This is a genomic window from Corynebacterium sp. HMSC14H10, assembly GCF_001807105.1.
GTDB classification, from domain to species: Bacteria; Actinomycetota; Actinomycetes; order Mycobacteriales; family Mycobacteriaceae; genus Corynebacterium; species Corynebacterium jeikeium_D.
This window is the reverse complement of sequence record NZ_KV787409.1, coordinates 1-57,671: the sequence shown is the minus strand read 5'-3', so window position 1 is coordinate 57,671 and position 57,671 is coordinate 1. Positions and strand designations below refer to the sequence as shown.

General features: G+C 60.0%; 50 protein-coding genes and 1 tRNA gene (1 of these 51 running past the window's edge). 14 read left to right on the top strand and 37 right to left on the bottom strand.

The window, feature by feature from the left end; all coding sequences use genetic code 11:
• Nucleotides 1-585, bottom strand: partial view of an FAD-binding dehydrogenase gene (locus HMPREF3135_RS01060; RefSeq protein ID WP_049170503.1) — the 5' portion only. The gene continues 1,125 nt to the left of window position 1, outside the view; the window shows 585 of its 1,710 coding nt (coding positions 1-585); its start codon is at nt 583-585; its stop codon lies beyond the left edge, outside the window.
• A 117-nt stretch (nt 586-702) separates the two neighbouring features.
• Nucleotides 703-2,157 (bottom strand): class I SAM-dependent methyltransferase, encoded by a 1,455-nt coding sequence (locus HMPREF3135_RS01055; RefSeq protein ID WP_070437430.1) that lies wholly within the window; start codon nt 2,155-2,157, stop codon nt 703-705.
• A gap of 188 nt (nt 2,158-2,345) precedes the next feature.
• Between HMPREF3135_RS01055 and HMPREF3135_RS01050 the strand changes: the two genes are divergently transcribed.
• The gene (locus HMPREF3135_RS01050) at nt 2,346-3,767 is read left to right on the top strand and encodes an NAD(P)/FAD-dependent oxidoreductase (protein ID WP_016422826.1); all 1,422 of its coding nucleotides are present in this window, start codon (nt 2,346-2,348) and stop codon (nt 3,765-3,767) included.
• Nucleotides 3,768-3,859: 92 nt separating this feature from the next.
• Here HMPREF3135_RS01050 and HMPREF3135_RS01045 read toward each other — a convergent pair whose 3' ends face one another.
• Entirely contained in the window at nt 3,860-4,423 is a 564-nt protein-coding gene (locus HMPREF3135_RS01045; protein ID WP_231367197.1) for a PaaI family thioesterase, read from the bottom strand.
• A gap of 114 nt (nt 4,424-4,537) precedes the next feature.
• On the opposite strand from HMPREF3135_RS01045, the gene gndA reads away from it, so the two are divergent.
• The 7 genes from gndA to HMPREF3135_RS01010 all read left to right on the top strand — a co-directional run bounded on the left by gndA (nt 4,538) and on the right by HMPREF3135_RS01010 (nt 14,266).
• Nucleotides 4,538-5,980, top strand: a complete 1,443-nt coding sequence (gndA, locus tag HMPREF3135_RS01040) for an NADP-dependent phosphogluconate dehydrogenase (RefSeq protein WP_180950681.1) — start codon at nt 4,538-4,540, stop codon at nt 5,978-5,980.
• A 47-nt stretch (nt 5,981-6,027) separates the two neighbouring features.
• Nucleotides 6,028-7,641, top strand: a complete 1,614-nt coding sequence (locus tag HMPREF3135_RS01035) for a bifunctional hydroxymethylpyrimidine kinase/phosphomethylpyrimidine kinase (protein ID WP_070437427.1) — start codon at nt 6,028-6,030, stop codon at nt 7,639-7,641.
• 185 nt (nt 7,642-7,826) lie between these two features.
• Nucleotides 7,827-9,056, top strand: a complete 1,230-nt coding sequence (locus tag HMPREF3135_RS01030) for a DEAD/DEAH box helicase (RefSeq protein WP_246818289.1) — start codon at nt 7,827-7,829, stop codon at nt 9,054-9,056.
• A 3-nt stretch (nt 9,057-9,059) separates the two neighbouring features.
• The gene (locus tag HMPREF3135_RS01025) at nt 9,060-10,445 is read left to right on the top strand and encodes a hemolysin family protein (RefSeq protein WP_016422831.1); all 1,386 of its coding nucleotides are present in this window, start codon (nt 9,060-9,062) and stop codon (nt 10,443-10,445) included.
• Nucleotides 10,442-11,656: a hemolysin family protein gene (locus HMPREF3135_RS01020; protein ID WP_070437421.1), complete on the top strand. Its 1,215-nt coding sequence runs from the start codon at nt 10,442-10,444 to the stop codon at nt 11,654-11,656. The genes HMPREF3135_RS01025 and HMPREF3135_RS01020 overlap by 4 nt, the downstream gene beginning before the upstream one ends.
• The gene (locus HMPREF3135_RS01015; RefSeq protein ID WP_048734021.1) at nt 11,653-12,570 is read left to right on the top strand and encodes a hypothetical protein; all 918 of its coding nucleotides are present in this window, start codon (nt 11,653-11,655) and stop codon (nt 12,568-12,570) included. The genes HMPREF3135_RS01020 and HMPREF3135_RS01015 overlap by 4 nt, the downstream gene beginning before the upstream one ends.
• 97 nt (nt 12,571-12,667) lie before the next feature.
• Complete coding sequence (locus HMPREF3135_RS01010; protein ID WP_070437418.1) at nt 12,668-14,266, top strand: vWA domain-containing protein; 1,599 nt, start codon at nt 12,668-12,670, stop codon at nt 14,264-14,266.
• 143 nt (nt 14,267-14,409) lie between these two features.
• Here the strand turns inward: HMPREF3135_RS01010 and HMPREF3135_RS01005 are convergent, their stop codons facing one another.
• The 5 genes from HMPREF3135_RS01005 to secA2 form a co-directional block, all read right to left on the bottom strand.
• Complete coding sequence (locus HMPREF3135_RS01005) at nt 14,410-14,913, bottom strand: MerR family transcriptional regulator (RefSeq protein ID WP_172620271.1); 504 nt, start codon at nt 14,911-14,913, stop codon at nt 14,410-14,412.
• A 388-nt stretch (nt 14,914-15,301) separates the two neighbouring features.
• Nucleotides 15,302-15,901: a bifunctional nuclease family protein gene (locus tag HMPREF3135_RS01000; RefSeq protein ID WP_070437415.1), complete on the bottom strand. Its 600-nt coding sequence runs from the start codon at nt 15,899-15,901 to the stop codon at nt 15,302-15,304.
• Nucleotides 15,902-15,946: 45 nt separating this feature from the next.
• Nucleotides 15,947-16,705: a transcriptional regulator FtsR gene (locus tag HMPREF3135_RS00995; RefSeq protein WP_016422836.1), complete on the bottom strand. Its 759-nt coding sequence runs from the start codon at nt 16,703-16,705 to the stop codon at nt 15,947-15,949.
• A 70-nt stretch (nt 16,706-16,775) separates the two neighbouring features.
• Nucleotides 16,776-17,201, bottom strand: coding sequence for an oxoglutarate dehydrogenase inhibitor Odhl (odhI, locus tag HMPREF3135_RS00990; protein ID WP_016422837.1), 426 nt, complete (start codon nt 17,199-17,201; stop codon nt 16,776-16,778).
• A 238-nt stretch (nt 17,202-17,439) separates the two neighbouring features.
• Nucleotides 17,440-19,719, bottom strand: a complete 2,280-nt coding sequence (secA2, locus tag HMPREF3135_RS00985; RefSeq protein ID WP_070437412.1) for an accessory Sec system translocase SecA2 — start codon at nt 19,717-19,719, stop codon at nt 17,440-17,442.
• A 189-nt stretch (nt 19,720-19,908) separates the two neighbouring features.
• Here secA2 and rraA point away from each other — a divergent pair, with 189 nt between their 5' ends.
• Nucleotides 19,909-20,382: a ribonuclease E activity regulator RraA gene (gene rraA / locus HMPREF3135_RS00980; RefSeq protein WP_016422839.1), complete on the top strand. Its 474-nt coding sequence runs from the start codon at nt 19,909-19,911 to the stop codon at nt 20,380-20,382.
• A gap of 97 nt (nt 20,383-20,479) precedes the next feature.
• On the opposite strand, the gene HMPREF3135_RS00975 is transcribed toward rraA, so the two are convergent.
• The 13 genes from HMPREF3135_RS00975 to HMPREF3135_RS00915 all read right to left on the bottom strand — a co-directional run bounded on the left by HMPREF3135_RS00975 (nt 20,480) and on the right by HMPREF3135_RS00915 (nt 34,993).
• Nucleotides 20,480-20,553 (bottom strand) — tRNA-Pro (locus HMPREF3135_RS00975).
• A gap of 86 nt (nt 20,554-20,639) precedes the next feature.
• On the bottom strand, nt 20,640-21,623 hold the full coding sequence (locus HMPREF3135_RS00970) for a PASTA domain-containing protein (protein ID WP_070437405.1): 984 nt from the start codon (nt 21,621-21,623) through the stop codon (nt 20,640-20,642).
• Nucleotides 21,624-21,779: 156 nt separating this feature from the next.
• Nucleotides 21,780-24,080, bottom strand: coding sequence for a bifunctional cytidylate kinase/GTPase Der (gene der, locus HMPREF3135_RS00965; protein WP_049193559.1), 2,301 nt, complete (start codon nt 24,078-24,080; stop codon nt 21,780-21,782).
• Between the two features lie 51 nt (nt 24,081-24,131).
• Entirely contained in the window at nt 24,132-24,983 is an 852-nt protein-coding gene (locus HMPREF3135_RS00960; RefSeq protein WP_049193586.1) for a pseudouridine synthase, read from the bottom strand.
• 342 nt (nt 24,984-25,325) lie between these two features.
• On the bottom strand, nt 25,326-26,015 hold the full coding sequence (bioD, locus tag HMPREF3135_RS00955) for a dethiobiotin synthase (RefSeq protein WP_070437399.1): 690 nt from the start codon (nt 26,013-26,015) through the stop codon (nt 25,326-25,328).
• 26 nt (nt 26,016-26,041) lie between these two features.
• Complete coding sequence (locus tag HMPREF3135_RS00950; RefSeq protein ID WP_246818288.1) at nt 26,042-27,400, bottom strand: adenosylmethionine--8-amino-7-oxononanoate transaminase; 1,359 nt, start codon at nt 27,398-27,400, stop codon at nt 26,042-26,044.
• A gap of 194 nt (nt 27,401-27,594) precedes the next feature.
• On the bottom strand, nt 27,595-28,755 hold the full coding sequence (locus HMPREF3135_RS00945; RefSeq protein ID WP_141750512.1) for a PDDEXK family nuclease: 1,161 nt from the start codon (nt 28,753-28,755) through the stop codon (nt 27,595-27,597).
• Nucleotides 28,756-29,171: 416 nt separating this feature from the next.
• Nucleotides 29,172-29,786, bottom strand: coding sequence for an SMC-Scp complex subunit ScpB (scpB, locus tag HMPREF3135_RS00940; protein ID WP_049189939.1), 615 nt, complete (start codon nt 29,784-29,786; stop codon nt 29,172-29,174).
• Between the two features lie 152 nt (nt 29,787-29,938).
• Nucleotides 29,939-30,781, bottom strand: coding sequence for a segregation and condensation protein A (locus tag HMPREF3135_RS00935; RefSeq protein WP_172954612.1), 843 nt, complete (start codon nt 30,779-30,781; stop codon nt 29,939-29,941).
• A gap of 3 nt (nt 30,782-30,784) precedes the next feature.
• Complete coding sequence (locus HMPREF3135_RS00930) at nt 30,785-31,660, bottom strand: ParA family protein (protein ID WP_049189940.1); 876 nt, start codon at nt 31,658-31,660, stop codon at nt 30,785-30,787.
• 64 nt (nt 31,661-31,724) lie between these two features.
• Nucleotides 31,725-32,663, bottom strand: a complete 939-nt coding sequence (locus HMPREF3135_RS00925; RefSeq protein WP_070437394.1) for a site-specific tyrosine recombinase XerD — start codon at nt 32,661-32,663, stop codon at nt 31,725-31,727.
• Entirely contained in the window at nt 32,660-33,313 is a 654-nt protein-coding gene (locus HMPREF3135_RS00920) for an NUDIX domain-containing protein (RefSeq protein WP_070437393.1), read from the bottom strand. Before HMPREF3135_RS00920 ends, HMPREF3135_RS00925 begins: the two co-directional genes overlap by 4 nt.
• A 48-nt stretch (nt 33,314-33,361) precedes the next feature.
• A complete protein-coding gene (locus HMPREF3135_RS00915) occupies nt 33,362-34,993 on the bottom strand; it encodes a CTP synthase (protein WP_070437391.1) in 1,632 nt (543 codons plus the stop codon).
• A 143-nt stretch (nt 34,994-35,136) separates the two neighbouring features.
• Here HMPREF3135_RS00915 and HMPREF3135_RS00910 point away from each other — a divergent pair, with 143 nt between their 5' ends.
• Entirely contained in the window at nt 35,137-35,655 is a 519-nt protein-coding gene (locus HMPREF3135_RS00910; RefSeq protein ID WP_070437482.1) for a type 1 glutamine amidotransferase domain-containing protein, read from the top strand.
• A gap of 43 nt (nt 35,656-35,698) precedes the next feature.
• The gene (locus HMPREF3135_RS00905; protein WP_070437389.1) at nt 35,699-36,475 is read left to right on the top strand and encodes an LURP-one-related/scramblase family protein; all 777 of its coding nucleotides are present in this window, start codon (nt 35,699-35,701) and stop codon (nt 36,473-36,475) included.
• Nucleotides 36,476-36,548: 73 nt separating this feature from the next.
• Here the strand turns inward: HMPREF3135_RS00905 and HMPREF3135_RS00900 are convergent, their stop codons facing one another.
• On the bottom strand, nt 36,549-37,664 hold the full coding sequence (locus HMPREF3135_RS00900; protein WP_070437387.1) for an esterase/lipase family protein: 1,116 nt from the start codon (nt 37,662-37,664) through the stop codon (nt 36,549-36,551).
• Nucleotides 37,665-38,415: 751 nt separating this feature from the next.
• Between HMPREF3135_RS00900 and phnE the strand changes: the two genes are divergently transcribed.
• From phnE to HMPREF3135_RS00885, 3 genes are read left to right on the top strand one after another with little or no spacing between them, the layout of a single operon-like run.
• Nucleotides 38,416-39,312: a phosphonate ABC transporter, permease protein PhnE gene (gene phnE / locus HMPREF3135_RS00895; protein ID WP_242451394.1), complete on the top strand. Its 897-nt coding sequence runs from the start codon at nt 38,416-38,418 to the stop codon at nt 39,310-39,312.
• 46 nt (nt 39,313-39,358) lie between these two features.
• A complete protein-coding gene (locus tag HMPREF3135_RS00890) occupies nt 39,359-40,027 on the top strand; it encodes an HAD hydrolase-like protein (protein WP_070437385.1) in 669 nt (222 codons plus the stop codon).
• A 41-nt stretch (nt 40,028-40,068) separates the two neighbouring features.
• A complete protein-coding gene (locus tag HMPREF3135_RS00885) occupies nt 40,069-41,139 on the top strand; it encodes a zinc-binding dehydrogenase (protein ID WP_242451395.1) in 1,071 nt (356 codons plus the stop codon).
• 328 nt (nt 41,140-41,467) lie between these two features.
• Here the strand turns inward: HMPREF3135_RS00885 and HMPREF3135_RS00880 are convergent, their stop codons facing one another.
• The 15 genes from HMPREF3135_RS00880 to HMPREF3135_RS00810 form a co-directional block, all read right to left on the bottom strand.
• On the bottom strand, nt 41,468-43,261 hold the full coding sequence (locus HMPREF3135_RS00880; protein WP_197737679.1) for a DUF2075 domain-containing protein: 1,794 nt from the start codon (nt 43,259-43,261) through the stop codon (nt 41,468-41,470).
• A gap of 1 nt (nt 43,262) precedes the next feature.
• Nucleotides 43,263-43,586, bottom strand: coding sequence for a nucleotide pyrophosphohydrolase (locus HMPREF3135_RS00875; protein ID WP_070437381.1), 324 nt, complete (start codon nt 43,584-43,586; stop codon nt 43,263-43,265).
• A gap of 6 nt (nt 43,587-43,592) precedes the next feature.
• Nucleotides 43,593-44,501, bottom strand: coding sequence for a copper transporter (locus HMPREF3135_RS00870; RefSeq protein WP_070437379.1), 909 nt, complete (start codon nt 44,499-44,501; stop codon nt 43,593-43,595).
• Between the two features lie 29 nt (nt 44,502-44,530).
• Nucleotides 44,531-45,715 carry a putative cytokinetic ring protein SteA gene (gene steA, locus HMPREF3135_RS00865; protein ID WP_070437377.1) on the bottom strand — a complete coding sequence of 395 codons (1,185 nt, stop codon included), beginning with the start codon at nt 45,713-45,715 and terminating at the stop codon, nt 44,531-44,533.
• Between the two features lie 25 nt (nt 45,716-45,740).
• On the bottom strand, nt 45,741-47,480 hold the full coding sequence (gene recN, locus HMPREF3135_RS00860) for a DNA repair protein RecN (protein WP_070437375.1): 1,740 nt from the start codon (nt 47,478-47,480) through the stop codon (nt 45,741-45,743).
• Nucleotides 47,481-47,538: 58 nt separating this feature from the next.
• Complete coding sequence (locus HMPREF3135_RS00855; protein WP_070437373.1) at nt 47,539-48,501, bottom strand: NAD kinase; 963 nt, start codon at nt 48,499-48,501, stop codon at nt 47,539-47,541.
• Nucleotides 48,494-49,333 carry a TlyA family RNA methyltransferase gene (locus HMPREF3135_RS00850; RefSeq protein ID WP_049171668.1) on the bottom strand — a complete coding sequence of 280 codons (840 nt, stop codon included), beginning with the start codon at nt 49,331-49,333 and terminating at the stop codon, nt 48,494-48,496. Before HMPREF3135_RS00850 ends, HMPREF3135_RS00855 begins: the two co-directional genes overlap by 8 nt.
• Before the next feature lie 5 nt (nt 49,334-49,338).
• Complete coding sequence (locus HMPREF3135_RS00845) at nt 49,339-49,614, bottom strand: hypothetical protein (RefSeq protein WP_049189958.1); 276 nt, start codon at nt 49,612-49,614, stop codon at nt 49,339-49,341.
• 6 nt (nt 49,615-49,620) lie between these two features.
• Nucleotides 49,621-50,661, bottom strand: coding sequence for an HAD-IIA family hydrolase (locus HMPREF3135_RS00840; protein WP_049193446.1), 1,041 nt, complete (start codon nt 50,659-50,661; stop codon nt 49,621-49,623).
• A gap of 120 nt (nt 50,662-50,781) precedes the next feature.
• Nucleotides 50,782-51,963: a tetratricopeptide repeat protein gene (locus HMPREF3135_RS00835; RefSeq protein WP_070437371.1), complete on the bottom strand. Its 1,182-nt coding sequence runs from the start codon at nt 51,961-51,963 to the stop codon at nt 50,782-50,784.
• Between the two features lie 112 nt (nt 51,964-52,075).
• Nucleotides 52,076-52,972 carry an RNase H family protein gene (locus HMPREF3135_RS00830; protein WP_070437369.1) on the bottom strand — a complete coding sequence of 299 codons (897 nt, stop codon included), beginning with the start codon at nt 52,970-52,972 and terminating at the stop codon, nt 52,076-52,078.
• A 44-nt stretch (nt 52,973-53,016) separates the two neighbouring features.
• Nucleotides 53,017-53,775, bottom strand: coding sequence for an iron ABC transporter ATP-binding protein (locus HMPREF3135_RS00825; protein WP_070437367.1), 759 nt, complete (start codon nt 53,773-53,775; stop codon nt 53,017-53,019).
• The gene (locus HMPREF3135_RS00820; protein ID WP_083280584.1) at nt 53,772-54,815 is read right to left on the bottom strand and encodes an iron chelate uptake ABC transporter family permease subunit; all 1,044 of its coding nucleotides are present in this window, start codon (nt 54,813-54,815) and stop codon (nt 53,772-53,774) included. The genes HMPREF3135_RS00825 and HMPREF3135_RS00820 overlap by 4 nt, the downstream gene beginning before the upstream one ends.
• Nucleotides 54,808-55,755 carry an ABC transporter permease gene (locus HMPREF3135_RS00815; RefSeq protein ID WP_070437363.1) on the bottom strand — a complete coding sequence of 316 codons (948 nt, stop codon included), beginning with the start codon at nt 55,753-55,755 and terminating at the stop codon, nt 54,808-54,810. Before HMPREF3135_RS00815 ends, HMPREF3135_RS00820 begins: the two co-directional genes overlap by 8 nt.
• Before the next feature lie 39 nt (nt 55,756-55,794).
• The gene (locus HMPREF3135_RS00810; protein WP_049189966.1) at nt 55,795-56,802 is read right to left on the bottom strand and encodes a siderophore ABC transporter substrate-binding protein; all 1,008 of its coding nucleotides are present in this window, start codon (nt 56,800-56,802) and stop codon (nt 55,795-55,797) included.
• Nucleotides 56,803-57,671: the final 869 nt, after the last annotated feature.

Here is a 57,671-nt window from a genome sequence, read left to right as displayed (position 1 = left end):
GCCACGCACGCCGACGGCGCGACCATCTTCGACGATTACCTCGTCAACGCGGTGGCGATGGCAGTATTCCACCAGCCCCTTCTTCGCAGCTTCAGCGACCGGCTCTGCGAATACGCGGACGATTTCGGGGCCTGTGCCCCAGGTGAGGTGGAATCGGGGTACCGAGTTGCCGTGACCGTCGGCACGCCCTTCACCGCGCTCAGCCCACCCGACGACAGGCAGGAACTTCACGCCGAGATTGCGGAGGTAGTCACGCTTCTCCCCTGCCGCGAAGTTCAGGTAGGCCTTGGCCCACTTGCGTCCCCAGTTGTCTTCCTCGCGGTCGAACTGCGCGGAGTTGAACCAGTCAGCTTCAGCGAGCTCGCGGTTGTCCTTGACTCCCAGGCGGCGCTGCTCTGGCGAGTCGACGAGAAAGATTCCTCCCAGCGACCAGAAAGCCTGTCCGCCGAGGTTGTTGGCATTCTCCTGATCGACAAGGATGACCTTCTTGCCGGCCTGCGTGGCCTCATACGTCGCGACCAATCCGGCAAGACCGGCGCCGACGACAACAATGTCTGCAGTACGTGTGGTGCTCTGTGCGTTCATAGTTTCGTTTTTAGACCCTAAACACCGGCTTTGAGGTGGTTTTGCCTAAAAACGTGATTTATTTTTACAGGCTTTATTTATCTGGCGAATTTCCAACGCGCCCGGAGCTGCCCACTGCTAGTGAGGCCTGCGTGGCGCATGCACGAGCTCGACCTGTACGAGCGTGACTTTCTCTGCGCGCACGAGCGCTTCAAACAGCGACAGATAGTAATTCCACATCCTCCGGAACACTCTGTCGTACCCGATACCAGCGGCTTCGCGCGCATGCGCCGCAAAGAAATCTCGCTGGAGCTGCAAGGTCGTCGCGAAGTGCGCCGGAATGTACTCTTCCGCCGCGATGCGCAGGCCGGTTTCCCGGTCCACCATCTTGCGCAGCTCTTCTACAGTGAAAAGCTGCAGCTGCGGCCACACGTAAGCGCGTACGAGGTCCAAGCTGCGCTCGGCGAGCGCATCGAATTTGTCCGTCGCTACCACCATTTGGACGACGATGGTGCCGCGGTCGACAAGCAGACGCTCGGCGCTCTTCAGCCAGCGCAGCGCACCTGCACGACCGAAGGTCTCCAGACGCCCGACGTTGATAACCGCCTCGAAGTCGGACTCGAATTCGCGTGGCGACGGAATGTTGCGATCCATCTGGATCACATCGACCGCGCCGCGCAATCCGGCTTTTTCCACCCGTTCCAGCACCGTTTCGGTGTGGTCATCAGAGACGGTAATAACCTCCGCGCCCGCTCCCCTTTCTGCAGCTCGAAGGGCAATTTCTCCGCCTGCCGACGGCCATTCGGCGACACGGTCGCCGGCCCGGACTCGAGCCAGATCGAGGATGTGCTCAATATTGCGCACTTGAGCATGCAGAAAATCGGCACGCGCGACGGATTTCGGGGCATCGACATAAGTCACGTCAACTGACCAGTGCGAGGGAACCCCACCCTTGCCAGCACCACGGGCATAGTTTTGAATCTGTTCCCGCGACGAGGTTCGCACTCCGGAGGCGAACAGGCCGGAACCGCCCATCAGCAATTCGCCGGAATAGAGCTCCAGCAATGAGGTCGGCAACTCTCCCGCCATATCTGGCCCATCGAGACGCGGACGTGAACGCGCGACTTTCATCAGACCACGTGCCAGCGGCCCCAACGAAGCAATATCAAGCTCGGCGCTGAGCAGTCGGCTGAGAAGCTCTGGCAAATCATCACTGGACCATTCGCCCGCGAGATAGGCCTCCCCCAATCCGAGCCATTCTGAATCAGCTAGTCGAGAATAGAAAACAGGATTAATGACGCTGAAAATGACTGGACGAAACGATTCAGAACTAGTGGGAGATTCACTGCCGCCGCTAGAGTTGGCACCACCGACTCCGTCGATAGCCAAATCGGCGTCACCCGTCGACCGAGTAATGAAGGACTCTCCGACAAACTCACCGGATTCGACCAGTTCAATGCCGTTATCCTGGCAGAGACGCTCAAAAGAGCGTTCCATCATTTCGGCACGTTTCGCTAGGAAACGCCCCTCTGGAATACGCGCAACCCGAGGCCATCGCTCTGCGTCAATTGCCTGCCGGCTTGCCGAATTCACCCTGCCCGAACCTCCTAACAATCGCGCCGCATAAAGGTACGAATAACGAACTGAGTTTGCTCTCGCAAGCCTACCGCGCAGGGACCCAGAATAGGCGGTGGCGCACCGAGAGGATTACTATTGTGGCTTGCCGGCTAAAAGCCGAATCTAAAACTTCGAGAACTTTAAAGTCTGTGAGGAGAAAATACATGACCGAGACTCCGTACCGCCCGCACTCCGGACGCCCGCACGTGGTCGTCATCGGTTCGGGTTTCGGTGGCTTGTTCGCGGCGAAGAAGTTGCAGGGCGCCGAGGTCGACGTCACTCTCATCGACCGCACTAACCACCACCTGTTCCAGCCACTGCTCTACCAGGTAGCAACGGGCATCCTGTCCTCGGGCGAAATCGCTCCGTCCACTCGTACGATCTTCGACGGTGTTCAGAACGTTCGTGTTGTCAAGGGCGATGTCACCGACATCGACGTCGAAAAGCAGGTTGTGACTTCGGAACTGGGTCACCAGACTTCCAAGTGGGAATACGACCACCTCCTGGTTGCCGCTGGCGCTGGCCAGTCCTACTTCGGCAATGATCACTTTGCCGAGTTTGCTCCGGGCATGAAGAACATCGACGACGCACTCGAAATCCGTGCCCGCATCATCGGCGCGTTTGAGCGCGCCGAGCTGACCAACGATCCGGCTGAGCGCGAGCGCCTGCTGACCTTTGTTGTTGTCGGCGCTGGTCCGACTGGTGTTGAGCTTGCTGGCCAGCTGGCCGAGCTGGCTAACCGCACCCTCGCATCGTCCTACCGCAGCTACAACCCGCACGCTGCACGCGTCGTCCTGCTCGACGGCGCACCGCAGGTTCTGCCGCCGTTTGGCAAGCGTCTGGGCCGCAAGGCTCAGAAGTCCCTGGAGAAGATGGGCGTCATCGTCAAGTTGGGCGCGATGGTGACTGACGTCAATGAAGAGGGAGTCACCTACAAGAACATGAAGGATGGAACCGAGGAGTTCATCCCGTCGTTCTGCAAGATTTGGTCCGCCGGCGTGTCCGCTTCCCCGCTGGGCAAGATGATTGCCGAGCAGACTGGCGCCGAGACCGACCGCGCTGGCCGTGTCGTTGTCAACGAGGACATGACAGCTGGTGACTACAAGAACGTCTACGTCGTGGGCGACATGTCCAACCGCGAGAACCTGCCGGGTGTTGCTCAGGTTGCTATTCAGGGTGGCGAGTACGTCGCCGCCAACATTGCAGCTGAGGCCGACGGCCGCGATGTCGCTGAGCGTCAGCCGTTCGAGTACTTCGATAAGGGCTCCATGGCAACCGTCTCCCGCTTCTCCGCAGTGGTGAAGATGGGCAAGGTTGAGGTCACCGGCTTCATCGGCTGGATTCTGTGGCTGGCCGTCCACCTGATGTTCCTGGTGGGCTTCCGCAACCGCCTCGTCTCCTGCGTCAGCTGGGGCCTGAACGTCCTGGACCGCAACCGTTGGCAGATGGTTTCCACCCGCCAGCAGATGTACGCACGCAACGCCATCGACCGCCTGGCCGAGTTCAACAAGGACAAGGCTGAGCAGGATCTGCCGCTGGAGGTTCGCGACACTCGCCGCGAGCACCGCGCAAAAAGGAACAAGTAGTTAACTTGCAGGTGGCCAGATTAGAAAACAGCTAATCACGACAAGCCACCTGCGAGCTTCCTACCAGGCCCGTTACCACCTATAACGATTTGCTACAGCGGCTTGTCGAGTACCGCAATTCGTAGGTTGGTGCGGGCCAGCAGTTTTTCATCTGCCTTGCGGGTGTGCTCAATACGCCACAGTTGCATGGTGCGCCCCAGGTACTCTGGCTCCGCCGTGGTAACGATTACCTCGCCAGCTCGGGCGGAGCGGTAAAAATCGGTGTTGTTGTTCACACCGACGACCGGCTTCTTCGCACCGCAGGCAACGAAACCAGCAATAGAGCCAGCAGTCTCACCTAGCGAGCAATAAACACCGCCATTGGCTAGGCCCCACGGTTGCAGGTGGTCGGGCCCGACCTCGAGCTCCATCTGAATTCGCTCCGGCCCGACATGGACAAACTTCGTGCCCAGCAAGGTATCTAGACCGCCGATTCCGTTATCGCCCAAGGTGCTGTTAAAAACAGCCAGCTCCTCATCGCTCAGCGCTTCCTGGCTCGCCTTCGTCGCCAGTGTCATATAATCGCGCAGCGCCTTCCTCTTCGCCTGCTCGGCGGAAGAAGCTGCAGAGTTCGAGTCCTGTGAACTGCCATTATTCGCAATAGTCTCGTCAGTCATGCCAAACATTGTGCCAGCGCACGCCATCACTCGTGGCAGTTTCAACGTTAAAAGCAGTAACAATTTCTGAGTCCCAGATACAACGAACCCCGGCCAGGCTTTAAGATGGTGGGCATGACCGATAACAATGAACTCGCACAAATTGGTGTCGTCGGGCTCGCCGTCATGGGCTCGAATATCGCACGCAACTTCGCCCACAAGGGACACACCGTTGCCGTGTACAACCGCAGCCCGGAGAAAACTCGCACCCTCATCGCTGAACACGGTGATGAAGGCTCATTCATCCCGTCCGAGACCATTGAAGAGTTCGTCGCTTCGCTGGAGCGCCCGCGTCGCGCTCTGATCATGGTTCAGGCAGGTGCCGCTACTGATGCGGTCATCGATCAGCTTGCCGACGTGATGGAGCCCGGCGACATCATCATTGATGGCGGTAACTCTCTTTACACGGACACCATCCGTCGCGAGAAGGCTATTCGCGCCCGTGGCCTGCACTACGTTGGCACTGGTATTTCCGGTGGTGAAGAAGGTGCTCTGACTGGCCCATCCATTATGCCGGGTGGAACGAAGGAGTCCTACGAGTCCCTCGGCCCGCTGCTGGAGTCCATCTCCGCTCACGTTGATGGCGTTCCGTGCTGTACTCACATTTCCTCCGATGGCGCTGGCCACTTTGTAAAGATGGTCCACAACGGCATCGAGTACGCGGATATGCAGGTCATTGGCGAGGCCTACCACCTGCTGCGTGAGGCCGCTGGCCTCACCCCTGCCGAGATTGCAGATATCTTCCGCGAGTGGAATAAGGGCGACCTGGACTCCTACCTGGTCGAGATTACCGCTGAGGTTCTCTCTCAGGTCGATGAGAAGACAGGCAAGCCGCTGGTGGATGTCATCGTTGATGCTGCTGGTCAGAAGGGCACCGGCCGTTGGACGGTCAAGGCCGCTTTGGACTTGGGCATTCCAGTAACTGGTATTGGCGAGGCCGTGTTCGCTCGCGCCCTGTCGTCTTCCCTTGCTCAGCGTGAGGCTGCCCGCAACCTGCCGTCGGGAAGCCTGGCTAAGGCACCGGAAGATCGCGATGCTTTTGTGGAGCGCGTCCGTAAGGCGCTCTACGCTTCCAAGATCGTTGCCTACTCGCAGGGCTTCGATGAGATTAACGCTGGTGCCAAGGAGTACGGCTGGGAGATTGACCGCGGTGCGCTGGCGACCATCTGGCGTGGTGGCTGCATCATCCGCGCACAGTTCCTGAACCGCATCAAGGAAGCGTACGACCGCAATCCGGAGCTGCCGGCGCTGGTACTCGACGAGTACTTCCGTGACCAGGTCACCGAGTGCCTCGACGCGTGGCGCGACGTTGTCGTCACTGCAGCACAGATGGGTATCCCGGCTCCGGTGTTCTCCTCTTCGCTGGCTTACTACGACGGCCTGCGTGCGGAGCGTCTGCCGGCAGCACTGGTTCAGGGGCAGCGTGACTACTTCGGTGCGCACACTTACCAGCGTGTTGACCGCGAGGGTGCTTTCCACACCCTCTGGTCTGGCGACCGCTCCGAGGTTGAAGCGTAGTCTTGAAGTCTGTCGCTTCACGCTCTTGAAGTTAAAAGGGGTCTGAGATGCCATTTCCCAAGAAGGCAAAGCCTGATTTTGTGCCACGAGTTCTTTCCATCGCCGGCACAGACCCAACAGGTGGCGCTGGGCTCCATGCCGATTTAAAATCAATCGCCGCCGCCGGTGGTTATGGTATGGGCGTGGTCACCGCTTTGGTATCTCAGAACACCGTGGGCGTTCGTGCCGTCCACACCCCACCTGTTGACTTCCTCGTCGAGCAGCTGGCTGCTGTAACTGAGGATGTCACCATCGACGCGGTGAAGATTGGCATGTTGGGTTCACGCGAACTCACGCAGGCCGTCACCAACTGGGTTCGGGAGACCAAGCCAGCCGTGGTTGTTCTCGATCCGGTTATGGTCGCCACCTCTGGCGACCGTCTGCTTGACGAAGATGCCATGGACGCAATGCGTGACTTGGTCGCGGAAGCCACCGTCATCACGCCGAATGTTCCCGAACTGGCATTGCTTGCCGACGCCCCGGAGGCCAGCGACTTCACTGAGCTGATTGAGCAGGCGCTGGAGTTCGCGAGCAAGAACGATGTCATCGTGATTGCAAAGACTGGTCACTTAAGTGATGAGGAAGCCGGCAATGCCGTGGCCTTCCCCGATGGCCAGGTTTTCTTCAGCTCTTCTCCCCGCATTCACACTGAGAACACCCATGGCACGGGTTGTTCGCTGTCCGCAGCTCTTGCCACACGGATTGGTGGGGGCTCTGCGATTAATGATGCCCTGCGCTGGACTACGCGCTGGCTCAGCGAGTCCATTCGTTTCGCGGATAACCTCAACGTCGGCCAGGGGCACGGCCCCATTGACCACGGCCACAGGGCTCGTCGCCTGGAAAAGGTCGCGCTTCGCCGAATGCAACCAGTGCATCTGAACTCTAGTTTTTACCCGGCGGCCATCGAAGGCACTGATACTGAGCAGACGCCGAAGGAGCTGGAATCTTTCTTCGGCCACTCACTCCAGATTGCGCCGGCGGGCCCCTTTACTTCCCAGCTGTGGCGGGACATCGAGGACATCGTTGCCGAGATTGGCGGAATGTTCAGCGTCCCCACGATGCTCCGCGGCGACCTTTCCTCGGACGAAACCAACTTCTTCGTAGCGCAAGAGGCCTGGTACTTGCACCAAGTTTTCCCAGTCCTGTCGCATCTGGCAACCAAAGCACCCTGCGCTAAGGAACAGGTTCTGTGGTCGTCACTCGCACAGGAAGCCCTGGTGCGTGCGTTGGAATTGAGCAATAACGCGCTGGAAGAGACTTCTTCGGCGCTCGAGGACATCGAGCCGACAACCATCACGCAGCTTTTGCTGGACGTGCATTCTTCCTGTAGCGCTTTCAACCCATATCGGGTCGCCGTAACCAGTATCGTCGCCGAAATGTGGATTGCAACCGAGCTGACTCTGCAAGGAAAATCGCTGGTTGATGGGGATTCCGCGATCGCGAACTGGGTGGAGGTGTATTCCGACCCCGAGTATGTTGACAGTGTTCAGCAGGCTCTCGAGGTCCTTGAAGAGAATATGTCCACGGCCAGCGATGCGGAGCTCAAATCCATCCGCAACATCTTCCGTCGAGCCGCCATTCTTGAGCGCGAGGCCTATGCGCAACCGGGTCGCGGTTGGTAAATCTCATGGGACGGTAGTTTTCAAGCTCACCGGACGTGCCTATTGCATGGCAGTCCGGGGATAGCGGTATTCTAACAAGCATGCCCCCTCCTGCTGAGTCCAGTGATTTCAGACAGTTGGGCACGCCGGAAGCGATTGTGAGTATTCTGCGTGCCCAGCACATAACTTCGCCTACTGCCGTGCAGGTGGCGACTTTGCCAGATGCTTTCGCTGGCAAGGACGTTCTTGCGCAGGCCCCTACAGGCTCGGGCAAAACGCTCGCATTCGGCATTCCGCTGGTCGCGTTACTCAATAACGCCTCTCCAGCGCTTCCCGGCTACCCGCGCGCGCTCATTATTTCGCCAACGCGCGAACTCGCAGATCAGATTGCTGATGTCCTCGCTGACATCGGTGCCGCTGCAGGTCTGCGTGTCTTGAGCTTGGTCGGCGGTGATTCCGTGGCCAAGCAGCAGACTCTGCTCGCGGCACCAGTCGATATCGCTGTGGTCACACCGGGTCGCGCACACGATTTGCGCCGCCGCGGTCTACTCAGCCTTGAGCACGTCCTCGCTGTCGTCGTCGACGAAGCGGACATGCTCGCTGACATGGGCTTTCTGCCCGATGTTCTGGGCCTGGTCCGTGCGTGCCCGAAGTCGGCACAGCGCATGGTCTTTTCCGCCACGATTAACGACGACGCCGCGGGGCTTATTCGCGATCGTCGCGCAAGTAGCACTGAAGTTGCGAAGCACAAGGTCACTGCCTCCCGGTTGACCATGCGCAATATGCGGCATCTGTTACTTCGGGTGGAGGACAACAACGAAGCCGACGAAGTGGTCGCCTGGATTGCCTCCCGCAAGGATCAGTGCGTCATCTTCGCCAACTCTAAGGCGCGTGTCGTGCAGCTGGCTAAGTTTCTACAGTTCTACGACATCAAGTTAGGTTTCCTCCACGGCGATCGTGGCCAGGCAACTCGTCGCGCGGTCCTCAAGGCCTTTGCCGAGGGTGAAATCAATGTCCTCGTCACCACGGATGTGGCCGCTCGTGGCATTGATATCGATGCTCTTGACTTGGTTGTGCACGCGGATCCGCCAAGGGATTCCGCGACGTATATTCACCGCTCGGGTCGGACGGCTCGTGCAGGTGCTTCCGGCACGGTAGCGATGATTGTGCGTGACCGCCAGGTTGATCAGGCCCGCGAGCTGCTGGCAGGGGCCGGCGTTGAAGCTGAAGAGCTGCGCGCCGCTCCGGGACTGCCGCGATTTGTCAAGGAACTGGGCGCACGGCGTCCGCGCCGGGCTCGTCAAGATCAGAGCCAATCGGCAGGCGGTGCTGGTGGTGCCGGTTACCGCGGGCGCGGCGGTCCGTCGGCAAGCGGAAAGAATCGTGCTGGCGGTCGCGTACACCGCCCCAAGCGAGGGAAAAAGAAGAAGAGATAATCAGTGGATATTGTTCTCAATATTGTCGCGGTTGTCGGCTTTATCGCGCTAACCGCTGGCACCGGCCTCTTTGTGGCGTTTGAATTCGCGCTGACGGGACTGGAGCGATCTACGATTGACGCCGACCGCGCCCGTTCAGCGGATGCACCTGCTGAGGCCGTTCACAAGGCGCATAATCGACTGTCCTTCCACCTCTCCGGTGCACAGCTGGGCATTACGTTGACGACACTGGCAACTGGTTTCCTCGCGGAACCGGTGCTGGCGCAGTACTTCACGCCGATGTTGCATTGGATGGGGCTCAGCGAGTCTGCAGCGGGACCGACCGCGCTGATTCTTGCGCTCATTGTGGCCACGATGTTGTCGATGGTCTACGGCGAATTGGTGCCAAAGAATGTCGCGATTACAGAGCCGCTGGCAGTAGCGCGAGTTACGGCTCGTCCGGTGATGGCGTTTAACTGGGTGTTCCACTACTTCATCCATTCGCTGAATGCCACGGCGAACTGGCTGGTGCGCAAGCTCGGTATTGAACCGGCGGATGAGCTGGCTTCGGCGCGTTCCCCGCAGGAGCTGGAAGCACTGGTGCGCAATTCTGCGGAGCAGGGTGCATTGGATGAGTCGAAGGCCGCTGTACTCGAGTCGTCGTTACGCTTTGGCGAAACGACGGCGGAGGATCTCATGACGCCGCGGTCGACGATCACCTCCCTCGATGTCGATGACACGGCGCTGGATCTGCTGGCTGTCGCTATCGAATCGGGGCATTCCCGCTTCCCCATTACTGACGGGGACCTCGATGCCACTGTCGGTGTTGTCCACGTCAAGGACGCATTTGCGGTGCCTGCGGCGAAGCGCTCAACCACCACCATGCGGGAGATTGCACGGCCTGTGCCGACGCTGCCGCAGTCGCTGGACGGCGATGCCGTACTGGAGGCCGTGCGTTCGGCTGGTTCGCAGATTGCGCTGGTCGCCGATGAGTACGGCGGCATCGCCGGCATTGTCACCATCGAGGATGTCGTCGAAGAAATTCTTGGCGAGGTCTGGGATGAGTACGACGACAAGGAGTCCGAGCAGGAAGTCAAACGCGCGATCGAAGGCTGGAACTGCTCTGGCCTTGTGCGTACCGACGAGCTGCCGACCAAGGTCGGATACTTCGCCCCAGAAGGTAGCTTCGAAACGCTCGGTGGATTGATTATGTTTGCGCTCGGTCGCATCCCGGAGGTCGGTGACGTCGTCCTGCTGCCAGAGACCGAACGCGACTTCATGGACGAGTTCGAATCGGGTATCGCCGGACGCTGGTATGCCCGCATTCTGGCGATGGATGACCGCCGCGTGGACCGTGCCATTTTGATTCCTGTGACCAACGAGCGCGCTAAGGAAATGTTCAACCTATGAGTGACTGGTTTGGAATCCTCCTGACTTTCTTCTTACTGTTGGTCAACGCGTTTTTCGTGGGCGCGGAGTTCTCACTTATTGCTGCGCGCCGTGACCGTTTGGAAGCGCTGCTGGCTCAGGGAAAGAAGCGCGCACGCACAGTTATCAATGCTTCTGAGCACCTGTCAATGATGCTCGCCGCCGCACAGCTGGGCATCACCATTGCCTCGCTACTGCTGGGTAAGGTCTCTGAGCCGGCGCTGGCACATCTGCTGGAAGCTCCCTTCCAGGCGATGGGTATTCCGGAGTCGCTGCTGCACCCGCTGAGCTTTGCCATCGCATTGATGCTGGTGTCAGTGCTGCACATCATGCTCGGTGAGATGGTGCCGAAGAATATCGCGCTGGCAGGACCGGAAACGATGGCCATGCTGCTTATTCCGGTTCATATGGTCTTCTACCGTCTGACCAAGCCGCTGTTGCTGCTGTTTAACTGGATGGCTCGCCATACGCTTAAGCTGTTCGGCATTGAGCAGCGCGATGAGCTCGACACCACTGTCGATTCCACTGAGTTGGCATCGATGATTGCGGAGTCTCGTCAAGAGGGGCTCCTTGACAGCGAGGAGCACGTCCGCCTTCGTCGCACACTGGCTTCGGCCACGCGCACCATTGAGGAGGTGCTGATTCCGCATGAGCAGATTCGGTGCCTCCCCACCGCACCGACTGTGGGCGATCTAGAGACGGCGGTCACCGAAACTGGTTTCTCCCGGTTCCCCGTCGCTGCGGCCAACAATGAGCCCAACGAGTACCGCGGCTATGTTCACGTGAAAGATGTCCTCGACCGCGTTATGGATCCGGCCTCAGGCCCGGAGACCGTCATTCCCGATGGCGAAATCCGTCCGATGATTGAAATCCCCATCGAGGCCACTTTGGACGAGGCCCTGCGTATCATGCGCCGCTACAGCGCCCACATGGCAGTGGCTGTGCGCGCTCGCACGCCAAAGCCGCATCTGCGCGCAAACGCCCCGGCAAGTATCGCGCCGAAGACCGGTGCTTTCTCCGGCGCGGAGCAGATCGGCATCGTGGCTCTGGAGGACCTCATCGAGGAGCAGGTCGGTGTCGTGCGCGACTGGACCCACGAGGTCTCCCCGCGCCGCAGCAGTGCGCAAAAGCAGCACTCGACCGTGAACCAATCCCGGACCCGACCGAGCAGCACGCAGGGACGACAGCAGTGACACCTACGCCCGATTCGTCTTTCGATTGGCGTGAAGCCAAAGCAAGGCATATCGCCCGCGTCGATGTCCTGACCCGCGATCACCTGTCCCGTCGCAGTCGCGGCCAGCGTCACCCGGTCTGGGACTTCATCTTCGAGTACTACCCCGTTAAGCCCGGCCAGCTCCGCCGCTGGTCACCGGGCATCGGCGTAGATCTTCCCGGTGCGACAGCCAAGGACATCAGTCACCTGAAGTTCTTTACCCTCGACACAGACGACGCTACAGACAGTCCTGCCAGCAAGGACCCCACCGATACCGCCTCGGGGACAGCACGCATGGATGTTTCGGCGTACGTCGATAAGCGAGGTACGACGGTGGCGTACATCGGCAATCTGTTGCGTTCGACGCGCGCGAATCCGGCGCACTTTGACTGCTTTGGTCTGCATGAATGGGCGATGGTATATCGCCAGCCCGAGCATCGTCATCCGGAGCCCCTGCGGCTTGGTCAGGCAGGCACGGACGAGGTCGTCGAGGCCCACACGGTTCGGTGTACGCACTTCGATGCCTTCCGTTTCTTCACGCCCGACGCCGTGCCGCTCAACGAGTTTGCGCCGACGCGCGAGACACAGCCGCACTGTGAGCAGATGGGTTGTCTGCACGCCAACATGGACTTGTATAAATGGGCGACCAAGCTCGGCGAGGCGGTCCCCGGCGACCTGTGGCTGGATACTTTCGAGCTCGCGTGCAGTGCCCGTGAGTTGGATATGCGCGCCGCTCCCTACGATCTGCAGGATTGGGGTTTTGCGCCCATTCGCATCGAAACGCCCGAGGGCAAGGCCGAGTACGTCCGTCGCCAGCGTGAGCTCAGTGCGCGTGCCGATGTTCTGCGCGGCCGTCTTCTCGAAGTGGTAGATGTCGCCTTGTCCACGCAGTAAAGTTGGCAGGAGTTACGTGCGCGTTTGTGCTTTACGACGAGGTCTGCTGCGAGTCGACAGTGCCGAGCACACTCAGCATAGAAAGGGCTAGAACGACATGGGACGACACGCCTCGGGTGAGAACAACTATCGAGTGGCTAAGGGGCCTTTTATTGCCGTCTTGGTCGTCATTGTTCTGGTGGCTGCGGTTTTTGCCTGGGTTAATCTGCGCAAGAGCAACGATTCGTCAATTGATGCTGACCGTGCACGGTGCACGAAGGGTGACCTGACGCTGGTGGTGACCGCTGATCCTGCTGCGGTGGGCTCGGCACAGAAACTCGTGCAGGACTATGGCGAGTCGAATCCCGTGGTGAGGGACTTCTGTGTGCGGCCACAGATTACGGTGGCGGGCTCGCAGGAGGTTGTGAACGCCCTGACTGAGGCTGGCGGTGCTGAAGCTGATGAGGGAGCTCCGGAGGACCCCGCTGCGGATGAAGCCGGTACCGGAATTATGACTCCGGGCGTATGGATTCCCGCCGATATCTCTTTCGTTGACCGGGCGAAGAACTCAGACAAGGTCAAGGTCAACAACCCCAAGACGTGGTTGCCGCCGATTGCCAGCGGCGTGGCCTTCACAACCAATCGTGCTGACCAGCTGAACAACGCCACCTGGGAAGAGCTTGCAGGATTGCGCGTGGCCGCCCCCGGTGGCTCCGATGCGGCGCTGTCGGCCGTGATCAGTGCTCGACTTGGCGGTGGCCCGGATGTCGCTCGCGAACGCGCAGACTTGGGTGAGGTCTACACCTCCAATACCCTGCTGACCATGCTCAGCCAGAATGTCGCTGACTTCGACGGCGTGGCCGCGACCCAGCCCATGCTGCAGATGGCCGGCGAAGGGCTGAAGTTGGTCTCCCCAGCGGATGCACCCCAATTGCACGCGCCAGTTGTCACCTTTGGCTCCGGCGGCAAGATCGACGAGAACACGGCTCGCGCGGCCGAGGACTTCCGGAACTTCGCAGCAGATCATGGCGCCGACGGCGAAGCTGCTGAGAGCACTTTCAGCCCTGAAGTAGCAGAGAACTTTGGAGTGCTCTCGCAGATTCAGACGGATTCTTTTGCGCTGCCGCCAGCACTGGAGCAGCCGGACGCGCAACAGCCCGCAACTGCGATGGGTTCGGCGCTCCTGCTCGCTGATACCTCCGAGGGCGTCGATGTTGGGGCGCTGTCTGCGGCACTGACCGGCGCTATCGATGCGGCACCTGGTGGCCGCTACGGCCTGTGGACATTCGCACCTGAGGTGAACCGCCTCGCGGAACTTCCCGCGCCCGATGACGAGGCCAACAACGGCGCGGACGCCGTAAAGGGTTCGCTGGCCGAACTTCCGGCTGGTGGTGAGGCACAGTTCTGGCCAGCGCTTATCGATGCCTACCAGGCCGCCCGCGACACCTACTCCCCTGACAAGCCGAACCGTCTCGTCGTGCTCACCTCGGGTCGCGATGCCTCGGGCGCCGATGCCGCCGAGTCTGTCGAGAGGATCAAGGAACTCATTAGCCCGGACCGCCCGGTAACGATTGAGGTCATCGTGCTTCCCGACGGGGACAGCTCCAGCCCCGAGCTGCAGGAAGTGGCAAATATGACCACTGGCTCTCTGCGCATTGCGGCTGACTACGGCGATGGCCTGGCCTCTCAGTTGGCTGCGGCTATCGGTACGGAGTAAGTAGAAAAACCGCCTCCATCTGGTCCAACCTCGGGAGAGGTAAGACGGAACCAGTTGTGGAAGGCGGTTTTCGTTTAGTTTGTTTCGGCTATTTGAGCGGCGGCCGTAGCAGCAACGCCGCTATCCAGCCAAATAGTTGGCTGTTAGGAGATGCGACGGCGACGACGCTCAGCCAGCTCGTCGATGCCAGTGCCTGGGTTCTCCTGAGTACCGTCGATACGCTCAGACGGGAAGGAGGCGATGGTGCCAGTCAGTTCCTTCATAATGCCCGGAACAGCAATGCCGAACACTCCCTGGCCACCGTTGAGCAGGTCGATGACCTCTTCATTGGAGCGGCACTGGTAGACGGTGCGACCGTCGGAAACCAGCGTGATGGTAGCCAGGTCATCGACGCCGAGGTCGCGCAGGCGGTCGACAGCCAGACGGATATTCTGCAAGGAAATACCGGTGTCCAGCAGACCGCGGACAATCTTCAAAACGAGGATGTCACGGAAGGAGTACAGACGCTGGGTACCTGAGCCCTTGGCGGTACGAATAGAAGGCTCCACCAGCTTGGTGCGTGCCCAGTAGTCCAGCTGGCGGTAAGAAATGCCCGCTACCTGACATGCGATAGGAACGCGGTAGCCAACCTGCTCGTCCGGCCCCATGTCGAACAGGGATTCCTGGACCGCGCGCGGCTCTTGCGAGTCCGACGCACGGAGCTCATTGTCGCCAAAGAGCGAACCGCTGTTGTCGTCGACCATATAAATTCTCCCGAGGTAGTTTCACTGCCGTTATTTATCTTTCGCCAAGGTTAATCGGCTGTCAATACATCACAGCACGACACGCCGAATCTCTAAACCTAAAGTTAAGGTTTAGAGTTTGGAGCCGCAGTTTCCCCAGCTCAAGCACAACCCGGGAGCAAAACCGCAGGACGGGATGAAACTATAACTTCCGAAAAGTTACCCCTTTTATGGGGTCATTCAGCGACACGCCGGAGGAAATAAGCGTCACAACTACCCCAAAAGTAGCCAGTTATTCACTCCAGTCACACGTTTAACGGTCGCCATCGGAAGCTGAATCGGCGCCACCGTCGGCTTCACCATCAGACTTCTTGTCCTCCGCATCACCATGCGGCTCGGCGAAGTAGTCAGCATCAATACTGTCGAGGAATTCCGCAAACTCCGACACCGATGCCTCGACGGAGCCGGTCTCCGACTCGTCGGCAAGCGAACCGCCATTGGTTGCGACGAGACGCGCTGCTACCGACGTGGCGTCGAGCACATCACGCGCGACATACAGCGGAACCTCAAGCTCGCTAGCGATAAGGATGAGGTCGGAGGGCCGCATATCAATCTCTGCGCCACCTTCGAGCACCAGGCTGGCGATGAAAACGCCCTCATGCACGCCCGTAATCTGGCCACGCAGGGCGCTCTGCCCCACCATGTCCAGCGTATCGACGAAGACCTCATGCATGCCCGGGCGACGCTGCGTAGCGCCGGTCTCACGGGCGGAGTACTCCGTCGCCGTCGCCAAATCAATCCAAATCGGGATAATCCGATTGGTCTCCTCGGCATGCAGGAGTAGCACTGGATCGTCCTCAGGAGGATGCGCCATCCAGTCTAGAAACTTGACTTCTACGAGTTTTTCGTCCATAACAGCGATAATTGTAGCGAGCCGCTATTTACGCGGGACTACCGACTACTTCCCCAGGTCCTTGTTGACCTGGCGCTTGACCAAAGTGCCGTGCAGCGTGACCATCAGCGCAGTCATCTCACGGCCCATCTCCACAGCCTTCTGCTTGCCGCTAGCCGCACGCGACTTACTCAGCGGACTAGCAGCGAGCGACACCAAATCTGCCTCACGGGCCGCAGCGGTACGCACAGTTTTGAGGTGGCGGGCATCCAGACCAAACTCAGCCAGCTTAACTGCCGTCTCAGTGATGAGCAGGTCATCGCCATCGAACATGTTCAGCGTGTCCGGAGTAATCAGACCGACTCGAACCAGTTCAGTGATGAACTTCTCGCTAGCGCCGGTGCGCTCTGCCAGCTCCGCCTGCGTCAGCGAGACCACTGCGGCTTCGCGGAACTGATCCGCCGTCACCAGTGGAGTGACCGATGCCAGCCCGTCGCCGCCAGCGTTGCCCGCATCAATTTCGTCGAGCTGCTCTTTAATAACTTTCAGCGGCAAGTAGTTATCACGCTGAACGGTGAGAATGTAGCGCAGGCGGTCAATGTCCGCCTGGCTGTAGCGACGATAACCCGAGGAGCTACGCGACGGGCACAGCAGCCCCTCCGACTCGAGAAAACGAATCTTGGACAGCGTTACATCAGGGAACTCAACCTTGACTTCCTTCAGCACAGCACCGATGGTCTTCTTCTTGCCCACCGAGCGTGCTTGCTTCGCAGTGCTTTCCGACGAAGTCGGCTGCGAAACTGCTGATTTGCGTACTGCTGCCACTGGTCTTTTCCGAGCCTTTACAAAAATAAGGGGTTAATGCCGACAGGCGTCGACATTAACCGATGTCGAATTAGTTACCGATCAGGAAGACGAGGCGGAACTTACCGACCTGAACCTCGTCACCATTAGCCAGAACCGCGGAGTTCTTCGGCTCGCGGTTAACGTAGGTACCGTTCAGCGATCCCACGTCGACGACCTCGTAGGAGTCACCGTTCTTGCGGAACTCTGCGTGACGACGGGAAACAGTCACATCATCGAGGAAGATGTCGCTGTCCGGGTGACGACCAGCGGTGGTGACTGCCTGATCGAGCAGGAAACGCGAACCTGCGTTTGGCCCCCGCTTGACAACCAAGAGTGCCGAGCCCGCCGGAAGTCCTTCAACACCGGAGACCGTGGAGTCCGTGTTAGAGCCGGACTCCATTTCCTTCAGCAAATCTGCACGGAAGACCGAGGTGGTCTCGACCGATGCCTCTGGCTGGCCGCTATTGCTAGTCATATCTTTCCCTCCGGGATAACCTTGGGCGATTTACTCGTTACTTTTTAGATAATAGCGCCCCAACCGCTTTCGTGTTGTTATCTAATCCCAACCATGTTGTGACGCAGCTCACCAGCAGGGTATGTACAACATGATTGATATGCGTAAATACCGACATCTGAGAGCTTTCTCTGTGGGTGTACCTAGGCCGGTCACCGGAGAAATATTTTCAAATTGTTACCAAACCTGTGGTTACGGCTTACCTAAACATCGCTGCAATTGAGCCGACGACCGAGCCGCCACCATTGCTCAATGGGTTGTCGTTGACCATGTACGTCCACGTCGAGCTCGGGCGAGCAAGACCCGTGTCCTCTAGATGTGCGCCTTCGCTGTCGATTTCGACCTCTTGGAAGGTCTGCACCGACTCGGTAACGGCATTGTTCACCAGGTTCTTAAAGGCGCCGATGGCGGCGCGGTGGAACTCATCAATGGGGCTTTCCTTAGCCAGCGCGCGCAGGTGAATCGACTCCCGCAGGTCATCCAGATCTGCCAGGTGGTCCGACCATCCGCGATCCAGGTGGCTCAGCATAATTTCCCGGGCAGCGTCCTCGGCTACATCGCGCCCGACTGCGGCTTCGACTTCCTTCGCCCGCGCCGATGCCAACTTGGACAGTTCTTCCCAGGCAGCATTAGTAGTCAGCAGTTTCTCCCTGCGCTCATCCAGAATCTCGCGCTGGTCACCGATGAGCTTGTTGTACTTCCACGTCGTCGCATGAATCGACAGCATGGTCGCCTCTGTCACTCGCTGTGCGCGGTCAATGAACTGGTAGGCCCTCTTATCGCGAACGCGGCCATCGTCCTCGGGCAGCACGCTCAGCGTCTCGCCAGCAGCGCCTTCGGAAATTACCGGATCATCCAGGGAGACAAAGAACACCGACGAGCCCGGATCGCCCTGGCGCCCGGCGCGGCCACGCAGCTGATTGTCCAGTCGGTCAGTGCGGTGCTTGCCCAGGCCAATGACGCATAGTCCACCGCGCTCAACGACCGCATCGCGGTTGGATTCATCTACCCCGCCGAGGCGGATGTCGGTTCCTCGTCCGGCCATCTGGGTGGACACCGTAACACGGCCAATATCGCCAGCATTGGCGATGACCTGGGCCTCCAGCTCGTCATTTTTTGCGTTCAGCACCGAGGACTCGATGCCGCGCAGGACCAGCGCATCGGCCAGTCGTTCCGATTCGGCCACGTCACGGGTGCCTACGAGTATTGGTCGACCAGTGCCGTTGAGTTCCACGACCTCGTCGACAAGCGCGGCGAACGCGTCGTCGGTGGTGGCGTAGATGCGGTCGGGATCGTCGTCACGAATGCATGGGACGTTGGGTTCGATGACGGAGACGTGGAGTCCATAGAACTCGCGGAACTGGTCTCCTGCGGAGGTGGCGGTGCCGGTCATGCCACAGGTGATGTCGTAGCGGCCGACGAGTTGCTGGATGGTCATGGAGTCGAGGATGCGGCCGCCCTCAGAGACCTGCAGGCCCTCCTTGGCCTCTACCGCCGCCTGCAGACCGTCCGGCCAGCGCTGCAACTCCGCCACGCGTCCCTTCGAGGCATCGATGAGCTGTACCTTGCCGTCGCGCACGATGTAGTCGACATCGCGCTGCAGCAACTCGTGGGCGTGCAGTGCAACGTTGACCTGAACCAGAGTGGTGCCGACATGTTCGGCGTCGTACAGCGAGCCGATGCCAAGCAGGCGTTCGACGCGTGCGGCGCCGGTATCGGTGAGGAAGACGTTGCGGCGGCCTTCGTCGACGGTGTAGTCGTCGCCGAGCTGCAGGCGGCGCACCACGTCGGTGATCTGACCGGTCGGTGCGGTGCCCGGCTCACTGCCGGCAAGCACAAGCGGGACCAGCGCTTCATCCACCAACACGGAGTCGGCCTCGTCGATGATCGCGACATCAGCGGGCGACTGCACGCGGTCTTCGATGGCCGGCGCGCAGCGGTCGCGCAGAACGTCGAAGCCGAGTTCGTTGACGGCGGCGTAGACGATGTCTGCCGCATATGCTTTACGACGCTCCCCCGGTCCCTCCTGCGGCGAAATAGCCGCCACCGAGAGCCCTAGGAACCCGAACAGCGGTTGCATCCACTGCGCGTCGCGGCCTGCGAGGTAGTCGTTGACGGTCACGGAATGCACGCGGTGGCCACGCAGCGCGAACCCTGCTGCAGCCAGGGCGCCGGAGAGGGTCTTGCCCTCACCGGTGGCCATCTGGACGACGTCTCCCTCCATGAGCGCCAGTGCGCCTTGCAGCTGCACATCGAAGGGACGCATGGACAGGGTGCGCTGGGAGACTTCGCGGAGCGCGGCTAAAAGCTCCGGTGCGTCGGTGGCGTGTTGGCGGGTGAAGTCGGCGAGGTCGGCGTCGGAAAGCGCCTGTACCTGCGGCTCGAGCTCAGCGGCGCGTGCCACCAGCCCTACGCTGCGTTTTTGGTTGCGCCCCTGCTTGCCGCTAAGAGCCTTCCAAAACCAATTAAACCCAGCCATCTTCTACCCTTCCTGCGCGCGTGTGGTTGTCGGCGCGTTCTGACTCACCAGAGTAATCAATCTGGGCCGGCCTTCGGAGTGTCAATCGCCGCCAGCGAATTTGCACCATATGTCTTTAGTCACATCTTGAGTTTGAAACAATGGGTTTAACACTTGATGCGAGAATCTTCGGAAGGACTTGAATCCCCTATGGCAATCGAATTCATCCCCACCGCTGACCTGGTTGACGAGATCGGCCCGGACGTGCGTTCCTGCGATACCCAGATGCGTAACCTCGGCGGTCGCGTGGAGTTCTGCGGCAAGATCTCCACGGTCAAGTGTTTCCAGGACAACGCGCTGCTGAAGAAGGTCCTCTCCGAACCGTCGGAGGGTGGCGTGCTTGTCATCGACGGTGACGCTTCTGTGCACACGGCGCTGGTCGGTGACGTTATTGCGGGGCTCGGCAAGGACAATGGCTGGGCTGGTGTGGTCGTCAACGGCGCGATTCGCGACTCCAAGCTGATTGGCGAGATGGACTTCGGCTGCAAGGCGCTTGGCACCAACCCGCGCAAGTCCACCAAGACCGGCGAGGGCGAGCGCGACGTCGTTGTCTCCTTCGGCGGCATTGACTTCGTTCCGGGCGAGACGCTCTACGCTGACTCCGACGGTATTGTCGTGCGCTAGTGCGCTTGTGCGCTAGACGGCAGACAAAACCGCAAGCAATAGCCGTAAACAAAGCCGCCGCCTCCCGGAATCTTCCAGAAGACGGCGGCTATTTTTGTCGGGCTGACCGGATTTGAACCGACGACCCCCTCACCCCCAGTGAGGTGCGCTACCAAACTGCGCTACAGCCCGCGTGCACGAAAGTGCAACGAGCTATAGGTTACATCATTGGTGTTTGCTGGCGGAAATCGCCCCAGACCCCTGCCCTGCCTACCGCATTACTGCAGGTAGATGGTCACTGGAGTGGATGTCTCCGCCATCTGTCCCTCCGGCGGATCGATCGAGGCGACCTTGCCCATAATCGCAGCCACAGAGTTGGTCGGATTGCCCTCGGCGTCGACGACGGTCACATTCTGGTAGCCGTTGGTACGCAATTCCACCTCGACCGATGCCGGACTCTTGCCCACCACGCCCTGCGGGATGGTGCCCCAACCGCTGCTGCGCTCACCGGGGCCAGGGATAGCTGGCGGCGACTCGCGAAGTTGGTCCAGCTCCTGCTCGAGGCGCTCACGGGTGTCGTTAATCGTGCCCGACGGGTCCAAACGATCGGTTGGGCTTGTCGTGGTTTCTTCCGGCGAGGTTGTCGTCGGCGTCGGGCTTGACGACGTCTCCTGCGTCGGCTCCGCCGTATTGTCGTTTTTGTCCTCGGTTCCGGAAGTAAAGGACAAGACCAGGGCTACCAGCGCGACTACGGCCACCATGGCGGCGATGGCCACAATGGCGACAGGCTTGCCCCAGCCCTTCTTAGAGTCATCATTGCCACTGTTGCCACGGTTATTACCGCGGTTGTTGCCGTTATTCATGTCGCCGTAACCGCCTGCGGAGTACTGCTGGGTTGCACCTGCCTGCTGGCCCGCCTGACCATAGCCGCGTTCTTCTTCAGAAAGCGGAGCCCAGTACTGGCCGCTACCCTGTGCACCTGCTCCTTGCGCCCCGGCGCCGGCCCCGGCACCTCGCGAGTTCTCAAAACGTGTTTCATCGCCGCGCTGCAGGAATTGTGTCTCAGAGGAGTCGCCGCCGAAGTATTCGGTCGGCTGCTCACCCGCGAAGTCGGCATCCGGGTTGTATCCGCGGTATCCCTCGTCCCGCGGAATGTAGCGAGTCGCGGAGTCATCGCCGTACGAGCTTGAGGAATCGCGTCCGTAGCTGTTGTCTCGGCCATCGTGCTGAGAGCCGTCACGGTTATTGCCGCGCCTGACCATTGTCAGTTCTCCTTATCGCTAATTTCCTAAAAAACCAAAATGCCAACGAAAAGCCCAAAATGCAATTGCCTAAATCACATTTTGGGCTTTTCTCAGCTCAATTCGAGCGACTAGCAGGCCTGAACGGAACTACCTGACGGTGCTTAACAGCAGGTCCTAGCGGCGCTTCTTCTTCTCGCGGACACGCACCGCGATGCGCACCGGCGACCCCTCGAAACCGAATTCTTCACGCAGCTTGCGCTCCAGGAAGCGACGGTAGCCATGCTCCAGGAACCCAGTTGTGAACAGTACAATCACCGGCGGGCGCGAGGATGCCTGGGTGGCAAACAGCACGCGCGGCTGGCGGCCACCACGCAGCGGTGGCGGGTTCTGCTGCATAATCGCACGCAACCAAGTGTTCAGGCGACCAGTGGAGATGCGCTTATCCCACGACTCCACGGCCTCCAGCATGGCCGGCTCCAGCTTCTGCACAGCGCGACCAGTCTTGGCGGAGATGTTCACCCGACGAGCCCACGGCACGTGTGCGAGCTGCTCTTCAATTTCGCGCTCGAGCAGATCGCGGCGGTCCTCATCCATGAGGTCCCACTTGTTGTAGGCGACCACAAGTGCGCGACCAGAGTCGAGAATCATGCGCAGCACGCGCTGGTCCTGCTCGGTAATCTGCTCGGAGGCATCGACCAGGAAAATCACGACCTCGGCGTTGTCAATCGTCGAACGAGTACGCAGCGAGGCGTAGAACTCGTGGCCCTTGGCGGTCTTGGTCTTCTTGCGGATACCAGCGGTATCCACAAAACGCCAGAGCGCCTCGTCCATCTGCACCAGGGAGTCCACCGGGTCAACCGTGGTACCGGCCACGTCGCTGACCACTGCGCGATCTTCACCGGAGAGCTTGTTCAGCAGCGAAGACTTGCCCACATTCGGCTTGCCCACCAGCGCCACGCGGCGCGGCCCGGTCGGCAGCGACTTCGCACGCGGCACCTCCGGGAAGGAGGACACCACTTCGTCCATTACGTCGGCATTGCCACGACCGTGAAGGGCCGAGGTTGGGTGCGGCTCGCCGAGCCCGAGGGCCCAGAACTCCGCGACGTCGCCAAGCTGCGAATCCGACTCAAACTTGTTGGCGGCGAGAATAACCGGCTGCTCCGCGCGCTGCAGGCGGCGGGCCATGACCTCTTCCGTGGCGGTGATGCCGACGGTGGTGTCGACGACCATGACAATCACATCGGCGGTCTCCATGGCGGTCTCCGCCTGACGAGCAATCGCCGCATGCATGCCCTTGGCGTCCGGGTCCCAGCCGCCGGTATCCTGCACCCAGAAGCGACGTCCGCCCCATTCCCCCAGGTAGGAGATGCGGTCGCGGGTCACGCCCGGGAAGTCTTCGACAACTGCTTCACGACGGCCAATGAACCTGTTAACCATGGTGGACTTACCAACATTCGGTCGTCCCACAATGGCCACGGTCGGAAGAGCTTCTTCCTCCTCGTCGCTCACGCCAAGCGCTGCGAAGGCGTTTTCCAATTCTTCCCAGTCGGCATCGTCATCGATCTGGCCGGTTTCGGCGCGCTCGATGGCTTCGGAGATGATCGTCTCGTGGTCAGCGATTGTGCGGTCGATGAACTCGTCTGCGCTGGTGTGGCTGCCTGCGGTGCCCGGCGCGTTTTCGCTCTCCACGTTTGCGACCAGGTGTCCGGCGGTGTCGTCCTCGGAGTCGTCGTAAGAGCCCTCGAACTCCTCGTTGTCGACATCGTCCCAGTCCATAGTGGACCCCGGGTAGCCGGCCTCAACGACATCGAGGACGTTTTCCACGACCTCTTCAATGTCCATCTCAGAGGTGTCCAGAATGAACGCGTCCTCGGCTGGCTTCAGCGGAGAGGTCGCACGGTTGCTGTCGAGTTCGTCGCGGCGGATGACGTCGGCAAGCACGGTGTCGAAGTCAGCCTCACGACCAGCAGCGATGTCCTGGTCGTAGCGGCGGCGAGCGCGGACCTCTGCGGAGGCGGTCATGAAGATCTTCGCCGGAACGTCCGGGAGCACGACCGTGCCGATATCGCGGCCTTCCACCACACAGCGCACAGCCGATGCGGCCAGCGAACGCTGGAGTGCGACCAGGTTGGTGCGCACGGCCGGAATCGCGGAGACCGCCGACACGTTGCGGGTGACCTCCGGGCCGCGAATCTCGCCGGAAACATCCTCGCCGTCGAGGAGGACCGCAGTGGAGTTCGGGTCATCGGAGACTTCCAGTGGCAGGGCGGCCGTCGCCTTGGCCACGGCTTCCTCATCAGTCGGGTCGATACCCTGGCGCAGCACCCACAGGGTGGCCACGCGGTACATTGCGCCGGTGTCCAAGTACTTTGCACCCAGCTCGGTTGCGACCATCCGGGAGACAGTCGACTTGCCAGTGCCGGAAGGGCCGTCAATGGCAACCAACAGCATGTCGTCAGTGTTCTGCTCGCTCATGTGGGCTCCTTCAGCTCCTTGGTTCTCTTCGTTCTTTTTCACTAGTGCCATTTACAGCCCCACCGCGTTGTAGAGGGAGGTCAGCTCAGCGCGGTTGAGTGCGCGGAGAGCGCCCGGGGTCTGCTCGCCCAGCTGGACAGTGTGAATCTTAGTGCGCACCAGGCGCTCGACCGGGAAGCCCGCAGTCTTGAGCATCCGGCGGACGATGTGCTTGCGACCCTCGTGCAGCTCGATGCGGACGATAGAGCGGCCCTGCCAGACGTCGATGATCTGCGCCATGTCCGCCTTAGCGATGCCGTCATCGAGCTCAATGCCCTTTTCCAGCTCGCGCATGACCTTGGCATCGACCTCGCCGACAACGGTGGCCATGTAGGTCTTGGTGACCTCGTAGCTCGGGTGCATCAGACGGTTGGCCAGCTCACCATCGTTGGTGAGCAGCAGCAGACCCTCGGTGGGCGCATCCAGTCGTCCCACGTGGAAGAGTCGCTGACCAGCGCTGATCTTCTCACCGATGATGTCGCCCACACACGGGCGGCCCATGTCATCGTGCATGGTGGACTGCACGCCACGCGGCTTGTTCAGGACGAAGTACTGCATGTCCTCATTGACGATGACGCGGGAACCATCAACGCGGATCACAGACGTGTTCGGGTCCACCCGCACGCCCTGTCGCGTCACAATCTTGCCGTCGACCTCGACGCGGCCTTCGTCGATAAGCTTTTCCGCCATACGACGCGACGCCACGCCTGCCTGTGCAAGCACCTTCTGCAGACGTACGCCTTCACCTGCTTCGCTGTGCACGCGCTTGCCCGAACCGCGGCGGTTGTCGTCCACATGCTGGTGGCGCGCCGGGCGGGCGTTGGATACGTAGATGTCCTTCGCGTGGACGTTGGAGGTCTCCACCTTCGCGCCGCTGTCGCGACGGCTGCGGTTGCGCTGGGCGTTAGTGGAGCCGCGGTTGGATTGATTCTTACGGTTCTTGTGTGCCGGTGTGCCTTCTCGGCGAGCGGGTTTAGCCACTTGACCTACATCCTTTTCAAGCGTTGGAGAATGTTCTGTTTGTTAGAACGTCAGCGCCAGGCGACGCTGTTCTCTCCCCCGTGTGCCCAAAATTGGCCGGTGGAAGCAGGTTAATAAAGAGAATTACAGAGAAAGCCTCGCGCCTTGTCGTCTAGCCACCTTAGCACGTTTTTCGCAAAACGCCAGCTTAACGACGTCCCGCGCGGCCTCCACCTACAACGTCTTTTACAGCGCTGCGGCCCACTCTCGCACGCCCGGCAGCCACTGCGTAGCTTTCGCCACAAACTCCTGCCGGTCCAGCGCGCCAGCTCCCGCCTGCACCGACCCCAGCAGCGGCACCCCGGTGATGCGCGGCAGTTCCTCCAGGTTCGTCTCAATGATCGGGTCGACCTCCGCCGGCAACGAACCGCCCACCAGCGCCGTGACATTGACTCCACGGCCCCGCGCCACCTCGACGGTGAGCTCCGCCTCGTTCAGGCAACCCAGGTCCAACCGCGTCACGACCACCATCTGACTACCCGGCAACAACGCCGCCAGCTCCGGCAGCGCCCAGTCCTCGCCGAGTCGCACCAGCAAGCCGCCCGCGCCCTCCACGAGGACAACGCGGTTCGGCCCGTCGATAAGCTTGATCTTCTCCGCGATCTCCGTAGCCTCCGGCAGGCGCATTCCCGCGCGCTGCGCCGCCGCCACCGGCGCCATCGGCTCGGGGTAACGCTCGAAACCATGCAGGTTGTCGATCCCCGTCAGCTCCGCGACAGTGTCCAAATCACCGCCGTCAGGGCCCGGAAAACCGGTCTGAATTGGCTTGACGACGTGCACCTCCTTGCCCTCCTCGCGAAGTGCCGCCGCCAGGGCTGCCGTGCCGATGGTCTTTCCAATATCGGTACCGGTGCCTGTGACAAGGACGATGCTCATGGTGGTTGATGCTCCTTTTGGTTGCGCTACTTGCGTTTTTCCTCGGCGGCGACGATGGCGCCGATGGCTTCACAGATGCGATCGACCTCGTCATTGGTGCTGATGTACGGCGGCATGGTGTAGACCAACTTGCCGAATGGTCGCAGCCACACCCCGGCATCGACAGCGGCTGCAGTGGCCAGGCCCATGTCCACGGGGCGCTGCATCTCCACGACCCCGATTGCGCCGAGGGCACGCACGTCGGCCACTGCATCGCTGCTGGCTAGGGGCTGGAGCTGGTTGCGAAGTCGGGATTCGATGCGCGGGACATCCTCACGCCACTGCCCTTCTGCAATCAGGTCGAGCTGCGCGCAGGCCACTGCACAGGCCAACGGGTTGCCCATGAAGGTCGGGCCGTGCATGATGCCTCCGCCTGCGCCACTGGAAATGGTGCGAGCCACGTCGGCGGTGGTGAGGGTGGCTGCGAAGCTCATAAAGCCGCCGGTCAGCGCCTTGCCGACACACATAATATCCGGCACAATCCCGGCCGCCTGCGTCGTGAACAGGTCGCCAGCACGACCGAAGCCGGTGGCAATCTCATCCGCGATGAGCAGGATCCCGTGCTTGTCACACAGCTTCCGGAGCCCCACAAGCAGCTCGTGGTCATGAAACCGCATGCCACCAGCGCCTTGGACCACCGGTTCAATAATGATGCCGGCGACGGAGTCGTCGATAAGCGAACCGAAGTGCGCGAGATAGCGTGCGCGTTCCTCCTCGGTTGCGCCGCGGGCGGGCGGTTTGTCGGCGAAGACCTGAGGAGTCCACTGCCCCGTCCACAGCGAATGCATGCCGCCCTCGGGGTCACAGACGGTCATGGGCGCGCGAGTGTCGCCGTGATAGCCGCCGCGCCACGTGGCCAGGCGGGTGCGCTCGGGATGGCCTTTGGCCTGCTGGTACTGCAGCGCCATTTTGATTGCCACCTCGACGGAGACCGAACCCGAGTCCGAGTAAAAAATGGCGTCGAAGCCGGGGCCTGCGAGCTTTAGGAGCTTCTCCGCCAGTTCGATGGCCGGACGGTGCGTGAGTCCGCCGAACATGACATGCGACATCCTGGTGACCTGCTTCTTCGCGGCTGCGACCAGCTTCGGGTGCGAGTGGCCGTGACAGGCGGCCCACCAGCTGCTCATGCCATCGATGAGGGTGCGGCCGTCGGCGAGGTGGAGGTTCACGCCCTCGGCGGACTCGACCAGCTTCGGCGCGACCGGCGACGGGATGGGGCCGTATGGGTGCCAGATGTGGTCGGCATCGAATTGGGCGAGGTTGGCGATGGCTGGCTGGGTGTGTGGTTGGGTGGGTGGTTGGGAGTGCTGCGGGGTGTGCGGCTGGGCGGTTTCCGAGGCTGTCATGATACTCAAGCATAATACCTGTACAGCGCCAGACTTGAACGCCGTTCGGGGCTGGTGGTGGAGCTTCTCACAAGGATTACAGACAGTCTCAGCGACTTTACGACACCCATGTCACCTCGTGGCAGCTGTGGAGGTGGCATGAGGTGACACTCGTGTCGTGAAGTGAGGTTGGGGTGGCCCGATGAGCCAGCCAGCTAGTACAGCCGCCCCGCCTGGCTCCACACTCGTCGGCGACGCATGGCCAACTCGGCCGCCTTACCTGTGATTGTGATGGGCTGCCGCGCGAAGGCGTAGTTTCCGCGATAGCAACTGCCACCATTTGCCAGGTGACGTCGGATTTCTGCGGCCGCTTGCCGCAAGGTGGCTACGGCGGTGCCGTCGAAAAGCTGTGACCAGACGATCCGGATGACATTCAGTCCAAGATTCTTCAGGCGCTTTTCGCGCTCCAGCTCCTTTGCGATTGCCACCTGCGTGTCCGCGACCCCGCCATCGGTGTATTTCATACGGCCGTCGAACTCGACGACCAGCCCAAGTTCGGGCAGGTAGAAGTCCACGCGTGCGATGAAGCCACGATCATCCCGAAAGGAAACCTGCTGAAGCAACGGAGCCCGAGAATCGTCGACAGCAGCTAGCCCCGCCTGGACAATTGCTTCTTTAGTGAGCGATTCCCCAATGCTTTCCGACGACGCTGTCGCTTGCCCCAACAATCTCCTGGCCTGTGCATTTCCCGGAGCACGCGGATATGCAGCCAACGTAGCCGACAGTTCCTCGGTGTCGGTGTGGCGCTGGAGGGCGGCGTCGGCAAGCACTAGTGCATTGTGCGGGGTGCGGGAACGGCAGACGTCGATGACGGACTTTGGGACATCGGTGACGAGGCGGCCATCGATTTCTACGATGTCCTCGGGGAGAATCCGGCCGGAGACGCGGATGAGGCGTTTGTGCGGCTGGTACGGGCCATTCGGCGTGCTTCGCGATTGCCCGCGCGTGCGGCCGGAGTTGGCTATCGCGATGGGAGTGTTGTGTGTGAGCAGAGGTAAACCGTGGAGAGCAGCGGCGGCATCGCGGGTGACTACGGTGGCGGTGTCGCGATGGACGAGCGCTTTGATTTCCAGGACGTAGCGTTCGGTGCTGTTTAGGGTGAGCCACCTGTCGACAGGCACGTACGCGCCGTGTGCGAGCCACAGGAGGCTGCCGCTTTTGGCCCGCCGGAGGAGATCTCGGTCGGAGTGCTGGCCGATTCGGGAGATTGCGAATGTGCTGGGGCGGGCGCATTCGCGCTGCTGGCCGGTACGGATGATGTCGTCGGCGTCGTAGTTCCACTGCGGCATCGGATTGCGCTCCTGAGGTCCAGGCAACTGCTGGTGGGTGGGTGGCGGGGTGTGAGTGTTTGTGGGTTTGTGTGTTTGTGAGTGTTTGCGAGTGTTGGTGAGTGCTACGTTCTCATTTTTGGGCTCACACGGAGACTCAGGAGGCATCGATTTGGCATCGACTGTGGATAGTTTGCAGTTTTCGGGAGTTATCCACAATGCGTGTGGTGGGTGTGGTGTGCGGTGTGGGTGTGGTGGGTGCAAAGGCTCGCAGTGAGCTGTAGCGAGCAGCATACCCAGCCCGGAATGCGACTTCACGACACCCACGTCACCTCGTGGCAGCTGTGGAGGTGGCATGAGGTGACACGCGTGTCGTGAAGTGGGTTAGCCGATGGAGCGAGCCCCGCAGCCCCGCAGCCCCGCGGCCCAGCTAGGCCCCCTGTCCAACCGCCCCAGAACCCCACCTAGTCCAACGGCTCGTCGATCAAGTCGACTTCAGGCAGCAGCGGAGCCAAATCAGGCAGCTGGTCCAGCGAATCAATCCCCAAAAGCTCCAGGAACAGCGTCGTCGTAACGTACAAATGCGCGCCGGTTGCCGGGTCCTCTCCGGACTCCGCAATCAGACCGCGCGCGACCAGCGTGCGCATCACCCCATCGACATTGACACCGCGTACACCGGAGACCTGCGCACGCGTGGCCGGCTGTCGGTAAGCCACCACTGCCAGCGTCTCCATAGCTGCACGTGAGAGCTTCGACTGCGAGCCATCCAGCAAGAATCGCTCCACCGCGCTGGCGTGCGCGGGAGCCGTGTAGAAGCGCCAGCCCTCATCCGTTTCACGCAGCTCAATGCCGCTGCGACGTGCACGGTATTCGTACTCGATCTCGCGAAGCACGTCACGGACATCACTTGCGGAAACATCCAGCGCCCGCGCCATATCCTCCGCCGCCACCGGCGTATCGACTACCAGCAGAATCGACTCCACGCCTGCTCGCAACGGGTCAATGGGCGGCAATTGCGCCGAAGAAGCAGACACGGGCTCCACGGCCTGCTCGGATGGTGCGGAACTGGTTTCGCTCATGCGCGTCAGATTACGCAACCTCCCGCGCCGGGCGCTAATTGGCCGGGCGCTAATCAGCTGTTAGCGCCAGCCCAACCAAGCCCACGCCCGACCAAGCCCACGCCCAACAGCCAAGTCCCAACAGCCCAGCCCCAACAGCCAGCCCCAGCCACCTACTCCCAGTTCGCCGCCGCCACGACGGCCGGGTCCACGTCGAGCCCGGTCCAGGCCACGTGGATTTCCTCCAGCGCCTCCTCCTGCTCCACACCAATCGCCTTGGCTCGGTAGAGCTCCAGCAGCGCCAGGAACCGTCCGACAACTTCCATGGATACGCGGCACTCCGAGGTCAGCTGCGTAAACGTCAACCAGGTCCCCTCGCCGGCCAGCCGCAGCGAGTCCAGAATTTTGCCCGCCTGCTCCGGCACGGACACGGGCACACCGTGGATGTGCCCGACGCCGACTTCCTCCGGCGGCTTCGGCCGCATCACGACGGCCGCAAACTCGGCAAACTCCCCGAGCGTCATGCCCAGGCGCACGGGCGGCAGCAGCTCCTCGAACTGCTTGTCCGGCCCCACAGCTCGCGGATAGCGCCGCGGCGCGGTCTTCTGCCACTCCTCGAATTGGTCGGCTACCTTGCCATACGCCTGGTACTGCAGCAGTCGGGCGAACAGCAGGTCGCGTGCTTCTAGCAGTTCGAGGTCTTCTTCGCTGTCGACGTCGCCACGCGGCAGAAGCCGTGCGGTCTTGAGGTCGAGCAGCGTCGCTGCCACGACGAGGAATTCGGTGATTTCGTCGAGGTCGCTGACTGCGTCGAGGCTGCGCGTGTACGAGATGAACTCGTCCGTCACGGCCGCCAGCGCGACTTCGGTGACGTCCATCTTTTTGCTGCTGATGAGCTGCAGCAGCAGGTCGAAAGGCCCGTTGAAGTTCGCGAGCGCGACGCGGAAGCCGGTGATCTCTTCCTGCACGCCCTCGCTTGACGACGGTTCGGGAGTGTAACTATCCGGGGAAGTCACCTATTATTTGCGGCCTTTGCGCTCGATGACCTCGCGGGCCAGGTTGCGGTACTGTGCCGCAGCTGGGGTGTTCGGTGCCCAGGTGGTGATGGGCTCGCCAGCGACGGAGGTTTCCGGGAAGCGGACGGTTCGGGTGATGACCGTGTCGAAGACCTTGTCACCGAAGACCTCGATGAGGCGTTCCATGACTTCCTTGGCGTGGCGCGTGCGGCGGTCGAACATAGTGACCAGGATGCCGGAGACTTCCAGGTTGAAGTTCAGGCGGTCGCGGACTTTGGCCACCGTGTCGGTGAGCAGTGCCAGACCGCGCAGGGAGAAGTACTCTGCCACCATTGGGATGATGACGCCCTCGGAGATAGTCAGCGCATTGACAGTCAACAGGCCCAGCGACGGCTGGCAGTCAATGATGATGAAGTCGTAGTCATTCATCACTGGGCGCAGCGCGCGTCCGAGGGCCTGCTCGCGGCCGACTTCGTTGACAAGCTGAATCTCCGCAGCCGACAGGTCGATGTTGGCCGGAACGAGGTCCAGGCCGGAGACCTTGGTGTGATGAATGGCATCGCGGACATCGGTGGTGTCGTCGACGATGAGGTTGTAGACCGTCAGGTCGAGTTCCTCATGCGGGACCCCGAGACCGGCCGATAGTGCGCCTTGCGGGTCCAAGTCAACGAGCAGGACTTTACGACCGAACTCTGCCAGCGCCGCACCCAGGTTAATGGTCGAGGTGGTCTTCCCCACGCCGCCCTTCTGGTTACACATTGCCAGGATGACTGCGGGGCCATGACTGTTCAGGGGTGCGGGTTCCGGCAGCTCACGTGCCGGACGACCGGTGAGACCGAGTTCAACTCGATCGGCCTCAAACAACCCTTCTTCAGCCACAGTCAATCCCTCTTCCTTGAAGATTTCTCATCAATTCTACTGCGCGATATATTACCGCCACATATTACCGCGAGTATTCAGCCCGTGGGTGAGCCCCCGCCCAGACTCGTCGCATATTCTCCGCGGTAATCATGGTGTAGATCTGGGTCGTCGTCACCGAGGCGTGCCCCAGCAGCTCTTGGACAACGCGCACATCGGCACCGCCCTCAATCAGGTGTGTGCCGAAACTGTGGCGCAGGGTGTGCGGGGAAATTTTCACCTTCAGCCCGGCGCGCTCACCCAGCTCCGCAAGTGTATTTCCCGCCGACTGCCGAGACAGCCTGCGCCCCAGCGAGTTAATAAACAGTGCCGGCCCGGAGTTCGCCCGCACCCAGCTCGGCCGCCCGCGCGTCAGCCACGCATCCAGCGCCGCCATAGCCGGCGATCCCACGGGCACGATGCGCTCCTTGCCGCCCTTGCCGCGCAGCAGCACCAGGTTGGTTTCGCGGTCCACGTCATCGATATCCAGGCCGGTGACCTCGGAGACGCGAGCTCCTGTCGAGTACAGAAACTCCACCAGTGCACGGTTGCGCAAGTCGGTCACGTCAGCGGTGTCGTCGTCGGGGATGGACTCGATAAGCCGGGTGACCTCATCAATGCTGAGCGCCTTCGGATACCGCGAGGGCTGCTTCGGCGGCGCCACCCGCTTGGCGACATCCACGTCCAACGCGCCCTCACCCACCGCAAACTTGTGGAAGCTCCGCACGGCCGACAGCGACCGCGTCACCGAGGTCGGGGCCAGCGCCGGCCTGCCCGCCGACTTGTCTCCCCGCGCGAGATACGCCAGGAACTCTGACACATCCTGCTCGGTGACCTGTGCCAATTCCGTGCGGCCGATGCCCCGCAGATAGGTGCGGTACTTCTCCAAGTCACGCTTATAACTGGCGAGCGTATTCGCCGACAGGCCTTTTTCCACCGCGAGGTAGGTCACGAAGGCGTCGACAAGCGAATCGATCGAACTCATCGGATACGTTTCAGGTCCGCGCCGGCGCCGAGCTGCTCTGTTCGACGCTGAGCCAGAGTCGTCGGTCGAATATCGAACGGCTCCGCGACCGAGCGTGGCGTGGCACCCCTCAGCAGCACCTCCGCCGCCAGCAGAATGCCGGACAGCGCGATACCATTGAGGATCTCTCCGCGCAGCGCCATCGCCACCGCGTCCTCCACGCCAATCCACGACGCAGTCATGTCCGCTTCCTCATCGTGGGCTTCCGGCTTATCGACGGCACGGAGCCCCCTGGCCAGATAGATCCGAACCGCTTCCTCTGCGAAGCCGGGCGAGCTGAACATATCGGTAAGCAGGGACCAGGACTCGGCCTCCAGCCCGGCTTCCTCAACCAGCTCCCGCTTGGCGGCCTCCAGTGGGTCTTCGTCCGCGACGTCGAGAAGCCCGGCCGGTAACTCCACCAGGCGCTTCCCTGCCGCCTGCCGCCACTGATTCAGCAGGTAGAGGCGGTTATCCTCATCTGCGGCAACGACTGCAACAGCGCCGAAATGCTCCACAATCTCGCGGGCCGACACATTCCCACCCGGCATTCGCACCTGGTCGCGGCGAACCGCGATGATAGGTGCCTCGAGAACAATCTCGGAATCAACAACGTCAAATTGGTGCGCCATGAGATTCACTCTAATAGGTAGGCCAGATTCGCCCTCGCGGAGCCGAAGCTAGTTGCGCTTGAGGGCTGCGGCGATGAGTCCGTCGAAAAGCGGATGGGCGTTGGTGGGGCGTGACTTCAGCTCCGGGTGCGCCTGCGTGGCCACGAGGTATGGGTGCACGTCCGTGGGGTACTCGACGAATTCGACGAGCTTGCCGTCCGGCGAGGTGCCCGAGATGACCAGTCCGGCTTCTGACAGCTGGTTGCGGTAGGCGTTGTTGACCTCGTAGCGGTGGCGGTGGCGCTCGGCGACATCGGTGGTGCCGTAGAGGCGAGCGACGACGGAATCTTCGGCGAGCTTTGCCGGGTAGGAACCCAGGCGCATGGATCCACCCAGGTCAGCCTCACCGGAGACGGCCTGCAGCTGTTCCTCCATCGTGGCGATGACCGGCTCGGCCGCATTCTCATCGAACTCGGTCGAGGACGCGCCCTCAACACCCGCAGTACGCGCCGCCTCGATGACGACACACTGCATACCCAGGCAGATTCCCAGCAGCGGCGTGTCGGTTTCCTTGGCGTAGCGGATGGTCGCAATCTTGCCTTCGATGCCGCGCCCGCCGAAGCCGCCGGGGATGACGATCGCGTCAACGCCGGCCATGTTCTTCTTCAGCCCCTCCGGGGTTTCGCAGTCGTCCGAGGCAACCCAGCGGATGTTCGCCTTCACGCGGTGGGCGAAACCGGCGGCCCGCACAGCTTCCGCGACGGACAGGTAGGCGTCCGGCAGGTCAATGTACTTACCGACGAGCGCCACCGTGACCTCACCCTTCGGGTTGTGGACGCGCTCAAGCAGGTCTCCCCACACGGCCCAATCCATGTCGCGGAACGGCAGGTTGAGGCGGCGGATGATGAAGGTGTCCAGGTGCTCTTCATAGAGGACCTTCGGGATGTCGTAGATGCTCGGCGCATCCGGGCAGGACACCACGCCTTCGCGGTCGATGTCGCACATCAGCGCAATCTTGTTTTTGAGGGAGTCGGGGACATCGCGGTCGCATCGCAAAACGACGGCATCGGGAACCAGGCCGATTGAGCGAAGTTCGGCCACCGAATGCTGGGTTGGCTTGGTCTTCAGCTCCTTGGAGGGGCCGAGGTACGGAACCAGTGACACGTGGAGGTAGAAGACGTTTTCGCGGCCGACGTCGTGACGCACTTGCCGTGCGGCCTCCAGGAAGGGCTGCGATTCGATATCGCCCACGGTGCCGCCGATTTCGGTGATGACCACGTCGGGCTTTTCGCCGTTTGCGTCGGCATTGCCCATCGCGACGATGCGGGATTTGATCTCGTCGGTGATGTGCGGGATGACCTGGACGGTCTGGCCGAGGAATTCGCCGCGGCGCTCCTTGGCGATGACTGAGGAGTAGACCTTGCCGGTGGTGACGTTGCCGCCGGCGGAGAGGTTGCGATCGAGGAAGCGCTCGTAGTGACCGAGGTCTAGGTCGGTTTCTGCGCCGTCTTCGGTGACGAAGACCTCGCCGTGCTGGAAGGGGTTCATGGTGCCCGGATCCACGTTGAGGTAGGGATCGAGCTTTTGCATAGTCACTTTCAGACCACGCGAGGTAAACAGGCGGCCGAGCGACGCCGCAGTTAAGCCTTTGCCGAGGGAGGAGGCTACGCCTCCTGTAACGATGATGTATTTCGTAACCACGGGACTTCAGAATATCGCCTGCGCGGGTGTGAGCGCAAGCGACTTTTCATAATGGCGGATGTTGATTACGCAACTAGGTAAGGCTCTCGAAAATCATGGTCGCCTGGATGCATAAACGCGATCACGTCGTTACCCTCGGGGCCATGACTGATTTAGCGAATAAGACCATTGCAGTATTGGCCACCAACGGATTTGAGGACTCCGAGCTGACTAGCCCGGCTGAGGCCGTGAAGGATGCCGGTGCGACCGTGCACGTTATCTCCACCGAAGAAGGCTCCATTGAGGGCAAGAATGGCACGAAGGTGGACGTCGATAAGCTCACCAGCAGCGTTTCCGCTGATGATTACGATGCCCTGATCCTGCCGGGCGGCACCGTGAATGCTGACCAGATTCGCATCGATAAGGATGCCGTGGCCCTGGTGAAGGGATTCACCGCAGCCGACAAGCCAATCGGCGTGATTTGCCACGGCGGTTGGATTCTCACCGACGCGGATGCGCTGAAGGGCCGCACGATTACCTCCTACATCAGCGTCAAGACCGACCTGGTGAACGCTGGCGCCAACTGGGTCGATGAGGAAGTTGTCGTTGACGGCAACCTGATTTCCTCCCGCACCCCGGCTGACCTAGAGGCTTTCAACAAGGCTCTCGTGGAGAACTTCTAGGCCACTCGCCTGCCTCAACACTCATCAAAGGAAGGCTGTTGCCATGAGTTCATACTGGGATAACCCAAAGTCACTGTGGGATCAGATTCCACAAAATGATCAGGAAGATGCTTCCGAACAGCAGCCTTCCGCGCCGCAGCCCTCCACTCCTGAGCAACCTCCCGCACCTGAGCAACCTCCCGCACCTGAGCAGCTTCCGCCACAGCCAGGGCGTTACCGGGGATTGCTCTCGCACAACAACATCGATATCCAGCAGATTCGAAACTTCATGGCGGATGATTTCGACATTCTGGATACCGAGGGCAATTGCGTCGGCAAGATTGAAACTACTGGCGGCACGTTGAGCCGTATGTTTATGGGCTCTCGTCGTCTGACAGTGTCCGAACCAGATGGCACTCCGGTGTTCGTTATTACCGATCCGACCGACTTCGCCCTTGACAGCTACGAGGTCTACTACCCCGACCCGCAGGCGACAAGCCCCGAGGGCAAGCAGCAGGTCGGAGCAGACTCATCGCGCCTATTGGCAACTATTCAGCAGAAATTTGCGTTCTTTAAACGGCGACTGGAGATTTCTATCCCCGGTTTTGCTCATTGCGAGGTCAACGGAGACGTTTGGCATTACGACGCAACCTTCAAGATTAATGACATCGAAGTTGCACAGATGTCACGCAAATGGTCGGGTTTCACAAATATGCTAACCGGCAATGAGCGCTATGTTCTGCAGCTCAAGGACGACCTGCCGCCACAGCTACGCGCCGCCATTATTGGCGCCGCCATTGCATTGGACTTGATGGCGAAAAAGGCGCATTCCGACAGCTAGTAACTGCTGCCGACAACGCGCCCTAACCCTTGTCCGGTTCTACCGCCGGTTACTGTCGCGGTTGCGACTACCGCTACCGCGATTCCGCAGCCTGCGCGATGCGTCCGTCGATTTCCGTGATGCCATCAGAAACGGCATTGACATGTTCAGGGCGAACACCGGCATTGTCATTGATGCCGCCTTCCACAAAGCCAGTTACCGGTACACATGGAACCTCAACATTGCGCCCCAGCGCATTAGCTACCAGCGCAATTGCCCGCGGCGAGAAAGTCAGTCCGATGTGGCCCGACAGATCGGCAGAGCACCCATCCTGCAGGAGGATATTGTTGGACGTTGGTGCCTGCCACTGACTTGCAGCCATGGGAGTGACGGCTTCATCAACCTGGGTAGAGATTGCAACATAGTTGACACCCGGCTGCTCCAGACCGCCTTCATTCATCTTGGCCATAAACTCGCTATGCTGCAGCAGATCCACCAGGCTCGGGCTGACAATGTACCCCGCAGCCTTATTGCCGGCATTGTCGAACTGATCGAGCTGCTCCAAACCATAGGAGCTACCGAGCAGCGATGTGCCGTGCAGCACGCCCGCCAGGGATACTACCGTGCCTATACCCCGGCCCTGCTCCTGCTTGGCGTAAGCGGCAGCCAAGGTGCCACCAGCAGAGTGACCAACAATATCGACGGCGGTAGCACCAGTTTCAGCCTTGAGGGTGTCAATCTTTGCAGTCAGCTCAGCCAAAGCGGTGTCGAGCGGGGTCATGTTGCGCATGGTTGGAATAGAGCCCAGCACCGAAAACTCGTCAGGACCTAGCTTGCCGACGTTAAATGCGTACAGACACTTACCCATTGCCTTTAGCTCCGGTGCCATGCGCGCATAGGTCTGGTACGAGTTCGAGTTCATCCCGTGAATCATGACCACCGGATTCTCTCCAGGAGCAGGAACACAGTGCACATTTGTGCCCTCTGGACTGATGTTTTCCGTCATCCCCTGATTGACCATGACGGTGGGGAAATCATTTGCCTTTGGGCCCCACTCGCCCATTTCGGTCCAGGACAGGACCTGATTATTACCAGTTATCGAAGTTGGGTCAGCAGCCGCGATAGGAGCCGCTGCCATAGCGACACCAGCTGCGGCTACCAGTGCTGTGGCCGACCGTGCCAGCTTCGAGATTCCTCGATGAGTGCCCATGATTACTCCTTGCGTAGAACAGTGAATAGTAAAACGCTTCCAATAAGAACTACGGCATGGGCAAGAGCAAAAAAAACGGGCTATGAATCGCTATCGTACTCTGAATGGCAGCCAATTAAAGCCCCTAAATAGGGTTAATAAAATGTGAACTAAATATAACTATAATACTATCCGCCTCCAGCTCTGCAGGCTTTTAAAGTGATACCGACCACACGTCAAAACAAGTCACACGTTCGTTGCAATGCCACAGGATTACTACCGATCCCTAAATCACCGGCGAGGCTAAACGCCTGCTCCACGATTATTTTGAACAGCCAGCGATGTGAGGTCCTATACCTCCAGCCCAGAAAGCAGCACAGAATCGACGACACAATCCACCACCAGGCCCCTAACCCGTCGACACCCCCGACCCGGACGACGGAAAGCTCGAGCCCCACCGGTTACGCCGGCGCACCCAACGGCGAGCCGACAGCTATAAACAAAACGATTTCGCATTGCGCGAAATCCTCGCAGGGACTCTACGAACAAGGCACCACCTGGTTTACCGACGGCACCTCCGGCTGGACGCAGTATTGCGCCAACAATTTCTATGACGGTCTTTCCATGAACACTGCCCCGGAACCTCAGAACAACGAGCCATCCCCGTGGGTTCAAGGCCAAATCGACTGGGCCGATTGCCTGAACTCTGGCCATTCCGAGGAAGAGTGTCGCGAGATGTTGAATTAGGCAACCCCGCCGCCTTCCACGAGATATGATGCGCAAGTCCGACTCTTCCCTGCTGTCCGGCACCTGGGTGGACCGCATGTGGGGAACCAAGATCAAGGACAAGCGCAAGGCAGCCAAGCAGGATGCCACCGACGGTAAGCCGTCGATTAACCCGCCGTGGACTGCAGCCCGCGGCTCCCGCGTGCTGACCATCATCGCACTCGTGGTCATCACCATCGCTGCATTTGCCGAGACAGAAATCTCCGCCTCGAGTTTCTTCACCGGCCTGGCCAACCTGCCAGAGACCATGGCGCTGTTCCTGCCGCCGTCCTCCGGTGGTATTGCCGGCGAGATTGTCCAGCTGCTTCTCGATACCCTGCAGATCGCCTTCGCCGCCACCTTCCTCGGCGCTATCCTCGCCATCCCGATTGGCGTCATGGCTGCCTCCAACGTGGTCGCCAACAAGTGGGTACACGGCTTCTTCCGCGTTCTGATCGTGGTCATCCGCGGTATCCCGGAGCTGATTCTGGCCATCATCTTCGTGGTCATCTCCGGTCTGGGCCCGGTCGCCGGTACGCTCGCGCTAGCTCTAGGTGCCGTTGGTCTACTGTCCAAGCTGGTCGCTGACTCGCTGGAAGAAACCGACACTGACGTGCAGGAAGCCCTGCGCACTACTGGCGCAACCGAGTCGCAGATTTTCTTCGCCGGCACCGTTCGCCAGGCAATCCCGTCTTTCATTGCCCACTGCCTCTACCTGCTGGACACCAACATCCGCTCGGCTACGTTGCTGGGTGTCGTCGGCGCAGGCGGCATCGGCTTCCAGCTGCTCAATGCTTCTCGAGTCAACCAGTTCGACGTCGTCACCTACATCCTCATCCTCATGGTCGCTGTCGTCCTCGTCGTCGAGGCGCTGTCCATGTGGCTGCGTGCCGCCGTCCGCTAATCCCCCCCCCAGTCCCCGTCTCCTTCTACCGAAAAGGAAAATCTCCATGACTTATCAGCTCGCTATCTTCGACATGGCTGGCACCACCATCGACGACCGTGACGAGGTCTACCGCGTCCTCCGCGAAGCCACCGAACGCGAAGGCGCTCGCTACTCCGACGAGACTTTCCAGCAATACATGGGTACCGAGAAGTTCTGGGCGATTGGCAATCTGCTCCGTGAGGGCGGCATCGAGCCGACCCCAGAGGTCCACAACCACGCGTGGGAGTTCTTCCGCGCCGAGCTTGCTCGCACGTACAAGGAAAACCCGCCGACCCCACTGCCAGGCGTCGAAGACATGCTGAACGCCCTCCACGATAAGGGCATCAAAATCGGCTTGACGACGGGCTTTGCGCGCGAAATCGTCGATATCATTGTCTCCTCCATGGGGTGGGACAACGGAATCATCGACACAGTTGTCGCCGGTGACGAAGTCGAGCACGGCCGCCCCGAGCCCGACCAGATCCTGGCTGTTATGGAGAAGCTCGGTGTGACCGACGAGGCGGCCGTGATTAGCTCCGGTGACACCGATGCCGATGTCCGTTCCGCCCAAAAATCTGGCGTGACAAGCGTCGGTGTGCTCACCGGCCACCTGACTCGGGAACAGTTCGACGCCCTCGGTGCCGACCACGTTCTGGATTCGTCCGCGAACCTGCTGGACCTTGTTGGAGAGTAGGACCCAGACTGTAGATCTGACCGAATAGGTACACAACACTGATGACAACTCCGACTCCCTCGACACCTTCCACTCCTACTGCACCGATGGAAAGGGCCCAGACACTTGTCTGGCACGGCGGTAGCGACTTTCGCATGCAGGAAGTTCCTATTCCTGCTCTGCAAGAAGGCGAAACCCTAGTGGAAATCACCACCGCTACGATCTGTGGCTCCGACCGTCACACCGTGCTCGGTCGCCGCAGCGCACCGTGCCCCAGCGTCCTCGGCCACGAGGGAGTCGGAGTCGTCCGCGCCACCCGCAACCCAGATTTGCAGGTTGGCCAGCGCGTTGTGTTCTCTGTCACCGCGCCATGCATGGAGTGCGACCGCTGTGAACGCGGCATGACCGCCAAGTGCCGGAATTTGAAAAAGACTGGTCACGAGGCCTTCGATAGCGACTGGCCTCTTTCAGGGACCTATGCTTCCCATATTGTGCTGCGCAACCATCAGCCAGTGGTAGTAGTCCCCGACTCGCTTCCCGATGTCGCTGCCTCCATCGCGACCTGCGCCGGCGCCACAGTGATCGCTTGTATGGAACAGGCTGGACCCCTTGCAGGTAAACGAGTCCTGGTTATGGGCATCGGCATGCTCGGCCTCATCGCTGTTGAGGCAGCTGTTTTTGGTGGCGCCGCTGAGGTTGTGGCCATGGACCGCAACCAGACTCGGCTTGAATGGGCACGACAGTTGGGTGCGGTTGTGCCCGACCCGTCGGCTGCTGGTGCCGATTCCGAACCAGAGCCTTTCGATATCACCCTCGAGTTCTCCGGTAGCGAATTCGGAGTCGCTACCTGCATCGGCAGCCTCGACATAGGTGGTCGAGCGGTGCTGGCCGGAAGTGTTGCCACGTCACCGGCTTATGCCCTCGATCCGGAGTGGCTCGTCCGTGGCTGGCGCACCATCACCGGTGTCCATAACTACGAGCCACGGCATCTTGCGCAGGCGGTAGAGTTCCTTGCTGACTCCCAGATTGATTGGGACACGGCTGTGTCGGGACCAATTGCGCTAGAGGATGTGCCTGCGGAGGTGGAGGCGGTGCAGGATATGTATTTGAGAGCGACTGTGACGTTTTCCTAGCAACCGCTGGAAAGAAAAGGTACGCAACAGAAAGAATTTCAACCAAGGCTGTTACCTATCTCAGAGGAGAACTGCGAAAAACATTTTCTAGGGCATTGAAATGAAAGACTTCATTGGATAAGAGATTATAGATGGTCAATAAATATTCTCGAAAACCAACATCCAAAACGAATCACAGCTTCTAATAGCAATTCAACAGCGGGTTATAATCCCAGTTTCAATTCCCTATTCAATAGCCCTGGAAGTCCATCCTTCGAAACAATTGAGAACGTGAAACAGCGAAACGCTGCACTTTTTGGAAAATTAAATATACTGAAACTAAACCCGGTTAATCATCCGCTATTCCAGATGCGGCAGCAACCAACGCTTCACGAAGCTCGCGATCCACAGCATAGATATGTAGCCCGTGTACCCCTCGAGTAAGTAAGACATTAAGCTGATTCTTCAACAGTTCTTCAGCGAAGGACTGTTTCGACCCGTCTTTCAACGTTCGTTTATTCTTCACATTTGGGTTCCACGACTCAGATGGGTCAAAGATAATCTTTCCATCACGATATTTGACAGAGGGGCCAATAATGACACCAGCATAGTTCAGGTCAAAACCTTGGATAGTAAAAATAGAACCAATTTCATCAATAGTTTGTGGGCGCTCTGCCCAGCTCAGCTGTAGACCTGCAGTCTTCTTCTCAGTACTCTTCTTTTGATTGTTCCATGGCATTGAAAAATCACCGACTCGAACCCGCCAGAGTTCATTCTCCGCAGGTGGCCGAGCACTCGAAAACTGCCAATCATACGTGGCTATTAACCTAGATAATCCTTCCTCTACATTCGACGCTTTGTCCTTAATTGACTCGTAAAGCTGGTTAGGATCATCGAAAATCTTAATACTATATTTATTATCCTCCGGAATTTTATGGATAATACCGTCATCGACAAAAGAGCGTACCCACTGAATGGTATCCTCCGAGGCAAGCATCCTCATCTGAAGCTTTAAATCAATACTTTTATCGACTCGTTGCTCCATCCATTCCAAATCCGCCGGCTCCCACACCTGATTTGCGGCAAGAATCTGGTCAGGATCAAATACTGCTACCACTACATGTGCACGTTCGAGAATATCTTTGAGGTGATTTTTACCCCTGTACGACTGTTTTCCTTGCGTCCATAGCAAATGAGCTTCGTCGATTAGAACGACATCTACCTTTTCCCCAGGATTCCGATGATTGATAAAGGATGTCGGCTTCATGACTTTAAGATTCTTGGTACTCGAAATACCGAGTTTTTCAGCAACCTGCTGATAAACAGTAACCTGCTCATCGTGGTTGACTAGCATATACGCGTCAAGGGTCGATTTCCCAAGATGTTCTTCGATAGCTGGGAGCTTTTGATTCAAGTCATAAAAAACGCTGCTAAGCAATACTGTTTTGCCGGTTCCAGCAGCGCCTGAGACCATAATCAGCCTAGAGTCGCCGATTGATTGCATTTGATCTACAACTGCATTAATTATCTCAAACTTTGCATCAGACTGCTCTGTAGTTAGCTCATGGAAAGGTGATGCTTTAAAAAGTGCAGATTCGCGGATAATACGTTCAGCTGGAAATAGCTGTTGATCCAGCGCATGTAGTTTAGACCAAATCTGGGTGAAAGATTTGTCTAAATGCTCTTTGGTGAAGTAATCACCTTGCGCATTTGTTCGCGCATTCTCAGTAGCAACACTGGTCTCACTGGCAGACTTCACCGATTCGTTGCTAGGCAAGTACTGCATAAGTCGATTCTCAATATCCAGAGTCAACGACTTATTAAATAGAGAGTGCCCAATCACGTACATCTGGGTCCCAGCGCCATCACGTAAATCAATCCAGAGATTTCGCTTGGAGTTAGATGCCTTTGTATCCCCCTCGAGATGTTGGGTCGTTCGCTGGACAATCGAGTTCGTTTCCCCCACATAGACTCGATAGGATCCCTTGTTGTCCCGCAATGAAATGATGTAGACCGTAGGGTAGTCAATAATAAAACGGCGGTAAGGAATGTCTTTGCCTTTTAGCTCGTCGATGCCACTACTTGCGTAGTCGACTCGCTCAACAAATGCCCTTGGGGCTGGAAGCAGTTTTCTCTTGCTCACGTTACAACCTGTCGTGCTTAAGCGAACTTCCCGTGCTTTTACTACGCGGATAGCGCACTTCATTTAAGGCGATTTTCTTCGCAATCGCCTCATTAGGATCGATTTCAGCCCTACGAGCCAGTAAAAGGCAGTAGCTCAGCACATCTGCAAGCTCATCCTCGAGATCGGCTTTTTCGTATTCTGCGTCCCATTGAAAAAGTTCGAGCAACTCAGCAGACTCAATTGAGATCGCTTTAGCAAGATTCTCAGGAGTATGAAAAACCTCCCACTTTCTGTCAGAAGAGAACTTGAAAAGCTGCTCTACTGTTTCCCGACTAACTTCCATGTGTTTTTACCTTTTCAAGTCCCCAACAACCCCGACCTGCCCCGCCGCATCCGACACAGCGTCTACACGCTTCACGACAGGGTCGGCGCCCCAGCGCTCGTCCGGTAGAGCGCTGACGCCTTCGCGTCCATAACCGTCAGTCCCCACCACTACGTGACCAGCAGCATCGTCACCAGCACCAAAGCCCTCAGCAAGCGCAACGGCAAGATCCGCTACTAGGCCCGCACCGAACTCCGGGTCCTCGCCCTTGTCAATCGCAGCGCGCGAGACCGTGCCGTGATTACCAACAATCACGATGCCAGCAGCCGGGCGCAGGGTCCCCTCTTCATACTCGACAAAGCCGGCGCCCTTCAGGGCCTCCAGCAGTAGCTTCCGGTCAGCAGCGGAAGCTCGCTCTCCCCCATCCTTATCCAGCTCCAACACCGGAGCCAGCGCCTGGCCAGCCTGTCGGCCCGGCTCACGGCGCTCCGGATCCAGCTGCACATCAGCCGGCAGCGAGGTAGAAACCGTGTCCTTCAGTTCATCCGCACCAGCGGAAGAGAGGAACTTATCGGTCAACTTCAACACGCCCGCATCCGGGGCGCCAGCAGCGCGCAGAGTCTCGGAAACCCCTGCAAGCTGCTCATCCGTAGCATCAGGAGTGGCGATAACCAGGACCGGCACGTCCTTCAAAGAGTCCTTGACAATCTCCCCGATGATGGGCTCGATGATGCGGTTAGCTTCATCGGCACGCGCTTGCTGCGCATCGGCACGTGCAACAGCGGCATCGCGCTCAGAGGCAGCACCAGTGCCAAAATCAATGCCAGCACCAGCGGGGTTGAGCACATAAGCACCCAGCGCAGCGCCTGCCGCAACACCGAGGGCAGCACCTGTCACACCGGCTGTAAACTTCCCGCTCCTGCGCTTCTTCGCCATCGCCCGTCCTACTCCCTACCTACGAAAGACTACTTAAACAGCCCCTGGAACCACAGTGCAATGGAGTTCCAGGTATCAATCAGATTCTCGCTGACAGAGCCATCACCGGAGGTACCAGCGATAGCAAAGATCACCGCAACGGCGACAAAGATAGCGAGGATTGCCCAGGCCACACCGAAACCACGGCTATTGACCTGGTAGAGGTCGGCGACCATGCGACCGTCGACAAGCTTCTCGCCGACCTTCAAACGCGACAGCAACGCCGACGGCACACCGCTTTGATTCTCAGCGTGGTAAATGCTGTCGATGTTCTGCGGGGCGCCGACGGAGACGACCATGTCGGCGTCGTGATGCGCGGCGAAGACCAGCGCCAAGTCAGTGGCGGAATCGGACAGCGCCGGGAATGTCATGGCGCCAATGCCGAGGTCCTGAATGCGCTCAAGGCCTACCGCGTGACCATCCGGGTCGGCAGGCAGAATCACGCAACCAGCGGACCGCAGCGCCTCGGAGTTGATGCTCTCCGGGTCGCCGATGATGTAGTCCGGCTCGTACTTCAGGTCGAAGAGCGTGTCGGCACCTGCATCGACGCCGATGAGCAGCGGCTCGTACTCGCGAATGAAGTTCTTCAAGTCTTCCAGCGTCTTGCGGTGTCCCTCACCGGGGCTGACCACAACGACCTTGCGGCCGTGCAGTGGCTCTGTCTCGTCCGGAATGCCCAAGCCATCGATGTAGAGCGGAGACTCGGTCTTGGCGAACTCCACCAAGTTGCCGGAGAGCGCCTCCAGGCGGTCGACCATGCTGGTGCGGCCCTCGTCGAAGGCGCGCTCGAGCTCGTCCTGGTCGACCTCGTCGCCCTGTCCAATCAGGCGGTCACCGTGGTAGAGCTTGCCGTCGTGAAGCCTTGCGTTCTTGCCGTCCTTGAGCTTCTCGAAGACCTCGGCGCCGGCGTTCTGCACCATCGCAATGTCGGCATCGCGCATCATCTGCGGGCCGTAATTCGGCACAAAACCCGTGGTAAACGCGCCGGTGTTCACCACTGCGGCGACCTTGGCATCAATCAACTGCTGTGCCAGTGGACGCGAGATATCCGGCGCATCGATCACCACGATGTCACCTTCGCCCATACGCTTCAGCGCACGATCCAGGCGGGAACCGTCCCGCACGGTCCCCGAAATGCCAGGAAGATCTTTTTCGTTCCGAGAGAACAGACTCATGGCACTTAGTGAAACATAAGTGCAGCTACTTGGCCGCGAAGGCGCGCCGAGCTTGATCCAGAAGATCTTGCGCGTGCGCACGTCCGGAGTCCGAATCGTCCAAGCCCGCCATCATCCGCGCGAGCTCGTCAATCCGCTCCTCGTCCCCCAGGCTCGTCACCTTCGACGACACCGCACCCGAGCGCGCATCCTTACTGACCACCAAGTGGGTATCCGCAAACGCCGCCACCTGAGGCAAGTGCGTGACGACGATCACCTGGTTATTCACCGCCAACTGCTTCAGGCGCTTACCAATCTCCACAGCCGCGCGCCCACCAACACCGGCATCGACCTCATCGAAAACCATCGTGTGTCCGGCCTGTCCTTCGGCGAGGACAACTTCCAATGCCAGCATGATACGGGAAAGCTCACCGCCGGATGCGGAAGAAGCCAGTGGACGCGGCTCGGCACCTTCGTGGGCGCGGAGCTTGAACTCGATGTTGTCCACACCAGCGGGGCCAAAGGTGTCGGCCTTGGTGATCTCCACCACCAGCGAGGTATGTGGCATGGCCAAGCCCTTGAGTTCCTTGGTCACGGCCTCTTCCAGGTGCTTTGCGGCTTTTGCACGAGCCTTGGAGAGCTTCCGCGCGGTGGTGCCGAGTTTCTTCTTTGCGGTTTTGATCTCCGCTGTGAGTTTGTCCAGGGCTTCGCCGGAGACATCCAGCGTGGCGAGCTTGCGCTCCGCCTTATCCCTCCAGGCCAAGACACCTGCGATGTCCGGGGCGTACTTGCGGGTCAGGTTCTTGATCTCCTGCTGGCGCTGCATGAGCTTGTCCAGGGACTCGGTTTCCTCCGGCAGACCGGAGAGAAACGCGCCGAGGCCAGCGGAGATCTCAGAGAGCTGGCTGGTCAGTTCATTGAGCTGGTTGGAAAACTCGGTGAGTTCATCGTCGTCTGCGGCGGCGAGCTCGTTCGCGGCGGCGCCGAGGAGTTCGGCTGCGCCGGAGTCCTCGGTGGCGGCATCCATGCCGGTCGTGCTCACGGCAGCGGCACCATCAATGGAGGCAAGCGCCACGGCTGCAGCGTCGCGGAGACCATCCAGATCCTGCATGCGGCGGATCTGGGAGGCCAGGTCCTGGTCTTCGTCCGGCTCGGGTGAGACCGCATCGATTTCTTCGATGGCGAAGCTGAGCTGGTCGGCACGCATGGCCAGTTCGCGGCGCTTGGAGGTCTTCTCTTCCAGTTCTTTGGCCAGGGCGCGCCAGTGTGCACGCTGCTGCCGGTAGGTTTCCAGCGTTGGTGCGATGGTGTCGGCATCCATGCGGTCGATGGCCGCACGCTGCTCATCAGCGCTTTGCAAGCGCAGCTGATCATTCTGGCCATGAATGGCAACCAGACGGGTGGAGACATCCGCCAACGCCGCAGCCGAGGCACTGCGGCCTCCAACCCACGCCCGGGAGCGGCCCTTCGCGGAGACCTGACGAGCAAGCAGGTACTCATCATTTTCATCGCGCTCGCCGCCGAGCTCAGAAACCACAGCATCGATGGTGGCTGACTCTTCCTCCGAGAGGTGCTCGGTGGTAACGCGGCCTTCCACCAGGGCCTTGTCTGCGCCGGTGCGCACGCGGCCGGCGTCGGCACGCGCGCCACAGAGCAACTTGAGGCTGGTGACCACCATGGTCTTACCCGCACCGGTTTCCCCTGTGAGTACGGTCAGGCCTGGGCTGAATTCAAGCGTCGCGTCGGGGATAACGCCGAGGTCGCGGATGGAAATCTCAGTCAGCATGGCGCCTGCAATCAGTCCTTCCCTTGAAGTGTCGGGTCTCGTCTGCCGTGTTTAGGGGCTATTGAGCTTCGGCGGGGCCGCGCCACCCGGACGTCGGCAAGCGGAACTTGTGCACCAGACGATCGGCGAACGGCTGCTCGTCCAGACGCACCCAGCGCACCGGCTGCGCGCCACGCTCGATTTCAATGCGGCTGCCCGGAGGCATAGAGATATTGCGGAAACCATCGAGCACCGCGACCGCCTCGGCGGTCTCGTGGTTGGTTTCAATGGCGATGGTCGAATGCGGGGAGATCACCAGCGGGCGGGAGAACAGCGCGTGGGCGTTATTGGGCACGACCAGCATGGCGTCGAGTTCCGGCCACAGCACGGGCCCACCTGCGGAAAAGGCATACGCGGTGGAGCCGGTCGGCGTGGAAATCAGCACGCCATCGCAGCCGTAGGAACTCACCGGGCGACCATCGACTTCCAGGATGACGTCCAGCACACCACGCCGGTTGACGTTTTCGATGCTGACTTCGTTCAGTGCCCAACCCGAGCCAATTACGCGGCCGGTGGTGTCACGGACGGTGGCGCGGATCGTCATGCGGTCCTCGATACGCCAGGAACGCTTGATGACGCGATTAATCGCCTCCGTCATGGACTCCTGCTCCCACTCGGCGAGGAAGCCCACGTGCCCCATGTTGATGCCGAGCACCGGCAGATCAGCCGAATGCGCAATATCCGCGGCGCGCAGGAAGGTGCCGTCACCGCCGAGGACAAGGACGAGTTCGCATCCCGATGCCGCCTGCGGCGAATGCCAGTAGCGCGGGTACTTACCAAGCGTTGGGTGCGCGGCCAGCGCCTCCGGGTTCTTACCGGCCAGCACGCGGATATCGATGCCCGCAGCTCCGAGCAGCTCGGCGGCCTCGGCGGCCATTTCCAGGTTGGCGCTACGGCCAGTGTGTGGAACCAGCAGAATCTCGCGCTTGCCGGCGCTGGTCTTGGGCTTGCTTTCCCGTGAGTGAGTCTTCGCGCTAGTCATTGTGCGGCCCCTCCTCAACAGCCTTGGCGATGGCCGCAGCCATAGCCTCATCACCAATATCGCTGGCGCCGCCGTCTTTCACCAGCCACAGGAAGAACTCCACGTTGCCGCTCGGACCCGGCAGCGGGCTGGCCACGGCTGCGCGGAAGGACAGCCCCAGAGTGCGGGCGTATTCGGCGACTTCCTGGACAACTTCCTGACGCAGTGCATCGCTGCGCACGACACCACCGGAGCCAAGGCGCTCCTTGCCCACCTCGAACTGCGGCTTGACCATTGGCAGCAGGTCAGCGCCCTCGTCGAGGCAGGAAACAATCGCTGGCAGGACCAGCTTCAAAGAAATAAACGACAGGTCGCCAACCATGACATCGGCCGTGCCACCGAGAATCTCCGGCGTCAACGTGCGGACGTTAGTACGGTCGAGCACAACCACCCGCGGGTCATCCTGCAAGCGCCAAATCAACTGACCGTAACCGACATCGACGGCGTAGACGGTCTCGACATCGCGGCGCAGGCACACATCGGTGAAGCCGCCCGTGGAGGCACCGGCATCCAACACCTTCCGGCCCTTCAAGTCCAGGCCCTGCGGCTCGAAAGCCTCCAGTGCGCCGAGCAGCTTGTGAGCCCCGCGCGACGCCCAGTTCTCGTCTTCTTCCAGACCACTGACGCGAATGGACACGTCCCCCGTCACCGCAGTCGCGGGCTTAGAGGCGACAAAACCACCGACCTCAACTCGGCCGGCTTTAATCATGTCCACTGCCGCCTCACGGGAGCGAGCAATCTTCCTTCGCACCAGCTCCGCATCGAGCCTGCGCTTAGGAGCTTTCTTTGCCACCGCGTTCACTTTCCTTCCCTGCGTGACGAGCCCAGGGCCTCATACAAAATCTCATGCGCCCGCTCAAACTGCGCGACTCTCTCCTGCGGCGTCGGGGCAGGTGCTGACAGTGCGGCCGCCACCTGCTCGCGGACGTCCTCCGGAGTTACCTCACGCGCGCCGGGCATCGCCGCCGGGCTAGGCGCAGGGCTCGGTACAGATGCAGGGCCGGGTTTCGGCCCCGGCACAGGACCAGCGCCCTGCCCCAGCCCCTGCCCCGGCTTCGGTGCAACCTCACTCATCGGCTATCACTTCCGCCAGGCAGCCAGCGCCGCCTCAGCAGCCGGGCCCTCCGCGCGGACCTGCGCGACCTCGACTGCGCCAGCACGACCAGCCTCAGAGTTCCACACCACATCTACGACCGTCAGCAGAGCCGCCACCGCGGCCTCCGCCGGGTTCACCAACCGAAGATCTTCCATGTCACCGCCAGAAAGAACGATGACACCGGCCTCCGCGTCGTCGTAACGCGCGGTGAAACCAGCCTGCGGAGCCGGACGTGCCTGATCCAGCTCACGATTCAGCGCAGTCATGTCAGCACCGATGAGCGTCGGGCGGTGCTCAGGCGGCGCCGCAACGACATCCATATGCGTGGAAACGCCTGTGACCACCATAAACGTGTCCATCTTTGCCGCATTTCCGCCCGCGATGTCGGTGTCGAGGCGATCCCCAATCGCCAGCGGATTCTTCGCGCCCACACGCTCCGCCGCCTTAATAAACATCGGCGGCTTCGGCTTACCCGCCGACAGCGGCGCCACGCCCGTGGTCGTAGAAATCGCCGCAGCGACCGAACCATTACCAACCAGGAAACCGCGCTCCGACGGCAGCGTCGTATCCAAATTCGACACCAGGAAGCGCGCACCTCGCGACACCGCCAGCGCCGCCTCCGACATCTGCTTCCACGTCATCTCACGGTTGAGCCCCTGGAACACCGCCGCAGGGTTGTCATCAGCGGAATCCACGAGGTTGTACCCCGCCTCACGAGCCAACTGCTTAAACGACTCCGCACCCAACACAAAAACGTTCGAGCCCGGCTCAATGACCTCCGCCGCCATCTCAATGGCCGCCTGCGCCGACGTCATCACATCGTCCGCGTGAACGTCATAGCCCAGCCCATTGAGCTGATCCGCCACCGTCTGCGGCGCGCGCGAGGCATTGTTGGTAATAAACACCATCGGCAGCGCCGCCTCAGTCAGCCCCTCCAGCGCGTTCGGAATCGCCGCGCCACCCTCGTAAATCGTGCCATCCAGATCCAGCAGAGCGGCATCATAGGAAGAAGCGACAGAAGCCATGGGGGTTCATTTCTCCTTTTACGAAATAGGAACGCTTTACGACGAATTGTAGATGCGCAGCCCGATTGCGCCAGCGGTGCGTTAGCGGTGGCTGATGTTGCGAGCCGGCAGCTGGGCTGATTACTTGCTCAGCTCTTCGATGCGCTCACGAGCATCGAGCATCTGGTCCACATCGATCTTGGCGCAGCGGGTAAACCACACCTTGGCATCGTCTTTACGACCGGCCTCCACCAGCGCATCAGCGTAGGCGTAGAACAGACGAGCTGCTTCGAAATCCTCGCGGTCCGGGTTCAGATCCTGGGTCTCCAGCTCAACCAAAGCCTCATCGATCTGGCCCATATCTCGGCGAGCACCTGCGGCGACGATAGCCAGCTCAGTCTTGGACTCGTTGTCCAACTGCTTGGCTTCCTCGGAGCGAGCCAACTCAATGGCCTTCTCTGGGCGACCGAGGCCGCGCTCACAGTCCGCCATGACCGCGAGCATGCCCGGGCCACCGGAGATGCGGCGAGCAGCACGCAGCTCCGCCAAAGCTTCCTTCCACTCACCTGCGTGGTACGCGGCAACACCAGCGGTCTCACGAACGACACCGACGCGACCAGCGCGGTCCTTCGCTGCGCGGGCGTGCTCCAGGGCACGCTGCGGGTCTTCAGCCATCAGGATTGCGGACATAATCATGTGACGAGCAACCTTGTCGGCGTTGTCCTTAGCCAGGCTCTTCAGATCCTGGCGCACGCTCGGGTCGAGCTCGTCTGCGCGAATGTCATCTGGCAGCTTCGGCTCGTTCTTACGGGCCTCAATGCGCTCCTCGCGGAAGCCTGGGCGCTGCGGGCCGGTGCGGTGCGTACGCTTCTCATCCTGGAAGCGGCCACCACGGTTGGAGCGACGTGGCTTGCCGCCACGACGGTCGAAGTTGCGACCTCCCTGGCCACCGCGCCCGACCGGGCCGCGACGATCATTGCGGTCGCCGCGGTCGTTCCGGTCAAAGCTGCGCTCGCCACGATCGTTGCGCTCATTACGATCATCTCGATTGTTGCGGTTGTAACCACGACCGCCACGGCCACCGCGCTCATTGCGGTCGCCACGGTTAAAGTCGCGATCATCGCGATCATCACGACGGAAGCCCCGCGAACCACGGGAATCGCGGTTACCGCCACGACCACCTGGGCCACCACCCTGTCCACGACGATCGTTGCGGTTGCGCCCGTTAAAGCCGCCCTCGCCACGACCATGGGAACGGTTAGACCCGCGGTTTCCGCGATTTCCTCGGCCTTCGCCGGAACGAGGACCTTCGTGCTCAGCCATGAAGTCGGAGCTCCTTATATGTAATGAGTAAAAGAATTTATGTGTTTTCAGGCTACCAGTAACCCCGGATTGCCTGGCGGTCTACCTAAAAGACCAAACTTTCATACTACCGCTAAGACCTGCCCACATTCCAGCCCAGCAAACGTGCGGAACCTGTGGCCTTCCCCACTGCTTGGGACAAATCCCAGACAGCCAGGCCAACCCAGTCGTCAGTGGTGAACTGCGCGGTGGCGGTGGTTCCCTCGATGCGGAGCTCATGTTCGGCATCCGAAAGCCCGTCTGGCACGGCGAGGTTGGCGCCCAGGGCGTCGTTAAGCAATGCCTTGAGTGCGCGGGCATTACCCTGCTCAGCGCGATGTGCGGCGCGGCGGAAAATGGTGAGCGCTTCCTTGGCGGCGTCCTCGGGTGTCACGGTGGTGTCGACGGCGAGGTCAAAGAGGCCTTCCTGCTCGAAGGTTGCGGCCTTGGGCGTCTTGGGCTCGGAACTAGGCGCGGCGGGCGCGGTTTTTGTCGGCGCCGCATTCGTCTGCGCGCGACTACCCGCGCCAGCGAACCCTGGCCCCTCGGGTACGGCGGTGCCCTTCTGATACGCAGTGGCGGCGGCGCGGGCGCGCTGATCAGCGGCCTCGTTCATGTCGTGGCCGGAGTGCCCCTTAACCCACTCGAGGTGAATATTACGGCCGACGAGCAGCTGGTCGATGTCCTGCAAAATGTCGACGTTGAGGACAGGTTTACCGTCGCGCTTCTTCCAGCCCTTGCGCTTCCATCCCGGCATCCACTTAGTGACGGAGTTAATCACATACTGCGAATCACACAGTACGAAAAGCGGCTCGTCGGGAATGTGCGCGGTGGCGCGGAGCAGCTCGGCAAGAGCGGTGAGCTCGCCGCGGTTATTGGTTCCCTCTTTCCATCCGCCGGCGGCCCAGCAGCTGTCGTCGATATACCAGCACCACCCGGCAGGTCCGGGGTTGTGCAGAGCGGAACCGTCAACGGCAGCAGTAATAGTCATGAGGCTAGATTGTATCGGCTGCGTGGGACCGGCCAGGAATTGCCTTAAGAGCCGTAGCAGGCGACCGGTCCGTGCGGACCCTCGACGATGTCAATCTGGGTATTGAAGATTGGGCTCAGAACCTCCGAACGCATCAGCTCTGCGGTTGGGCCGTGCTCGACAATCTGGCCATCCTTGACCGCACAGATGTAATCGGCGTAGCGAGCCGCGAAATTGATGTCATGCAACACCACCACCATGGTGCGCCCCAACTCGCGCACTGCAGTGCGCAGGTACGACATGATGTCGACCGAATGAGAAATATCCAGGTTGTTCAACGGCTCGTCGAGAAGCACGTAATCCGTCTCCTGGCAGAGCACCATTGCGACATACGCGCGCTGACGCTGCCCACCGGAGAGCTCGTCGAGGTAGCGGCCCTGGAGCGCCTCAAGATTGAGGAACTCGATGTACTGGGAGATGATGCGCTCGTCCTCAGCGGTCAGGCGCCCCTGGCTGTACGGGAAGCGGCCGAAACTGACCAGCTGGCGCACGGTGAGACGCGTGACGAAGTGGTTGTCCTGGCGCAGAATCGACAGCACCTTCGCCAGATCCTTCGACTTGGTCTTGCCCACGTTGTATGGACCGACGTTGATGTCACCGGAATCGACGGCAAGGAGGCGGCCAATCATAGTCAAGAGCGTGGACTTGCCCGCGCCGTTCGGACCGATTAGAGCCGTGATCGCGTTGGTTGGAATTTCCAGGTCAACGGGGCCAATTGACACCTCGCTGGTATAGCTCTTGCTTACACTGTCGAGGAGAATCATAGCCGTCCCTTCTTCAAAACGACGTAGAGGAAGATCGAACCGCCAACCAGCTCGATAATGATGGACACCACGCCCTGGGCATAGAAAACGTGATTGAGGATGAAATACGCACTGGCCAGCGTGACGTAGCCAATCAGCGCCGCCATCGGCAGCACAAAGCGGTGGTCATAGGTATCCGCAGCCTGGTACGCAATGGTCGCGACCAGGAAGCCGAGGAATGTCATCGGGCCGACCATAGCCGTCGATACTGCCATCAGCACCGACACCGCGACCAGCACAGTGATGGACCGAACCTGGTAGTTCACACCCAGATTCGTCGCGACCTCACGCCCCAGCGACATGACATTGAGGACCCGCGAATGCAACGCAATCACCACGATCGCCCCTATCACGAGCGGCATCGCCACCGGGAAAAACTCCGGGTCAGCGTTGTTGACAGAGCCGAACAGCCGCGCCGTCAGCAGGTCAAAATCCGAAGGCGTGAGCATGCGCTGCATGAACGTCGACAGCGAAGCCAGTCCGCCACCGATGACAATGCCCACCAGCAGCATGCTGTGCATATCCGCGCCCTGCCCGGTCAGCAGCCACGCATACAGCACCAGCGACAGCCCCACCATCAGCGCGAGCTGCAGCACAAACGCGCCAACCGAGCCAGCTTTCATCAGCCCCGTCGCACCGAAGAAGTACACCGCAGTGGTACTGATAGCCACGTACAGCGCCTCAAAACCCATAATCGACGGCGTAATAATTCGGTTATTCGCAATCGACTGGAACGCCACCGTCGCGACGGCATGGCAGCAGGCAACCACGATCATGGCAATTACGGCATCAAGACGCCGGCGCGCAATCAGCCAAAAACCATCCGTACCGAACGGCAACGGGTTATCCCACGCGAGCAGGCCCGCCGTAAACAACACCGCCAGGCCCACCAGCGCAGCAATGATAATCCAGTACCTGCGCGCCGCGGCGGCCGTGCTAAACGACGTCGTTTGCGGCCCGGCCTGGTCGGCCACCGTGTGAGTTGAACTGAGATTAAGCACGACGCCGCTCCACAATCAGATAGACGAAGATGGCAGCTCCCAGGATGCCGAGAATCACCGATACCGGGATCTCGAACGGGGCGATAATGACGCGGCCAATCAGGTCCGCAATCGTCACGGTGCCAATTCCCACCAGGCACACCCACGGCAGGTTGGAGCGCAGATCATCTCCACGGAACATGGAGACGATATTCGGGACGATGAGCCCCAGGAATGGGAGGTTGCCCACCACGACGGTGACCAAACCTGTTGCGATTGCAATCAGCCCCGTTCCCAGGAACACGATTCGCTTGTAGTTCAGACCGACGTTGGTGGCAATGTCCTCACCAAGCCCCGCAACCGTTAACCGATCGCTGAATACGAAGACGATTGCAACCACGATGACGACCAGCCACAGGAATTCGTACTGCCCTTTATAAATGGCAGTAAAGGAGCCTGCGAACCACACGCCTAGCGACTGCAGCATGTCCGTCTGCAACGCAAAGAAAGTCGAAATCGAACTGACTACCGCACCCAACATGATGCCCACGATGGGCACAACCAGACTTGACTTCAAAGCGACACGGCGCAAGAACAGGAAGAACACTGCCGTGCCGATGAAAGCGAAGATGATTGCCCCGCCCATCCGACCAAGCATCGAGGCCGAAGGAAAGAAATACATCACGAAAATCAGGCCGAGACCAGCCCACTCCGTGGTTCCCGTGGTGGTGGGTTCGACAAACTTGTTGCGCGTAAGTAGCTGCATGACCAAGCCACACATCGCCATCGCGGCACCCGAGAGCACTAGTGCAATGGTGCGCGGTATACGCGTAGTGGCGAACATCTCCCAGCCGTCGTCGGCGCCCAGGATGTCGTATTGGCCTACAAACAGCGACATAGCCACCAGGACTGCCACAAAGGCAATCCCGATGGCTAGTCGGGAATCCAGTAACTTCTGCATAGAGTTGGTGAGGTACTCCTGTGACTGGTCAGAGAACTATTAGGCCTGCTCGAAGGCGTCGGCAAGCCCGTTCAGAATCTCCGTGTACGTGATAATGGACTCGTTGGTGTAGGTGTCCTCTGGGGCGTAGTAGATCTTGCCCTCCTTGACTGCCTTCACGTTCTTCAGCGGAGCAGCCTCCTCGACCACAGACTGTGCCGAACGGTACTCATCGGTACCGCGGACAGAGGTGCCGGCATCGCGGTCAAGCACCATGATGAAGTCCGGGTTCGCCTCAGCGATGGACTCGGCGGAAATCTCATCACCCTGGTGGTCATCGCTGGCCTTGTCGACCTCCAGCGCCGGCTTCATGCCAATCAGGTCGAACAGCGGGCCGAAGGTACGACCAACAGTCGGAGCAATGTAACCGAGGGTGCCGCCCGACGAGTTAAGTGCCATGACCTTCACGTCCGGGTTGTAAGCCTTGCGAGCACGCTCCAGAGCCTTGTCAAAGTCTGCGATGAGCTGATCGGCTTCCTTCTCCTTACCGAAGATGGTGCCCAGGCCCTTAGCGTGGCGCTTGAGCTCCTCGTCCAGCGGCTTGCCCTCGCGCGGCTCAAACTCCACAATCGCGGAGTTCGGAGCGAGCTTCTTCAGGTCATCGTAGTACTTGCCGAAACGCTGACCGTTCACAATTAGGTCCGGGTCAGCAGCAGCAACAATTTCGAGATTCGGCTCGCGGTGATTGCCGATGTCCTGAACGTCAGGATTGTCCTTGTAGTCGGAAACCGTGAACGGGATAATCGGTTTAGGAGCTGCAGCCAGCTTAATACCCCACTGATCGAGCATCTCGAAGGAACGGTTATCCGTGGCCACAACAGAGTCAATCTCGGCAGGTACGGTCTGCTCACCATGATTATCAGTAACGGTAATAGTAGACCCGTTGCCTGCAGCTGCAGACTTATCCTCGTTACCGGCATCAGTAGAACATGCACCAAGAACAAGTCCAAGGCTCGCAACAGATGCAACTACGATATTGCGAATACGGCCGGAGTTAGAACGCGCCACTTAAAGGCATCCCTTCGGTCACAGTAGGATTGTTAAACAAACGCGACTTAGACGCCGTTACCCAATCACTTACTTAGGTAATCATTACCTGTGAAACATTAGCTTAGGGTTCCCTATTTAACAAGTAAATACGTTATGAAATTACGCAATATTTAGGGCATATTTCGAACCTGGCTTAGCGTTGGCTAATTTGTGCTGGTAAAGGCACAATTGCAGCGTTCGTTAACGGGGGTAACTTGTGCCCTACGGAAGGTAGTATGTGCGCTATCGACGTATGTTTGGGTCTCGCTGGGCGTAGTTGGGCCTAGTTGACAATGAGCTTGCGAGCTTTGCTTGTGAGTTGGGGCTGTAGGCGTGATGGAGGGGTTGTGGGCGTGAACGGGGCTGCGGGCGTGGATGGGGGACGCAGATGTGAATGGGGGCTGTAGGCGTAAATACGGGCTGCAAAGGTGAAACTGTGTGAGTTTATGACACTTTCAAGCGATTTTTCGCGCTATTTCTGTCATAAACGCAGTCAGTAACTTTAATTAGCCCACAGCCGCTGCCATAGACCCAGGAACTACCCCCGCATTCCCCCGCCAATGACAGCCATAAAGGCAGTCAGTAACTCACATCGAGGTAAGCAGCGAAAGGTGCCAACCGGGCGATCCTCTAAGTGGACACGCCTGTGTCCATTAACCCGGACACCCTTTGCCCCCCCCTTAAGCCACGAGACACCGGTAAGCCCGCCTTCCGCTACCGAGCAGACCAACCCCCTCTTTAATGTCGTTGACCTGTGGGTAACAAAAAGTGGGCCGCAGCACCCCACCCCACACGGGAACTGGCTACCACGACCCACAACAATAAACTTTTTATGCCGGCGGCGACCT

Coding starts and splice junctions, on each gene's coding strand:
- HMPREF3135_RS01010 (WP_070437418.1), top strand. CDS start 12,668: ATGGGACGACACGCCTCGGGTGAGAACAACTATCGAGTGGCTAAGGGG.
- der (WP_049193559.1), bottom strand. CDS start 24,080: ATGAGCGAGCAGAACACTGACGACATGCTGTTGGTTGCCATTGACGGC.
- HMPREF3135_RS01050 (WP_016422826.1), top strand. CDS start 2,346: ATGACCGAGACTCCGTACCGCCCGCACTCCGGACGCCCGCACGTGGTC.
- HMPREF3135_RS00950 (WP_246818288.1), bottom strand. CDS start 27,400: ATGACAGCCTCGGAAACCGCCCAGCCGCACACCCCGCAGCACTCCCAA.
- HMPREF3135_RS00840 (WP_049193446.1), bottom strand. CDS start 50,661: ATGGCTTCTGTCGCTTCTTCCTATGATGCCGCTCTGCTGGATCTGGAT.
- rraA (WP_016422839.1), top strand. CDS start 19,909: ATGGCAATCGAATTCATCCCCACCGCTGACCTGGTTGACGAGATCGGC.
- scpB (WP_049189939.1), bottom strand. CDS start 29,786: ATGAGCGAAACCAGTTCCGCACCATCCGAGCAGGCCGTGGAGCCCGTG.
- HMPREF3135_RS00835 (WP_070437371.1), bottom strand. CDS start 51,963: ATGGCTGAGCACGAAGGTCCTCGTTCCGGCGAAGGCCGAGGAAATCGC.
- HMPREF3135_RS00855 (WP_070437373.1), bottom strand. CDS start 48,501: ATGACTAGCGCGAAGACTCACTCACGGGAAAGCAAGCCCAAGACCAGC.
- HMPREF3135_RS00875 (WP_070437381.1), bottom strand. CDS start 43,586: ATGGAAGTTAGTCGGGAAACAGTAGAGCAGCTTTTCAAGTTCTCTTCT.
- HMPREF3135_RS00815 (WP_070437363.1), bottom strand. CDS start 55,755: ATGCAGAAGTTACTGGATTCCCGACTAGCCATCGGGATTGCCTTTGTG.
- HMPREF3135_RS00830 (WP_070437369.1), bottom strand. CDS start 52,972: ATGACTATTACTGCTGCCGTTGACGGTTCCGCTCTGCACAACCCCGGA.
- odhI (WP_016422837.1), bottom strand. CDS start 17,201: ATGACTAGCAATAGCGGCCAGCCAGAGGCATCGGTCGAGACCACCTCG.
- HMPREF3135_RS00910 (WP_070437482.1), top strand. CDS start 35,137: ATGACTGATTTAGCGAATAAGACCATTGCAGTATTGGCCACCAACGGA.
- HMPREF3135_RS00890 (WP_070437385.1), top strand. CDS start 39,359: ATGACTTATCAGCTCGCTATCTTCGACATGGCTGGCACCACCATCGAC.
- HMPREF3135_RS01020 (WP_070437421.1), top strand. CDS start 10,442: ATGAGTGACTGGTTTGGAATCCTCCTGACTTTCTTCTTACTGTTGGTC.
- recN (WP_070437375.1), bottom strand. CDS start 47,480: ATGCTGACTGAGATTTCCATCCGCGACCTCGGCGTTATCCCCGACGCG.
- gndA (WP_180950681.1), top strand. CDS start 4,538: ATGACCGATAACAATGAACTCGCACAAATTGGTGTCGTCGGGCTCGCC.
- bioD (WP_070437399.1), bottom strand. CDS start 26,015: ATGAGCATCGTCCTTGTCACAGGCACCGGTACCGATATTGGAAAGACC.
- HMPREF3135_RS00920 (WP_070437393.1), bottom strand. CDS start 33,313: ATGGCGCACCAATTTGACGTTGTTGATTCCGAGATTGTTCTCGAGGCA.
- HMPREF3135_RS00845 (WP_049189958.1), bottom strand. CDS start 49,614: ATGAGTGAGGTTGCACCGAAGCCGGGGCAGGGGCTGGGGCAGGGCGCT.
- HMPREF3135_RS01035 (WP_070437427.1), top strand. CDS start 6,028: ATGCCATTTCCCAAGAAGGCAAAGCCTGATTTTGTGCCACGAGTTCTT.
- steA (WP_070437377.1), bottom strand. CDS start 45,715: ATGAGTCTGTTCTCTCGGAACGAAAAAGATCTTCCTGGCATTTCGGGG.
- phnE (WP_242451394.1), top strand. CDS start 38,416: ATGATGCGCAAGTCCGACTCTTCCCTGCTGTCCGGCACCTGGGTGGAC.
- secA2 (WP_070437412.1), bottom strand. CDS start 19,719: ATGGCTGGGTTTAATTGGTTTTGGAAGGCTCTTAGCGGCAAGCAGGGG.
- HMPREF3135_RS01005 (WP_172620271.1), bottom strand. CDS start 14,913: ATGGGGCCGGACGAGCAGGTTGGCTACCGCGTTCCTATCGCATGTCAG.
- HMPREF3135_RS01000 (WP_070437415.1), bottom strand. CDS start 15,901: ATGGACGAAAAACTCGTAGAAGTCAAGTTTCTAGACTGGATGGCGCAT.
- HMPREF3135_RS00900 (WP_070437387.1), bottom strand. CDS start 37,664: ATGGGCACTCATCGAGGAATCTCGAAGCTGGCACGGTCGGCCACAGCA.
- HMPREF3135_RS00925 (WP_070437394.1), bottom strand. CDS start 32,663: ATGAGTTCGATCGATTCGCTTGTCGACGCCTTCGTGACCTACCTCGCG.
- HMPREF3135_RS01045 (WP_231367197.1), bottom strand. CDS start 4,423: ATGACTGACGAGACTATTGCGAATAATGGCAGTTCACAGGACTCGAAC.
- HMPREF3135_RS00970 (WP_070437405.1), bottom strand. CDS start 21,623: ATGGTCAGGCGCGGCAATAACCGTGACGGCTCTCAGCACGATGGCCGA.
- HMPREF3135_RS00825 (WP_070437367.1), bottom strand. CDS start 53,775: ATGATTCTCCTCGACAGTGTAAGCAAGAGCTATACCAGCGAGGTGTCA.
- HMPREF3135_RS00905 (WP_070437389.1), top strand. CDS start 35,699: ATGAGTTCATACTGGGATAACCCAAAGTCACTGTGGGATCAGATTCCA.
- HMPREF3135_RS00885 (WP_242451395.1), top strand. CDS start 40,069: ATGACAACTCCGACTCCCTCGACACCTTCCACTCCTACTGCACCGATG.
- HMPREF3135_RS00870 (WP_070437379.1), bottom strand. CDS start 44,501: ATGGCGAAGAAGCGCAGGAGCGGGAAGTTTACAGCCGGTGTGACAGGT.